The sequence below is a fragment of the Mesorhizobium sp. AR02 genome (genome assembly GCF_024746835.1).
Classification (GTDB): domain Bacteria; phylum Pseudomonadota; class Alphaproteobacteria; order Rhizobiales; family Rhizobiaceae; genus Mesorhizobium.
Map to the genome: position 1 here is coordinate 5524943 of NZ_CP080531.1, position 55806 is coordinate 5580748.

At 64.1% G+C, this 55806-nt stretch carries 53 protein-coding genes (2 of these 53 only partly in view); 36 read left to right on the forward strand and 17 right to left on the reverse strand.

The features are described 5' to 3' along the window. A protein-coding gene (locus DBIPINDM_RS30985; protein ID WP_258582769.1) for a hypothetical protein crosses the window boundary here: on the reverse strand, positions 1–19 show its start. The gene continues 239 nt to the left of window position 1, outside the view; 19 of the gene's 258 nt are visible here — the first part of the coding sequence; the start codon lies at positions 17–19; its stop codon lies off the left edge, out of view. A gap of 187 nt (positions 20–206) precedes the next feature. On the opposite strand from DBIPINDM_RS30985, the gene DBIPINDM_RS30990 reads away from it, so the two are divergent. From DBIPINDM_RS30990 to DBIPINDM_RS31030, 9 genes are all read left to right on the forward strand, one after another. Next, on the forward strand, positions 207–932 hold the full coding sequence (locus DBIPINDM_RS30990; protein ID WP_095203906.1) for a GntR family transcriptional regulator: 726 nt from the start codon (positions 207–209) through the stop codon (positions 930–932). A gap of 3 nt (positions 933–935) precedes the next feature. Next, on the forward strand, positions 936–2000 hold the full coding sequence (locus tag DBIPINDM_RS30995) for an ADP-ribosylglycohydrolase family protein (protein WP_258582770.1): 1065 nt from the start codon (positions 936–938) through the stop codon (positions 1998–2000). Next, positions 1997–2974: a PfkB family carbohydrate kinase gene (locus DBIPINDM_RS31000; RefSeq protein WP_258582771.1), complete on the forward strand. Its 978-nt coding sequence runs from the start codon at positions 1997–1999 to the stop codon at positions 2972–2974. Before DBIPINDM_RS30995 ends, DBIPINDM_RS31000 begins: the two co-directional genes overlap by 4 nt. Positions 2975–3012: 38 nt before the next feature. Next, positions 3013–4074: an ABC transporter substrate-binding protein gene (locus tag DBIPINDM_RS31005; RefSeq protein ID WP_258582772.1), complete on the forward strand. Its 1062-nt coding sequence runs from the start codon at positions 3013–3015 to the stop codon at positions 4072–4074. Between the two features lie 66 nt (positions 4075–4140). Beyond that, on the forward strand, positions 4141–5010 hold the full coding sequence (locus DBIPINDM_RS31010; protein ID WP_258582773.1) for an ABC transporter permease: 870 nt from the start codon (positions 4141–4143) through the stop codon (positions 5008–5010). After that, complete coding sequence (locus DBIPINDM_RS31015; protein WP_258589387.1) at positions 5010–5798, forward strand: ABC transporter permease; 789 nt, start codon at positions 5010–5012, stop codon at positions 5796–5798. The genes DBIPINDM_RS31010 and DBIPINDM_RS31015 overlap by 1 nt, the downstream gene beginning before the upstream one ends. Continuing rightward, entirely contained in the window at positions 5798–6865 is a 1068-nt protein-coding gene (locus DBIPINDM_RS31020) for an ABC transporter ATP-binding protein (RefSeq protein WP_258582774.1), read from the forward strand. Before DBIPINDM_RS31015 ends, DBIPINDM_RS31020 begins: the two co-directional genes overlap by 1 nt. A 285-nt stretch (positions 6866–7150) precedes the next feature. Next, positions 7151–8401 carry an aconitase X gene (locus DBIPINDM_RS31025; RefSeq protein ID WP_258582775.1) on the forward strand — a complete coding sequence of 417 codons (1251 nt, stop codon included), beginning with the start codon at positions 7151–7153 and terminating at the stop codon, positions 8399–8401. Then, positions 8398–8850, forward strand: a complete 453-nt coding sequence (locus DBIPINDM_RS31030) for an aconitase X swivel domain-containing protein (protein ID WP_258582776.1) — start codon at positions 8398–8400, stop codon at positions 8848–8850. Before DBIPINDM_RS31025 ends, DBIPINDM_RS31030 begins: the two co-directional genes overlap by 4 nt. A gap of 215 nt (positions 8851–9065) precedes the next feature. Here DBIPINDM_RS31030 and DBIPINDM_RS31035 read toward each other — a convergent pair whose 3' ends face one another. Beyond that, positions 9066–10151, reverse strand: a complete 1086-nt coding sequence (locus tag DBIPINDM_RS31035) for a siderophore-interacting protein (protein ID WP_258582777.1) — start codon at positions 10149–10151, stop codon at positions 9066–9068. Between the two features lie 2 nt (positions 10152–10153). Next, positions 10154–12277 (reverse strand): TonB-dependent hemoglobin/transferrin/lactoferrin family receptor, encoded by a 2124-nt coding sequence (locus DBIPINDM_RS31040; RefSeq protein ID WP_258582778.1) that lies wholly within the window; start codon positions 12275–12277, stop codon positions 10154–10156. A gap of 175 nt (positions 12278–12452) precedes the next feature. On the opposite strand from DBIPINDM_RS31040, the gene DBIPINDM_RS31045 reads away from it, so the two are divergent. Then, positions 12453–13406 (forward strand): heme/hemin ABC transporter substrate-binding protein, encoded by a 954-nt coding sequence (locus DBIPINDM_RS31045; protein ID WP_258582779.1) that lies wholly within the window; start codon positions 12453–12455, stop codon positions 13404–13406. A 7-nt stretch (positions 13407–13413) separates the two neighbouring features. Here DBIPINDM_RS31045 and DBIPINDM_RS31050 read toward each other — a convergent pair whose 3' ends face one another. Continuing rightward, the gene (locus DBIPINDM_RS31050) at positions 13414–14442 is read right to left on the reverse strand and encodes a LacI family DNA-binding transcriptional regulator (protein WP_258582780.1); all 1029 of its coding nucleotides are present in this window, start codon (positions 14440–14442) and stop codon (positions 13414–13416) included. A gap of 357 nt (positions 14443–14799) precedes the next feature. On the opposite strand from DBIPINDM_RS31050, the gene DBIPINDM_RS31055 reads away from it, so the two are divergent. The 14 genes from DBIPINDM_RS31055 (at position 14800) to DBIPINDM_RS31120 (ending at position 28894) form a co-directional block, all read left to right on the forward strand. After that, positions 14800–16413 carry an extracellular solute-binding protein gene (locus DBIPINDM_RS31055; RefSeq protein ID WP_258582781.1) on the forward strand — a complete coding sequence of 538 codons (1614 nt, stop codon included), beginning with the start codon at positions 14800–14802 and terminating at the stop codon, positions 16411–16413. Positions 16414–16496: 83 nt separating this feature from the next. Next, entirely contained in the window at positions 16497–17357 is an 861-nt protein-coding gene (locus tag DBIPINDM_RS31060; RefSeq protein ID WP_064988056.1) for a carbohydrate ABC transporter permease, read from the forward strand. After that, the gene (locus DBIPINDM_RS31065; protein WP_258582782.1) at positions 17354–18310 is read left to right on the forward strand and encodes a carbohydrate ABC transporter permease; all 957 of its coding nucleotides are present in this window, start codon (positions 17354–17356) and stop codon (positions 18308–18310) included. Before DBIPINDM_RS31060 ends, DBIPINDM_RS31065 begins: the two co-directional genes overlap by 4 nt. Then, entirely contained in the window at positions 18307–19398 is a 1092-nt protein-coding gene (locus DBIPINDM_RS31070) for an ABC transporter ATP-binding protein (RefSeq protein ID WP_258582783.1), read from the forward strand. The genes DBIPINDM_RS31065 and DBIPINDM_RS31070 overlap by 4 nt, the downstream gene beginning before the upstream one ends. Position 19399: 1 nt before the next feature. Continuing rightward, positions 19400–20461 carry an ABC transporter ATP-binding protein gene (locus DBIPINDM_RS31075; protein WP_258582784.1) on the forward strand — a complete coding sequence of 354 codons (1062 nt, stop codon included), beginning with the start codon at positions 19400–19402 and terminating at the stop codon, positions 20459–20461. Positions 20462–20496: 35 nt separating this feature from the next. Then, positions 20497–21582 carry a Gfo/Idh/MocA family protein gene (locus tag DBIPINDM_RS31080; RefSeq protein ID WP_258582785.1) on the forward strand — a complete coding sequence of 362 codons (1086 nt, stop codon included), beginning with the start codon at positions 20497–20499 and terminating at the stop codon, positions 21580–21582. A 55-nt stretch (positions 21583–21637) separates the two neighbouring features. Beyond that, complete coding sequence (locus DBIPINDM_RS31085; RefSeq protein ID WP_095203890.1) at positions 21638–22552, forward strand: sugar phosphate isomerase/epimerase family protein; 915 nt, start codon at positions 21638–21640, stop codon at positions 22550–22552. A 66-nt stretch (positions 22553–22618) separates the two neighbouring features. After that, complete coding sequence (locus DBIPINDM_RS31090; RefSeq protein WP_258582786.1) at positions 22619–23563, forward strand: substrate-binding domain-containing protein; 945 nt, start codon at positions 22619–22621, stop codon at positions 23561–23563. Positions 23564–23649: 86 nt separating this feature from the next. After that, positions 23650–24630 carry an ABC transporter permease gene (locus DBIPINDM_RS31095; protein ID WP_258582787.1) on the forward strand — a complete coding sequence of 327 codons (981 nt, stop codon included), beginning with the start codon at positions 23650–23652 and terminating at the stop codon, positions 24628–24630. Continuing rightward, on the forward strand, positions 24627–25409 hold the full coding sequence (locus tag DBIPINDM_RS31100) for an ATP-binding cassette domain-containing protein (protein ID WP_258589388.1): 783 nt from the start codon (positions 24627–24629) through the stop codon (positions 25407–25409). The genes DBIPINDM_RS31095 and DBIPINDM_RS31100 overlap by 4 nt, the downstream gene beginning before the upstream one ends. Before the next feature lie 10 nt (positions 25410–25419). Further along, complete coding sequence (locus DBIPINDM_RS31105) at positions 25420–26595, forward strand: aldose 1-epimerase family protein (protein ID WP_258582788.1); 1176 nt, start codon at positions 25420–25422, stop codon at positions 26593–26595. A gap of 49 nt (positions 26596–26644) precedes the next feature. Then, positions 26645–27727, forward strand: a complete 1083-nt coding sequence (locus DBIPINDM_RS31110) for a fatty acid desaturase family protein (protein ID WP_258582789.1) — start codon at positions 26645–26647, stop codon at positions 27725–27727. Positions 27728–27741: 14 nt separating this feature from the next. Then, positions 27742–28056: a MocE family 2Fe-2S type ferredoxin gene (locus DBIPINDM_RS31115; protein WP_258582790.1), complete on the forward strand. Its 315-nt coding sequence runs from the start codon at positions 27742–27744 to the stop codon at positions 28054–28056. Between the two features lie 34 nt (positions 28057–28090). Continuing rightward, positions 28091–28894, forward strand: a complete 804-nt coding sequence (locus tag DBIPINDM_RS31120; protein ID WP_258582791.1) for a 3-methyl-2-oxobutanoate hydroxymethyltransferase — start codon at positions 28091–28093, stop codon at positions 28892–28894. A 16-nt stretch (positions 28895–28910) separates the two neighbouring features. Here DBIPINDM_RS31120 and DBIPINDM_RS31125 read toward each other — a convergent pair whose 3' ends face one another. Both DBIPINDM_RS31125 and DBIPINDM_RS31130 read right to left on the reverse strand, forming a co-directional pair. Continuing rightward, a complete protein-coding gene (locus tag DBIPINDM_RS31125; protein ID WP_258582792.1) occupies positions 28911–30404 on the reverse strand; it encodes an HAL/PAL/TAL family ammonia-lyase in 1494 nt (497 codons plus the stop codon). Beyond that, positions 30401–31402, reverse strand: coding sequence for an ornithine cyclodeaminase family protein (locus DBIPINDM_RS31130; protein WP_258582793.1), 1002 nt, complete (start codon positions 31400–31402; stop codon positions 30401–30403). The genes DBIPINDM_RS31125 and DBIPINDM_RS31130 overlap by 4 nt, the downstream gene beginning before the upstream one ends. 120 nt (positions 31403–31522) lie before the next feature. Here DBIPINDM_RS31130 and DBIPINDM_RS31135 point away from each other — a divergent pair, with 120 nt between their 5' ends. The 12 genes from DBIPINDM_RS31135 to DBIPINDM_RS31190 all read left to right on the forward strand — a co-directional run bounded on the left by DBIPINDM_RS31135 (position 31523) and on the right by DBIPINDM_RS31190 (position 46100). Next, on the forward strand, positions 31523–32959 hold the full coding sequence (locus tag DBIPINDM_RS31135; RefSeq protein WP_258582794.1) for a DHA2 family efflux MFS transporter permease subunit: 1437 nt from the start codon (positions 31523–31525) through the stop codon (positions 32957–32959). Positions 32960–33230: 271 nt separating this feature from the next. Then, positions 33231–34217: an ABC transporter permease gene (locus tag DBIPINDM_RS31140; RefSeq protein ID WP_258582795.1), complete on the forward strand. Its 987-nt coding sequence runs from the start codon at positions 33231–33233 to the stop codon at positions 34215–34217. 60 nt (positions 34218–34277) lie between these two features. Further along, positions 34278–35303: a sugar ABC transporter substrate-binding protein gene (locus DBIPINDM_RS31145; protein ID WP_258582796.1), complete on the forward strand. Its 1026-nt coding sequence runs from the start codon at positions 34278–34280 to the stop codon at positions 35301–35303. Between the two features lie 75 nt (positions 35304–35378). Then, entirely contained in the window at positions 35379–37502 is a 2124-nt protein-coding gene (locus DBIPINDM_RS31150; protein ID WP_258582797.1) for an ABC transporter permease, read from the forward strand. Continuing rightward, on the forward strand, positions 37499–38542 hold the full coding sequence (locus DBIPINDM_RS31155) for a hypothetical protein (protein WP_258582798.1): 1044 nt from the start codon (positions 37499–37501) through the stop codon (positions 38540–38542). The genes DBIPINDM_RS31150 and DBIPINDM_RS31155 overlap by 4 nt, the downstream gene beginning before the upstream one ends. Further along, positions 38542–40038, forward strand: coding sequence for a sugar ABC transporter ATP-binding protein (locus DBIPINDM_RS31160; protein WP_258582799.1), 1497 nt, complete (start codon positions 38542–38544; stop codon positions 40036–40038). The genes DBIPINDM_RS31155 and DBIPINDM_RS31160 overlap by 1 nt, the downstream gene beginning before the upstream one ends. Before the next feature lie 370 nt (positions 40039–40408). Then, complete coding sequence (locus tag DBIPINDM_RS31165) at positions 40409–40816, forward strand: carboxymuconolactone decarboxylase family protein (protein ID WP_258582800.1); 408 nt, start codon at positions 40409–40411, stop codon at positions 40814–40816. Positions 40817–41064: 248 nt separating this feature from the next. Then, complete coding sequence (locus tag DBIPINDM_RS31170; protein ID WP_258582801.1) at positions 41065–41913, forward strand: metallophosphoesterase family protein; 849 nt, start codon at positions 41065–41067, stop codon at positions 41911–41913. Beyond that, positions 41910–43061 carry an ABC transporter ATP-binding protein gene (locus DBIPINDM_RS31175; RefSeq protein WP_258582802.1) on the forward strand — a complete coding sequence of 384 codons (1152 nt, stop codon included), beginning with the start codon at positions 41910–41912 and terminating at the stop codon, positions 43059–43061. Before DBIPINDM_RS31170 ends, DBIPINDM_RS31175 begins: the two co-directional genes overlap by 4 nt. After that, entirely contained in the window at positions 43054–43977 is a 924-nt protein-coding gene (locus tag DBIPINDM_RS31180) for a carbohydrate ABC transporter permease (protein WP_258582803.1), read from the forward strand. The genes DBIPINDM_RS31175 and DBIPINDM_RS31180 overlap by 8 nt, the downstream gene beginning before the upstream one ends. After that, positions 43974–44810 carry a carbohydrate ABC transporter permease gene (locus DBIPINDM_RS31185; RefSeq protein ID WP_258582804.1) on the forward strand — a complete coding sequence of 279 codons (837 nt, stop codon included), beginning with the start codon at positions 43974–43976 and terminating at the stop codon, positions 44808–44810. The genes DBIPINDM_RS31180 and DBIPINDM_RS31185 overlap by 4 nt, the downstream gene beginning before the upstream one ends. Positions 44811–44834: 24 nt before the next feature. Beyond that, positions 44835–46100 carry an ABC transporter substrate-binding protein gene (locus DBIPINDM_RS31190; RefSeq protein ID WP_258582805.1) on the forward strand — a complete coding sequence of 422 codons (1266 nt, stop codon included), beginning with the start codon at positions 44835–44837 and terminating at the stop codon, positions 46098–46100. Positions 46101–46276: 176 nt separating this feature from the next. Here DBIPINDM_RS31190 and DBIPINDM_RS31195 read toward each other — a convergent pair whose 3' ends face one another. From DBIPINDM_RS31195 to DBIPINDM_RS31245, 11 genes are all read right to left on the reverse strand, one after another. Further along, complete coding sequence (locus DBIPINDM_RS31195) at positions 46277–47164, reverse strand: amidohydrolase family protein (RefSeq protein WP_258582806.1); 888 nt, start codon at positions 47162–47164, stop codon at positions 46277–46279. Next, the gene (locus DBIPINDM_RS31200; protein WP_258582807.1) at positions 47164–48468 is read right to left on the reverse strand and encodes a vWA domain-containing protein; all 1305 of its coding nucleotides are present in this window, start codon (positions 48466–48468) and stop codon (positions 47164–47166) included. The genes DBIPINDM_RS31195 and DBIPINDM_RS31200 overlap by 1 nt, the downstream gene beginning before the upstream one ends. Further along, positions 48465–49346 carry an AAA family ATPase gene (locus DBIPINDM_RS31205; RefSeq protein ID WP_258582808.1) on the reverse strand — a complete coding sequence of 294 codons (882 nt, stop codon included), beginning with the start codon at positions 49344–49346 and terminating at the stop codon, positions 48465–48467. Before DBIPINDM_RS31205 ends, DBIPINDM_RS31200 begins: the two co-directional genes overlap by 4 nt. An 8-nt stretch (positions 49347–49354) precedes the next feature. Further along, positions 49355–50359 carry a xanthine dehydrogenase family protein molybdopterin-binding subunit gene (locus tag DBIPINDM_RS31210; protein ID WP_258582809.1) on the reverse strand — a complete coding sequence of 335 codons (1005 nt, stop codon included), beginning with the start codon at positions 50357–50359 and terminating at the stop codon, positions 49355–49357. A 1-nt stretch (position 50360) separates the two neighbouring features. Beyond that, positions 50361–51728 (reverse strand): xanthine dehydrogenase family protein molybdopterin-binding subunit, encoded by a 1368-nt coding sequence (locus DBIPINDM_RS31215; protein WP_258582810.1) that lies wholly within the window; start codon positions 51726–51728, stop codon positions 50361–50363. An 11-nt stretch (positions 51729–51739) separates the two neighbouring features. Next, positions 51740–52222, reverse strand: a complete 483-nt coding sequence (locus tag DBIPINDM_RS31220) for a (2Fe-2S)-binding protein (protein ID WP_258582811.1) — start codon at positions 52220–52222, stop codon at positions 51740–51742. Positions 52223–52281: 59 nt separating this feature from the next. Next, positions 52282–53076, reverse strand: coding sequence for an FAD binding domain-containing protein (locus tag DBIPINDM_RS31225; RefSeq protein ID WP_258582812.1), 795 nt, complete (start codon positions 53074–53076; stop codon positions 52282–52284). A gap of 11 nt (positions 53077–53087) precedes the next feature. Next, positions 53088–53531: an SRPBCC family protein gene (locus DBIPINDM_RS31230; protein ID WP_258582813.1), complete on the reverse strand. Its 444-nt coding sequence runs from the start codon at positions 53529–53531 to the stop codon at positions 53088–53090. Between the two features lie 120 nt (positions 53532–53651). Continuing rightward, positions 53652–54479, reverse strand: a complete 828-nt coding sequence (locus DBIPINDM_RS31235) for a helix-turn-helix domain-containing protein (RefSeq protein ID WP_258582814.1) — start codon at positions 54477–54479, stop codon at positions 53652–53654. 177 nt (positions 54480–54656) lie between these two features. After that, on the reverse strand, positions 54657–55655 hold the full coding sequence (locus DBIPINDM_RS31240) for an ABC transporter permease (protein ID WP_258582815.1): 999 nt from the start codon (positions 55653–55655) through the stop codon (positions 54657–54659). A 61-nt stretch (positions 55656–55716) separates the two neighbouring features. Next, positions 55717–55806, reverse strand: partial view of an ATP-binding cassette domain-containing protein gene (locus DBIPINDM_RS31245; RefSeq protein ID WP_258582816.1) — the final stretch only. It continues 654 nt past the right edge of the window; 90 of the gene's 744 nt are visible here — the last part of the coding sequence; the start codon falls outside the window, past its right edge; its stop codon occupies positions 55717–55719.

A 55806-nucleotide genomic window follows, 5' to 3' on the forward strand; every position in this document is an offset into this window, starting at 1 on the left:
GCTCTGTTGAATGGGACATGTTGCTCCTTCGACGCGGAGCCTATCACACTACCGGACCAAGGGGTCGGTTGTCTGGCTTCCATCGTATTTTGCAGCAGTCTCCGGAACTCGCTGCCTGCTTTGAGTTGCCTTCGATATCGCATTGACACGAGTTTTGTTGCCGTATATTGAACAGGACTATACAGGTTCACTGAACAGGTACGCATATGAAGCGGCGCGCAGTTCAACTGTCTCCCGGCACGGGCAAGCCCGAGCAGATCGCCACCGTTCTGGAGCATGAAATCCGCTCCGGCGTTCTCGGCTTCGGCGACCGCCTGCAAAGCGAGAACGAGCTCGTCCAGCGCTTCTCCGTCAGCCGCAACACGGTCCGCAAGGGCCTCGAGGAACTGTCCAGCCGCGGGCTGATCACCACCAAGGTCGGCATCGGCTCCTTCGTCACCTTCGACGGCAAGCCGGTCGACGATTCGATCGGCTGGTCACGGGCGCTTGCCAATGCCGGTGCCAATGCCGAGACCCGGACGCTGCGGCTGGAGGTCATTGAAGACGCCGATCTCGCTGCCTTGCTGGAGATCGAAAGTCCGTTCTTCATCGCTGTCGACCGGGTGCGCACCAATGCCAGCGACGGCCATGCGATCTCCATCGAGCGCAGCCGCCTGCCGCTGTCACCGGAGCTGGAGGATGTGCCGCTGCGCGGCCTGCGCGAAGGGTCGCTGCACCAGACGCTGCGCGGCGCCGGCCTTATCCCCGACCATGGCGAGGAATGGGTCGGCATCGAGATGCTCAACGCCGAGGATGCCGCCATCCTCGGTTGCCCGCAAGGCACGCCCTTCCTGCGCGGCCGCCGGCTGACGCGTGCGGCCGACGACCGGCCGATCGAATATGTCACCAGCCTGCTCAATCCCGCGCATTTCGCGCTGCATATGAGGTTCTGAGCGATGCCGGACAACACCATGCTTGATCGCGCCATGGGCGCGCTTGGCGGCGGGGCGCTGGGAGACGCGCTCGGCATGCCGACGCAACTTTTGTCGCCGGCCCGCATTGCCGAACTTTACGGCCATGTCGAGGATTTCATCGCGCCCTTCGCCGACCATCCGGTGTCGAAGGGACTGTTGGCCGGCACCATCACCGACGATACCGAACAGGCGCTGCTGCTCGGCCGCATCCTGGTTGAGTCCGGCGAGCGTTTCGATCATGCGCGCTGGGTCAATGCGCTGCTCGACTGGGAGCGCGAGGTCAAGGCACGCGGCAGCTACGATCTTCTGGGGCCGTCGACCAAGCGCGCCATCGACGCCATCAACAATGGCGTGCCAGCCGAGGAAGCGGGACGCAGCGGCGACACCAATGGCGCGGCCATGCGCATCGCGCCGGTCGGCATCATGATGCCGCTGGAGCCGCTCGACACGTTCGTCGCCAAGGTGGCAGAGACTTGCCGGGCGACGCACAACACCTCGATCGCCATAGCATCGGCCGCCGCCGTCGCGGCCGCCGTCAGCCGCGGTGTTGCCGGGGGTGACTGGCGCGCCGCCTCCGACAGTGCCATTGCTGCGGCGAGGCGAGGGGCGACGCTTGGCCATTGGGTGACCGGCGGCGACATCGCCGCGCGTATCGTCTGGGCGCAGGATCTGGTGCGCGGCAAGGTGATGAGGGATGCAATCCGGCTGATCACGGATCTGGTCGGCACCGGCGTCGCCAGCCAGGAATCGGTTCCGGCTGCCTTCGCCGTGCTGGAAATAGCCGGCGGTGATCCCTGGCAAGCGGCGGTCATCAGCGCCAATCTTGGCGGTGACACCGACACGATCGGCGCCATCGCAGCCGGCATGGCCGGCGCCTGTACCGGTTTTTCGCAGTTGCCAAGGGATCGCGTCGCCGGCCTCAAGGGCATCGACATGGCAGACGTTCAGGCGCTGGCGGCCGATCTTGTGGCAGCGCGGATGTCCAAGGGCCGCGCAGACGAGACCGGCCCAAGCAAAGCCAGCCCAGGCAAGGACGCGGCGGCATGAGCGGGCGCCTCGTCCATATCGGCAGCGCGGTGGTCGACTATGTCTATCGCATCGATGCCTTGCCGGCACCGGGCACCGAGAAGACGGCGTCGAGCTTTGCCCAGGTCGCCGGCGGCGGCTTCAACATGATGGTCGCGGCCACACGCACCGGCATGACAGTGGTGTTCGGCGGCCAGCTCGGCAGCGGACCTAATGGTGATTTCCTGCGCGCCGCCTTCGCCGCCGAGGGCATCGACACGCTGACGCCGCCATCGCTTGTGATGGACAGCGGCAATTGCGTCGCGATGATCTCGAGCGATGCCGAACGTACTTTCGTGTCGTGGCCAGGTGCTGAAAGTGTGCTTAGCCTCGCCATGATGGCGCCGATATCGGTGGCGCCGGGTGATTGGGTGTTCACCTCAGGCTATACGCTGAGCTATCCCCACAGCCGCGATGCGCTCACTGACTGGATCGAGGCGCTGCCGCCGCAAACCCCTTTCGTCTTTGACCCGACGCCGATCATTTCAGACATTCCGCGCGCCATCCTGTCGCGTGTGCTTGGCCGCACCACATGGCTGAGCTGCAACGCGACGGAAGCCGCCGAGATTGCCGGCCCTGGTGATGCCGAGAGCCTCGCGGCGCGGCTGCTTGCCGAGCATTGCCCGCAGGCCGCCGGTGTCGTCATCCGCTCCGCCGCCAAGGGCTGCCATATCAGGCTGGCCGACGGCATGGCGCAGACCATCGCCGGGTTCAAAGTCGATGCCATCGACACCAATGGCGCCGGCGACACCCATATCGGCGCTTTCGTCGGTGCGCTGGCGCGCAGTGTGCCACCCTTCGAGGCGGCGCGCTACGCCAATGCGGCGGCGGCCATTTCGGTCACCCGCCATGGCGGTTCATCGGCGCCGACCGATGCAGAAATCCAGACTTTCCTGAGCCAGGCTGCCGCGACCGGCACGCCGGGCCAGACAAAGAAGGCCCATCAGACAGCCTGACAAGCCCGGGAAGCGGGCAAACAAAGAGAGGAACCAACATGCGCATGCCAAGACTGACTGCTCTCTTGACGGCGACCGCCGTCTTCACCACCGCACTCACGCTGGCCGCCAGTGCCGCCGAAGTGCATGTGCTCAACTGGAAAGGCTATGGCGCCGATGAGCCCTGGGCTATCGCGGCGTTCGAGAAGGCGACCGGCAACAAGGTCGTCAACGACTTCTTCAATTCCGAACAGGAAATGCTGACCAAGATCCGGACCAATCCGGGGCTTTACGACGTGGTCATGATCAACGCCGCCTTCAACGACCAGGCGATGGCGGAAAAACTGATCCAGCCGATCGATACCTCGAAACTGCCGAACTATGCCGACATCAGCAAGGACAAGGCCGGCTCGCCAATGCTCGACCATGACGGCAAGGTCTATGGAGTGCCGTGGGTGTGGGGCCTGACGGCGCTCGCCATCAACGAAAAGTCCTTCGACAAGCCGCCGACGTCGATCGCCGAAATGTGGGACCCTGCCCACAAGGGCCGCGTCGTCATCCGCGACGACGCCGTCGAGGCGGTGCAGTTCGGCGCCATCGCCACCGGCCAGAACATCAACGACATCAAGGATATGGATGCGGTCAAGACGAAGCTGACCTCGCTGATGCCGCAGATCAAGACGTTCTGGAGCTCGGAGAACGACTGGAACCAGATGGTCGCCTCCAACCAGATCGACATCGGCACCTATTGGAGCGGTTCGGCCGACCGCGCCAAGACGCACTTCAAGCTACCGGTTTCGCTGGTCATTCCGCAGGAGGGCGCCGTCGCCTGGCTCGACGCGTTCTCGATCCCTGCAGGTTCGAAGAATGTCGAAGGTGCGCAGGCCTTCATCAACTGGATGATCGACCCGAAATTCTATGTCGAATGGGTCACCAAGGTCGGCGCTCCGGTTTCCGCCAACATCAAAGCGGTGGAGGCGTTGCCCGAGGATGCCTTCAACCGCAAGGTGATGGGTGATCCCGAGGTCGCCAAGCGCATCCAGTTCCAGGCGCCGATCACCGACGCCCAGCGCGAGGCCTATCTGGCGCTCTGGCAGCAGCTCAAGGTCGACGTGAAGTAAAGCTCGCGTCCGGACCAGCCGGCGGTTCGCGTCGGCTGGTCCTTCAATCCTGGGGAGGAGGGTGGCATGGCAGCACAAGGCGCGACCGCATCGCGCAGCGGGTTGAAATCGGCTCTGCCGCTGCTGGCGCCGGCCTATCTCTGGCTGACGGTGGCGATCTTCCTGCCGCTCTCGGCCATGGTCTTCTTCTCCTTCATGACCGAGCTGCCGCTGTCGGGAAAGCCGTGGGCGTTCACGCTTGGCAACTACGCCGCCTTCTTCTCGCAGAGCCTTTATCTGACACTGCTGCTCGCCTCGCTGCGCCTCGGCCTCGAAGTGACTTTGTGGTGCATCGTCATCGGCTATCCCGCTGCCTATGTGCTTGCCAAGGTGCTGAAGGGCCGTAGCCGCGAGGCGATCTTTCTGCTCGTCATCCTGCCGTTCTGGTCGAACGGGCTGGTGCGCATCTTCTCCTGGGCAATGGTGCTGCGCGAAGGCGGCATCCTCGACACCGCGCTCAATGCGGTGCTGCCGTTCAAGATCAACATCGATCTCATGTATTCCTACCCGGCCGTCATCATCGGCCTGGTGCACTCCTACGTACCCTACATGGTGCTGACCTGTTATCTCACGCTGCAGGCGATCGACGACTCGCTGATTGAGGCCGGGCGATCGCTCGGCGCCTCACGACTGCAGGTGCTGAAGCGGGTGATCATCCCGCTGTCGATGCCTGGCCTGGTGGCGGGGGCGGCACTGATCTTCGTTCCCGTCGTCGGCTCGTTCATGGAGCCGCGCATCCTCGGCGGCCGCACCGGCACCTTCTACGGCACGGTGATCGAGGACCAGTTCGTCGCGGTGTTCAACTGGCCGCTGGGTGCCGCGCTCTCCTTCATCCTGCTGGCCGTGGTACTGGTCATCCTGGCGATTGCCTCGCCAGTGCTGCGGAGGGCTGCGTGATGATGATCACTCGCATCCTGGAAGGACTTGGCCGGCTCTACATCGGACTGCTGCTCGCCTTCCTCTACCTGCCGATCATCATCATGGCGCTGATGTCGTTCAACGTTTCGCCCTTCTACCAATTGCCGTTCGAATGGACGACGGAGTGGTATGCCTCGCTGTGGCAGAACGACCAGCTGATCGCGGCCACCTGGAATAGCCTTGAGATCGCCGTCATCACCACCATCATCTGCGTGGTGCTCGGCTCGGCGGCGTCGCTGGCGCTTTATCGCTATGAATTCCGCGGCAAGAAAGTGCTGCAAGCGCTGCTGTTCCCGCCGATCGCCATTCCGTGGCTGATCACCGGCACGGCAATGCTGATCTTCTTCTTCGGTGTCGGCATCGGGCGCGGCCTGTTCGCCATCCTGCTCGGCCATGTCGCGCTGGCGCTGCCCTATGTCATCGTCGTCGTCTCGGCCCGGCTGCAGACCTTCGCGCCGGAACTGGAAGAGGCGGCGCGTTCGCTCGGCGCCAACCAATGGCAGGTCACAATGCGGGTGACGCTGCCCTGGATCATGCCGGGCGTCATAGCCGGCGGGCTGTTTGCGTTCGCCGTGTCGTTCGACCAGTTCGTCGTCTCCTATTTCCTGGCGACGCCGGGCCAGACGACGCTGCCGGTCGAAATCTACGCCGCGATCCGCAAGGGTTTTACGCCCGAGATCAATGCGGTCTCGACGATCATCATTGTCGTGTCGATGGCGCTGATGCTGCTGACGGCGCGGTTCTTCAAATTCGGCGGAGAGAAATAATGGCCGGCGTGCAGGTATCGAACGTCTCGCGCAGTTTTGGCGCACACAAGGCGCTGGACGATGTCTCCATCGATTTCGCCGATGGCGGCTTCTATGCGCTGCTCGGACCGTCGGGCAGCGGCAAGACCACGCTGCTGCGCCAGATCGCCGGCTTCGACTTTCCAGATAGCGGCCGTATTTCCATCGGTGGCGAAAGCGTCGAGCGGGTGCCGGTCGAAAAGCGGCGCATCGGCATGGTGTTCCAGAACTATGCGCTGTTTCCCAATATGAGCGTCGCCGACAATGTCGCCTTCGGCCTTTCGGTGCGCGGCGAGGCCAAGGCGGTGATTGCCACCGAAGTGCAGCGTGCGCTCGACCTCGTGCAATTGGGCAAGCTCGGCGGCCGCCGGCCGCACCAGCTCTCTGGCGGCCAGCGCCAGCGCGTCGCGCTGGCCCGCGCCATCGTCACCAAGCCGCGCGTGCTGTTGCTCGACGAGCCGCTCGGCGCGCTCGACAAGGCACTGCGCGTCGACATGCAGATCGAGTTGAAGCGCATCCAGCGCGAGATCGGCATCACCACCATCTTCGTCACCCACGACCAGGAAGAAGCGCTGACGATGAGCGACCGCATCGGCATCTTGCGCGATGGTCGACTGGTGCAGGAGGGGCCGCCGGAGGAAATCTACGATCGGCCGAAAAGCGAGTTCGCCGCGACTTTCCTCGGCGACGCCAACATTTTTCGCGGTGACTCGACGGGTAATGGCATCAGGCTGCCCGATGGCACCGCGATCGCTGCCGGCGCGGGCGCGACGCTTGCCGCCGGCGCCAAGGCCAGCTGCGCCGTGCGGCCCGAGCGAATTCGCATTGCCACTGATGGCGGAGCCTCCGATGCGGCCAATGCGAACATGCTGAAGGGCCAGGTGTCCAAGCGCATCTTCGCCGGCAACAACAGCACCTACTTTGTCGAGCGCGCTGGCCAGACGTTGAAGGTCATCGTGCAGAACACCGGTGCCGACAGGCTGGCGGAGGGGCAGGATGTGGTGCTGCGCTGGTCGCCGGAGAGCACGGTGTTGATCGCTGCGGGTTAAATAGGACCGTAGGCCATAAGGACCGTTGGCGTTCCTTCACGCCCGCCTCTGTCGTTCGTCACTTGGAAAGCCAAGCAATTGGCTTTCCATCTGCTTCGCGGACCATTCCTCGACCCCCACGAGGGGGGAGATTGACTGTCATCGCCGGTTTCGCAAATCTCCGACGTCGCAAAATGGGCGCCAAGGCTGAAGCCGCTAATCTCCCCCCTCGTGGGGGAGATGCCCGGTAGGGCAGAGGGGGGCGCTGTCCCGCCGTACCCTTCGGATAACGAGCCTGGAGTACTGATGACCTTGGAACTGACCGCACAGGACCGATCCATGCTCGACGGCGGGCAAGGCCCATCCGCAGCCGCAGCGATGAAGATCCTCGGTGCCTTTTCCAACGCCATCGGCGCTAGCAGCCTGCTCGACATATCAGGTGCCCATATCGATGGCTGCCTCTATCACGGCAAGGCCGGGCTCGATTTCGTCGAAAAGCTGGTCGAGGGCGGCGGGCGCGTGCAGGTGCCGACGACGCTCAATGTCGGCTCGTTCGACCTCATCCATCCCGGTATGGTGAAAATGCCGGTGGCGGAGGAGGTGCCGGCGCGGCGGCTGATGAAGGCGCATATGGAGCTTGGCTGCCAGGCTACCTTCACCTGCGCGCCCTATCAGACGCGGTTTCGGCCCGGTTTCGGGCAACAGATCGCCTGGGGCGAATCCAACGCCATCGTTTTCGCCAATTCGGTGATCGGCGCGCGCACAAACCGCTATGGCGATTTCATCGATTTGTGCTGCGCCATGACCGGGCGGGCGCCAGCCTGGGGCCTGCATCTCAGCGAAAACCGGCGTGGCCGCATCCTGTTCGAACTGGACATCGCTGCGGCCGAACCAAGCGACAGCCTGTTCGTCGGTGTCGGTCTGATCATCGGGCAAGCCAGTGGCGACCGCATTCCGGTGGTCGCAGGCCTGCCGCAGCCACGCGACGAGGATCAGTTGAAGGCGCTGGGCGCGGCGGCGGCAACGACCGGTGCCGTGGCGCTGTTCCATGCGGTCGGCATCACGCCGGAAGCCAGGACGCTCGATGAGGCGTTCCAGGGTCAGGTGCCGGAAGAGACGATCCGTATCAGCCGCGCAGATATCGACCACGCACTGGCCAGGCTGTCGATGGTGCCCGACGGCGCGCCACTGGCCGCCGTGTCGCTGGGCACGCCGCACTTTTCCCACGAGGAGTGGATGCGCCTGTTGCCGCTGCTGCGCGAGGCAGCACCGGGCAGGGGCATCCCGATCTATGTCAACACCGGTCGCGCGACGCTGGCGCGGCTGCAGGAGGAGGGTGCGCTTGCCGGCATGGAAGCGTTCGGCCTGATCCCTGTCGCCGACACCTGCACCTATGTCACCTCCATCCTCGAGCGGCTCGATGGCGTGGTGATGACCAATTCCGGCAAGTGGGCGCATTACGCGCCGGGCAATATCGGCGTGACCGTCGCCTTCGCCGAGATGAGGGATTGCATCCGCTCCGCGGCGGTCGGGCATGTCGTGCGGAGCGCATCATGACGCAGCCGGTTGCAACGGGAGCCGTCGAACGGCTGGGCACTTTCCAACTCGCCGGTGAGGCCGATGGCCTGGCTCTGGTGTTCTCGCAGCCCCTCAGCTTCTGGGGCGGTATTGATGCCGAGACCGGCGACATCATGGATCATTCGCATCCGGGGCTGGGCGAGAACGTCGCCGGCAAGATCCTGGTCATGCCGAGCGGGCGAGGGTCGTCCTCCTCATCCTCGGTTCTGGCCGAAGCGATCCGCCGGGGGACGGCGCCGGCCGGCATTCTCTTGCAGCGGCCGGACCCGATCCTGGCGGTGGGGGCGATTGTGGCGGAGTTTCTTTATGGGATCAGCATGCCGCTGGTGGTGTGTGAGATTGCGGGGATTGTTTCTGGTAACCGGATCGCTATCGGTATTGGGGCGGATGGCGGGGCGATCGTCGGTAGGGTCCGAGAAAATCGTTGAAAGTCAGCGCTGCCCCTCATCGCCCTGCCGGGCACTTCTCCCCGTAAACGGGGCGAAGGGGCTGTCCGCAACGCCGGCGCTCTTTTCCGCAACGCTGGTGATTGGCGAAATCATCGGTAACAGCGTCCTTCGCCCCGTTTACGGGGAGAAGATGCCGGCAGGCAGATGAGGGGCAGCACCAGCGTTTCTCAGTTCCCGCTATCGTCAGATGTGCTTCACCCAGCCATCAATCCCGCAGCCCCACGCCGCCAATAGGCGGCGGCCAGCGTTTGCTCGCGGCCAAGCCCCAGCGTGTCGCGCCAGTAGTCGCGCACGACCTTGGCGGCAGCGGCTTCCGCCGCGAACCAGCCGAAGGCCGAACCATCTTGCGGCCATGCCACCGAACGGACCGCCTCGGCCAGCAGCCTGTCCTCGCCCGCCGGCACGCCGTCCCGCGTCAGCCAGTGCAATTCGATGCCGGTGGCGTTGTCGATCTTCTGCTTCTCGCGCTCATCGGCGATCTCGACGAAGGCGACGCCTCTGGTTTGCGCCGGCAGTGTTTCAAGCAGCCGCGCCAGTGCGGGAAGACCGGTCTCGTCCGATCCCATGACATACCATTCCGCCTGGCGCACCGGGCGGCCGACCGGTCCCATGACGCCGACCTTCATGCCCGGCTCCGCCTGCATGGCCCAGGCGGAGCCGACGCTGTCGCCGGGATGGACGAGGAAATCGACATCCATGATGCCCCTGGCGACGTCGAGGGCGCGGATGGTGTAGACGCGCGCCACCGGACGCCTGTCGTCGGCGGGCCAGGCCGGCAGGCCGTTGCCACCGAGCACCGGCCACAGCGGATCGGGCACATCTCGGGTCGGAAACAGCATGCGGATATGCATGCCGCCGAACTTGGCGAAGCGCGAGAGATTCTCGCCGGCGAGGCGGATGCGGCGCATGTGCGGGGTGAGGTCGCGAACCGCCGTCACCACCATCTCGCGGAACTGGGCGAGACTGGTTTCATCGGCGAGATCGCCGGTCCAGACAATCTCCGGGTTTTCCTCCCTGGCGTAGACCTGCACCGCCGTGGCGAGCAGGTCCTTGATGCGGGCGAGCCCGTCGCGGTCGGCCGCGTTGGCCCGCATCACCAGCTGCTCCAAATCGATGGAAGCGTCACCGAAGGCGAAGCGGAAATCGATGCGCTGGCCGTGATGCGAAGCATCGGCCTCGAAGCTCTGCAGCCTGTCGGCGATGCTGTCCATGTAGTCAGGCAGATGCCGCAGGTTGAGCCGTGCCTCGCAGGCCAGTTCGCGCACCGATGCTTGGCTCATTGTCATCCTCCGATCCTGCCGGTGAGGGCCAGCTTGAAAGTGCGGCCCTTGCCCTGTTCCGTTGCCGCCGTCGTCGACCATGCGCTTTGCGGGTCGGTGTAGGCGGTGTTGAAGACGTTATCGACGCCGAAATCGAGCTTGAGATTGTCGTTGACGCGCCAGTTGGCGAAGACATTGACGAGATTGAACCCGTCGTCGACCACCGGCACGGCATTCGGATTGGTGCGGCTGGTGCGAGTGATCTCGCCGATGCTGAGATATTGCGCGCCGATGGTGAGCTGGTCCTCCAGCATGCGGAAGCCGATCGTGGCCGAGAAGCGGTCGAGTGGCGTGTTGTTCAACGCCTGGCCGGAATAGACGCCGCTGACGACCTTGGCGTCGATCAGCGCGCCGGCAAGGTTCACGAAGCCCCAGCCATAATCGTAGACCATTTCGGCCTCGATGCCCTTCAGTCGGGCGTCGCCGATGTTGATCGCCGTGCGCGGCAGCACGGTGAGGTCGACGTCGATATAGTCCTCGACATCGGTGTGGAAGACGTTGAGCTTGGCGCGTAGCCGGTCGCCCGCCGTCAGCACATTGTCACACTTGATGTTGATGCCGGCCTCCCAGTTCTTGGCGGTTTCCGGCTGCAGCAGAAGGTTGGGGCGGTAGCTGTCGCCGCCGCCATGCGCACCGCCGCCGCGGAAGACATCCTGCAGGCCCGGCGCCCGGTAGCCTTCGGAATAGGTGCCGTAGAGTTGAAAACCTTCGAACGGGGTGACGCCTACAGTCAGGCGCGGTGACCAGCGGTCGCCGGAGATCGAGGCTGGCTGTGGCGGCGTGGTCCGGGTTTCGCCGTCCAGTTGATAGCCGTCATAGCGCAGAGCCGTGATGACCTGCAGCCAGTTCTCATAGTCGCCCTGCCATTGCAGGAAGCCGCCATAGCCCTGCTGCTCGCCGGCACCGAAATGTGCTGCTTCCGAGGAGGCTTCGAGATAGTAGTAGTCGAGCCCATAGGTCAGCGTGTGGGCGATGCCCCAGGCGTCGAAGCGCGAGGAATTCTTCACGTTGAAGCCCGTCGTCGCGACATCGTAGAAGCGGAAATTGCCAATTGCCGAGGTAGGCCACACCTGCGTCTGCTCGGCGCGGGTGCGGTTGTGGTAGGCGTTGGCGCTGAGATCGATCAGGTCGTTGTCGTCGGGCTTCCAGGTGTAGGCGGCGGCGTAGGTCTGGTTGGTGGTGTTGGTGTCGTAGCGGCTCAGCGTCGGCGAGGTTGAGCCGCTCGAACCGGTGATCTGGTCGTTGTAGCGCTGCAGGATGGCGCCGAGCTTCAGCTCATGGCCATCGGCCGGCCGCAGCGTCGTCTTCAGATAACCGCTGGTTACCTGTTCGCCGGTCCACGGCACGGTGTCGCCATTGCCGTCGGTGTAGCTGTCGCGCTCGCGGTAGATGAGGTTGCCGATGATGTCGGCATCGTCGCTGAAGCGGTAAGCGCCGGTGGTGCTGGTGGTGAAGCCGTCGCCGTTACTTTCATAGCCGAGCTTCTCGCTCAGTGCCCAGCTCTCCTGCGGCTTCAGGAAATCGCCGGCGTCCTTGGTTTCGAAGGACACCACGCCGCCAATGCCGCCCGACCCATAGGCGTTCGACACCGGGCCGCGAATGACGGTGGCTTCCTTGATCAGGTCCGGCTCGACATAGAACGAGCCCGAGCCATGGCCGACGCGCCAGTAGTCCTGGCGGGCGCCGTCGAGGGTGACCACGACGCGGCCATATTGTTCCAGGCCACGGATGTTGATGGCGGTCGCCGGGTCGTCGCCGTTCATCGAGGCGGCGACGCCGGGCGTGGTGCGGAAGATGTCGGCGGCGGTGTCCGGCTGGATGCGGTCGAGCTCGTCCTGGTCGACGGCGCTGATGGCGGCCATTGACTCGATGACGGCCGTCTTGATCATCGTCGCCGAGATGGTGATCACGTCGAGCATGGTCGCCGGCTGGTTCTGCGCGGCAGTGGCCGGCGCCAGGCGGTCGGCCTTGGCGGCCTTTTTCTCCTGCTCCTGTTCCTGCGCGCTGGCGAAAGGCGCGGCGCACAGGCCGAGCACGAAGGCGAGCGCGGTGCTCGCCATCAAGGTCGTGTTTGTTGTCGTTGTCATGCAAGCCCCCAAGCAAATGCAAACTGCTGGCGGCGGCTGAACGGCCCTGGCTGGCATGATTGGAATCCCTCGACCCAAGCGGTCGGGGCAGGGGTCACATATTAAAACATGATGACACAAGTCAACTTTAAGGCCAAGTCGGTCATCGAAAAGTCATTTGGGCAAGGAGCGGAACATGGTCGGCAGTGTGGGTGAGGGTAGGCGGATGCCGTGGTTCCAGCCGGGCAGGATCGCGGCAGTGCTGTTCCTGACGTTGTCGGTGCTGGCACCGTCCTGCGGCTTCAAGGCGCTGGCCGCAGAGAGCGTTGTCGATGCGCTGGGACGAACTGTCGTGCCGGGGCCGGCAACCAGAATCCTGACACTTGGCTCCGACGTCACCGAGATCGTCCATGCGCTCGGCGCGGGTGAACGCATCATCGCCGTCGACCGGGGCAGCAAACATCCGCCCGATGTGACCGAAAAACCCAACGTCGGCTATCGCCGCCAGCTTTCGGTGGAAGGGTTGGCGGGCCTGCGTCCCGATCTGATCCTGGCGGCCGAGGACAGCGGGCCGCCGGAGGCGATGGAGGTGCTGAAGTCGCTGGCGATCCCGATCGTCCTCGTCCCGCAGGACAACACGCCGCAAGGCATCGAGCGCAAGATCACGCTGATCGCCGCCAGCCTTGGGCTTGAGGACAAGGGCAAGGCGGTTTCCACCGAAGTGCTCGCGGCCTTCCAGACCGCCTCCGATCTGTCCGCGAAAATCCCGCCGGAGCGGCGCAAGAAGGTGGTGTTCTTCCATGGCCTAATGAAACTGAGCGCGGCAGGTGCCGGCACGTCCGCCGACGCCATCATCCGCTATGCCGGCGGCCTCAATCCCATGGATGTCGTACAAGGCTACAAGCCGGCATCCGAGGAAAAGCTGGTCGAGATGGCGCCCGATGTCATCCTGATGATGAGCGACGGCAAGGGTGGCCCGACGCCGGAACAGGTGTTCGCCAACCGGGCGCTGGCGGCTACGCCTGCGGCGGCAAACAAGGCGCTGGTCGTGCTTGACGGCGCCTACATGATCGGCTTCGGCCCGCGCACATCAGACGCGATCCGCGACCTGGCGAAGGCGCTTTATCCGGACCCGGTAAGCGTGGATTAGGCGGGCATTAGATCTCCGGGATGTTTTCCTTGAAGATCACCTGCAGCCTTGGCTGGTGCAATTCATAGGACAGTCCCCGGACCGCATGGGTCAAGGTGTTGAGCGCCTCGCGGGCCTCGACGCGCGGGTTCTGGTCGATGACCGCGTCGAGCGTGCCGTCGAGCAGCAGGTCCTTGGTGCCGTCCGTCACCTCATGGCCGAGGAAGACCATGGATTGCGCGCGGCCGCGCTCCTTGAGCGCGCGCGCGATGCCGGTGTTGCCGGCGCCGACATTGTAGATCGCCGCAAGGTCGGGGTGCCGGTCCAGAAGCGCTGATGCTTCCGAATAGGCCTTTTCGCGGTCATCGAGCATTTCGCGCATTTCGACGATCTCGAGATTGGGCGATTCCTCGGTCAATATGTGCCGGAATCCCATCTCGCGTTCCTCATGGCCGCGATAGGACAGCGAGCCGGCGAACAGCGCCACCTTGCCGGGGCGTTCCGGCCCCATGAAACGGTTGAGCAGATAGCCGGCCAGCCGCCCGGCGGCGCGGTTGTCGATGCCGATATAGGCGACCCTCGGCACATGCAGGATGTCGGAGGCGATGGTCACCACCTTGATATCGTTGGCCGACAGCGAGCGGATCGCCTCGCGCACCGTCGGATGGTCGAGCGCGATGACGCCGACGCCTTGCGTCTGCCCGCGCAAATCCTGCAGCAGGCGGGCGAGCCGGTCGGGATTGAAGCCTTCTATGGTGGCGATGTGGACATCGAGATCGGGGCGCGCCAAAGCCTGCGCCTCGATGTGTCGGTGCAGCATCTTGATGAAGGAATTGGTGCCGGCCGGCAGTGCGAAGTCGAGCCGGATGACCTCGCCGGGCAAGGCGCGCGGCGGCGCCCCGTTCGGGCCTTCGGCGATATAGCCGAGGCGCTGCGCCATTTCGAGCACGATTTCGCGCGTGCGCGCCCGCACGCCGGGGCGGTTGTTGAGCACGCGGTCGACGGTGGCGGCGGAAACGCCGGCTTCCCGGGCTATGTCAGTCAGGGTGGAACGCACCGTCTTTCATCTCCTCAACGCATCAGGATCACGCAATGCCGGCGGTTGGCCTGATGGCCGCGACTCCTCGCCATCGGCAATTCTGATGGGAAATGATGTATCCGGCCTTGGCCGAAGCGCAAGCCGTCGGGCTAAATCAGGTCGACTGGCACGGCTATTCCGGGATGGGAAGACACATTTCCCATCAAATCGAGGCATAAGGAGCGGTATATGGACCCCGGTATGACGCATTTCCTCGCCTCATTGCGATGTTGTGAGGTATTTTGATTATTTATGATGTTGACAGCCTTCCGATCCTGACGTCAATATCCCTCATGGGCTCGTGGAGGAACATTGAGCCCTGAGGGAGGAATTCCAATGTCTGATCTGATCCGCATATCGCGACGCCGGTTGCTGGCGTCCGGAGGAAAGGCGGCGGTGTTCGTTGCCGCCACGGGTATCGCCCCGCAATTCATTCGTCCCGGCCGCGCCTATGCCGCCGACGCACTGGCGCCGGGCATGATCGGCGGCCCGACCGGCTTCGAGGGCGCCGAGCGCTATCAGTATGGCGCCGACACGCCGGAAGGCCGCGCCATCGAGGCGGCCAAGGCACTGAAGGGCGCCGGCAAGGCGCCGGCCAAGATCGTGCTCGGCCTGTCGGACGGCTCGATCGGCCAGCTCACGCAGCCTTTCCCGGCCGGCGCGCCGTCGATCAAGGAATTGTGGGAAAAAGAGACCGGCATTCCGATCGAGATCGTCGGCCTGCCGAACGGCCAGGAATTCACCAAGACGATGCAGGACATCTCCACCAAGGGTGGGGCCTATGACATCTATTCGACCGAATGGAATCGCCTCGGCGATCTCGCCGAGACCGGCGGCATCGCCAAGCTCGACGACTTCGTTGCCCAGTACAAGCCCGAATGGGACGATCCCAAGACCGGCTATGTCGATGGCGCCAAGGGCGTGTCGCTGCTCAACAAATATCGCGGTTCGAACTATGGCGTGTCGCTGGATGGCGACTTCCAGACCTGGGTCTACCGCACCGACCTGTTCGGTGACGCAGCCGAGCAGAAGGCCTTCAAGGACAAATACGGCTACGATCTGGCGCCGCCGAAGACCTGGAAGCAGCATGGCGACATCGCCGCCTTCTTCCAGCGTCCGGACAAGGGCCTGTTCGGCTCGACCGACCTGCGCAACCAGGGCTGGGGTTATACCAACTGGTACCAGCGCTATGTCTCGATGGCCTCACCCAACCAGTTCCTGTTCGGCGACGACGGCAAGCCGCTGATCAATTCCGAGCACGGCATCGCCGCCACCAACGAATATGTCCAATCGCTCGTCCACCATTCGCCGGATGCGATCTCCTGGGGCTGGCCGGAGCAGTATGGCAATTTCGCCAAGGGCGGCGCGGCGATGACCTGCGCCTTCTCCAACCTGCCGAAATTTCTCGACAATGCCGGCAACAAGGACTCGGCTGTCACCGGCAAGATCGGCTCGATGCTGCCGCCCGGCCGCGAGATCGACGGCAAGCTGATCAGCCGCTCGGTGCTGTGGTTCTCGCTGACCGGCATGGTCTCGTCGCAGTCGAAAAACCCTGAGGTGGCCTACCTGCTGCTGCAATGGTTGGGCTCGGCCCGCATCTACGCCTGGATGAGCGCCAACCCCGGCGGCTATCTCGATCCGTTCCGGCTTTCGGATTTCTCCGATCCGCTGGTGCGCCAGACCTATCACGCCTACCACATGGATGTGGTGCGCGAGACGGTCGCCCGCACGGTGCCGACCATCAACTATCCCGGCGCCACCGCCTTCCACAATGCGCTCGACGAAAACCTCATGGCCTCGCTGACCAAGGCCAAGACATCGGAGCAGGCGATGGCCGACACCGAGACCGAGTGGAAGAAGATCGCCCGGCGCATCGGCGAGGACAAACTGCTCGAAGCCATCAGGACCAACAAGGAGGCATGGCCGACCGTTCTCGATCCGATCAGCTGATCCGTCTCCCTGGATCAGAGCCGGAGGGGAGGGGCGAAAGCTCTTCCCCTCCGCACTCAACGCCACCCAGCAAAAGCAGCCAGATGAAGCGTTCCGTTCCTTTCGAGATATTCCGCTACGCCGCAATCCTCGCGGCGATGGCGGTGACGCTGGTGCCGATCCTGTGGATGGTGTCGATGGCCTTCAAGCCGATCGCCGAATGGTCGGCGACGGGTGCCGACCTGACATGGTGGCCGAAGAACCCGACACTGAGCAATTTCCGCTTCGTCTTCGGCGAGTCCACCAACAGCCTGATCGTGGCGCTCGACCGCACCGCGCTGAAGCCAATCCTGTCATCGCTGCTGTCGGCGGTGTTCGGCACCGCCATCGCCATGTCGGCCGGCACGGCCGCGGCCTACGGGCTGTCGCGCTTCGGCTCCGGACAGAACCTGCCGCTGGCGCTCATCCAGCTCAGGCTGTTTCCGCCGATGGCGGTGATGATCCCGGTCATGATCATGTGGTCGTTCCTGAACTTCACCGACAGCTGGTGGGGGCTGGCGCTGATCTACGGCATCGTCACCTTGCCGTTCGCCTTCTGGCTGATGAAGACCTTCTTCGATGACATGCCGCGCGAGATCGAGGAGGCGGCGCTGGTCGAAGGCTGTTCGCGGCTGCGCGTCTTCACCCGCATCACGCTGCCGATGATGCGTGCGCCGCTCGCCAGTGCTGCCCTCTTCGTCTTCATCCTCAACTGGTCGGACTATCTGATCGCGCTTCTTCTGACGACGCGCGAATGGGTGACGATCCCGGTCTACATGGCCTCGCTGTCGTCCTCGATGACCGGCCAGCTCTATGGCGCCAAGGCAGCCCTCGGCCTGATCGCCGCCGTGCCGCCCGTCATCATGGGCATCGCCATCCAGCGCCATCTGGTGCGCGGGCTGACCTTTGGGGCGCTCAAGCAATGAGCGCGGTGATGACGACGATTTCGGAGGGCGAGATGGACGCGCGGACAAAGCCGGCCCTGCGTGACGAAGGGGCACGGCTGGGCTTTCGGCTGACGCTGCCGGCGCAGATCCTGGTGCTGTTCATCTCGGTCTTTCCACTGCTCATGCAGCTCTACATCAGCGTCACCGACTGGTCGCCGCTTTCGGGCCTCGGCTGGTGGAATGCGTGGGAGATGTGGAACAACTTCGCCAACTACACCGATCTTGCCGCCGATACGCGCTTCTGGAGCGCGCTGAAGCGCACGGCCATCGTCATGATCGTCTGCGTGCCAGCCGAATTCCTGCTGGGTCTCGCGCTGGCGACGCTGTTCGCCGACGATTTTCCCGGCAAGCGCATCTTCTATTCGATCCTGCTGATGCCGATGATGGTGGTGCCGGCGGTGGCCGGCTACATGTTCTTCATGCTGTTCCAGTCGGGCGGCCCGGTGAACGACATCCTGTCTTCGCTTACCGGTTCTCCCGTCACTATCGCCTGGCTGTCGGACCCGACACTGGCGCTGATCGCGGTGATGATCGCCGATATCTGGCAGTGGACGCCGCTGATGTTCCTCATCCTGCTTGCCGGCCTGGTCGGCGTGCCGGAGGACCAGATCAAGGCCGCGACCTTGCTCGGCGCCAACCCGTGGCAGCGCTTCGTCACCGTCGTGCTGCCGAAGATGAAGACCATCATCATCATCGCGCTGGCGATCCGCGTGATCGAGAACTTCAAGATCTTCGACACGCTCTATATCATGACCGGCGGCGGCCCCGGCGTCGCCACGGAAACGATCTCCGTCTACATCTACAAGGTCACCACGCAGGACCTGATCTGGGGCTATGTCGCGGCGATCGCGCTCGCCATCCTGATCGTGCTCTCCATCGTCGCCGTGTTCGCCATGAAGCGCATGGCGCGGGCAAGCCAGGTGGCGGCATGAGCACGATCCAGCTGCGCAACCTCACCAAGACATTCGGCGACTTCACCGCGCTGAAGACCATGGACCTCGACATAGCGGACGGCGAGTTCATGGCACTGCTCGGGCCATCCGGCTGCGGCAAGTCGACGACGATGAACATGATCGCCGGCATGGAGGAGCCGACCAGCGGCAGGATCCTGTTCGGCGAGCGCGACATGGCCGGCGTGCCGATGGGGCGGCGCGGTGTCGGCTTCGTTTTCCAGAACTATGCCATCTTCACCCATATGACGGTGCGCCAGAACCTCGCCTACGGGCCGAGGATGCGCGGCGCCGCCAAAGCCGAGATCGACCGCCGCGTCGGCGCCATCGCCGAACTGCTGCAGCTGACGCCGCTGCTCGACCGCAAGGCTGACCGGCTCTCGGTCAACATCCTGCAGCGCGTGGCGATCGGCCGTTCGGCGATCATGGAGCCGGCGATCTTCTTGCTCGACGAGCCGCTGTCCAATGTCGATGCCGCCTTCCGGGCGGTGATGCGTACTGAGCTCAAGCAGCTGCAGCGCCAGTTCAAGCAGACCATGGTCTATGTCACCCACGACCAGCTCGAAGCCATGACCATGGCCGACCGCATCGCCGTCATGGATCACGGCGTGCTGCAGCAGGTCGGCACGCCGCTCGAAGTCTACAACAATCCGGCCAACGTCTTCGTCGCCCGCTTCATCGGCGCGCCGGGCATGAACCTGCTCAAGGGCAGGCCGGCGGAGAGTGATCGGGGCCTGGTCGTCGATCTCGGGCCGCTGGGTATCACGCCGCCATTGCCGGATGGACTGGCGGTCACATTGCGCGGTGCAAGCGGCGATGTGCTCTACGGCTTCCGGCCGGAGCAGGTGGCGCTGGCGCAGGATGGGCGCGGGCTTGCCATGGCGGTCACCTTCGTCGAGCGCATCGGCGCGCGCACCATCGTCCATCTCGGTCAGGGCGAGGGCGCCGTGAAGGCGGTCTTCGACAATGATGTCGGGCTGGCGATCGGACAAACCGCGGTTGTCGCCCCCGACGCGTCGTCGGTACGTGTCTTCGATGCCGCCTCTGGTGTTGCGATGAAGGCAGGTTGAGATGGCTGACATCGTCTTTCGCAATGTGACCAAGCGCTACGGCAACACAGTCGCCGTCGACGACGCCTCGTTCACCGTCAACGACAACGAATTCTTCTGCTTCTTCGGGCCGCCGCTGTCGGGCAAGTCGACGATCCTACGCCTGGTGCTCGGGCTGGAGACGCCGGACGCTGGCGACATCCTGATCGGCGGCAAGCCGGTCAACGCGGTGTCGCCGGCCGAGCGCAATGTGGCCATGGTGTTCCAGAACCTGGCGCTGTTTCCGCATATGAGCGCGCGCGACAATGTCCGCTTCCCGCTGGTCGAGCGCAAAGTCGCCGAGTCCCAAATCGAAAGGCGCGTTGCTGACGTCGCCGCCAAGCTGCATATCGGTCATATCCTGCGCAAGCCGCCGGCGCAGCTTTCGGGCGGTGAGCGCCAGCGCGTGGCGATTGCGCGTGCGTTGGTGCGCGACCCCAACGCCTATCTGATGGACGACCCGATCTCGGCGCTCGACGCCAGGCTGCGCGAGGAAACGCGTGTCGAGCTGAAGCGCATCCAGCGCGAGCTCGGCAAGACGCTGATCTATGTCACTCACGACCAGGAGGAGGCGATGTCGATCGCCGACCGCATCGCCATTCTGGACAATGGCAGGATCAGGCAGATCGGCGCCCCGCCCGAGATCTACGACCGCCCGACGAGCACCTATGTGGCACGGCTGCTCGGTTCGCCTGTCATGAACATCCTCAAATCGGCCCGTGGCGAGGGCGGCATCGAAGCCGCCGAAGGCGCGATCCGCATTGCCGACAAGGCTGCCCCCGCCGAGGCCGTCGAGATCGGGCTGAGGCCGGAGGATATCAAGGTCAGGCCGTGGGCGGATGGGGGCCAGGGCCGCCCGGCGCGGGTGTTCGAGGTCGAGCCGCTTGGCGGCTATACCGTTGTGACGCTCGCCGCCGGGCAGGCGCGGCTGAAGGCGCTTTTGCGCGGCCAGCCTGACATCAGGCCCGATGCGATGGTGGCGATATCCTGCGAGCCGGCCCGCGTGCATTATTTCGGGCAAAGCGGAGGCGCGTTGGCGAGATGATTGCGGCCGCGAGGACAGAATTTCGGGAGGAAGACATGGCAGGCAAGGGCTTCGAGCCGGACGTTAAAGTCCGGACGAAAGAATACAGGATCGGCTGCGTCGGCGCCGGCATGATCATGGCCGAGTGCCATCTGGCCGCCTACAAGGAGGCCGGCTTTCCAGTCGTGGCGATCGCCTCGCGCACTCCTGCGAATGCGCAGAAGGTCGCCAGGCGCTGGAGCATCCCGACGGTGCACGACACGCCCGAGCAGCTGATCGAGGACGAAGCTGTCGAAATCATCGATCTTGCCTTTCCGCCCGACCTGCAGCCGGCGCTGATCCGCCACGCGCTGAAGCAGAAGCACATCAAGGCGATCCTGGCGCAGAAGCCGTTGGCACTGTCGGTCGAGGAAGCAGTCAAGCTGCGCGACGAGGCGGCGAAGGCCGGCAAGATCCTCTCGGTCAACCAGAACATGCGCTACGACCAGTCGATGCGCGTCTTGAAGCAGATCATGGACAGCGGCGCGCTCGGCGACATCGTCTTCGCGCAGATCGACATGCATGCCATCCCGCACTGGCAGACTTTTCTCGAGGATTACGACCGGCTGACGCTCGCCAATATGAGCGTGCATCATCTCGACGTGCTGCGCTTCCTGTTTGGCGATCCCGACGAGATCACCACGCTGACGCGCAAGGATCCGCGCACCAAATTCGACCATCTGGACGGCATCACCGTCTCGACGCTGCGTTTCCCCTCGGGCGTGCTTGCCGTGTCGCTGGAGGATATCTGGTCCGGTCCGCGCCAGGACGGCTACAAGGACGACCAGCACATCAACTGGCGTGTCGATGGCACCAAAGGTGTCGCCAAGGGCACGATCGGCTGGCCGACAGGTGCCGCCTCGACACTGACCTATGCCTCGGCCGAGACCACCAGCGGCGAGTGGGTGACCCCAAGCTGGGAGACGATGTGGTTCCCGCACGCCTTCATCGGCGTCATGGAGCAGCTGCAGCACGCGGTGAAGACCGGCATGCCGCCGGCGCTTTCCGTCGCCGACAACGTCAAGACCATGGCGCTGGTCGAGGCGGGCTATCGCTCGATGGCATCGGGCCGCACGGTCAAGCTTTCCGAAATCGCTATCTGATCACCGCAACTGAAACACCAGACAACTGAATCGCTTACAGGGAGGAATTCACACCATGATGCAGGCAGGTATTTTCACGGGCTATTTCCCGTACGGCCTCGAAGAGACGGCGAAGAAGATCCGCGGCCTCGGTTTCAACACGGTGCAGCTCGACTTGCATTTTAGGGATGTCGACCTGTCGGCCGGGCAGATCACCAAGGACAAGGCGAAGAAGGTGCGCGACGTCTTCCGCGACCACAACCTGCCGGTCTGCTGCGTGTCGGGCTACACCAACATCATCCATCCCGACAAGGCCGAGCGCGACAAGCGCGTCGGCTATCTCAAGGAGATCATCCGCAACGCTCGCCATTTCGGCTCGCCTTACGTGATCTCGGAAACCGGCACCTACAACACCGAATCCGACTGGGTGCATCACCCCAAGAACAAGACCGAGGAAGGTTTCGAGGAATGCCGCAAGGTGATCGCCGACCTTGCGCAGACGGCGTACGACCACGGCGCGGTGTTCCTGCTCGAAACCTATGTCAACAATGTCGTCGGCTCGGTCGAGGAGACGGTGAAGATGTTCGCGCAGGTCGACCATCCGGGCCTTGGCCTGCTGATGGACCCCACCAACTATTTCGAGACGCACAACATCGACAGGATGGACCAGATCCTGAACCAGGTGTTCGACACGCTGACCGACAAGATCAAGATCGCTCACGCCAAGGACGTCAAGCGGTCGGGCGACGACAAGTCGGAGAAGCACGCCGATATCGGCGACGCCGATGCGATGGAAAGCCACACCTTCCGCGGCGTTGGCGAGATCGAACTGCCGGCGCCTGGCCTCGGTTCGCTGAACTACGACCTCTACCTCAAGCGGTTGGCGGAAAAGCATCCGAACATCCCGGTCATCATCGAGCATCTGTCGGAAGACGATGTGCCGCGCGCCAAGACATTCCTCGACGGGAAGTTCCGCGCCAACGGGCTTTGAGACGCAATGGCACTGCCTTTCAAAGGCAGTGCCGGCACTTGCACGACACGAAGTGGAGGAAACGAGATGTTGAAATTCGCATTGAAACTGGCAGCCGCAGCGACGGTGCTCGCCGGCGTAGCGCTTGGTTCGGCCGCGCAGGCGCAGGACGGCCAGAAGACCTTCTATCTGCTGTCACATGGCGGTCCGTCCGATGCGTTCTGGATCGACTGGAACGCTGGTGCCACCAAGGCCTGCGACCAGCTCAAGGTGACCTGCAAGATCTCCTTCAGCGGCGGCGACATGGCGGCGCAGAAGGAGGCCTTCAACTCGGCATTGGCGGCAAAGCCCGATGGCATCGCCACAACCTCGGCGCAGCCGGGCCTGTGGACCGAGGAGGTCAAGGCCGCCAAGGCTGCCGGCATCCCGATCGTGTTCTTTAACACCGACGATCCGGCGACGGGACGCCAGGCCTATGTCGGCGCCGACCTCAAGGAGGCCGGCGCGATCTGGGCGAAATATCTCGTCGACCACAAGATGGTGAAGCAGGGCGACAAGGTGTTCCTGCCGGTCGAGGTTCCCGGCGCCAGCTACCAGCAGCTGGAAACCGAAGGCATCGCCAGCGTTTTCGATCCGCTCGGGATCAAATATGACGTGGTCGATTGCGGCACCGATCCGGCCGGCATCATCGCCAAGATGACCGACTACATGGTGGCCAACAATCCGCCGGCGATCATCGCGCTCGGCGATTCCGTGGCGGCCAGCGTCAAGCGGGTGTTCGACGGCGCGGGCGTGCCAGCCGGCAAGATCCCGGTCGTCGGCTGGGGCAACTCCAAGGAGACGGCGCAGGCCGTCAAGGATGGCTTCGTCAACGCCGCCGCCTGGCAGTATCCCTCAGCGCAAGGCTTCATGCCGGTGGCGTTGCTCGGCCTCGCCGCCTCGGGCGAACCGATCGGCTACGACATCCACACTTTCGGTCTCTACGACGCCTCGAGCGTCGACCCGATCCTGAAGCTCTACGACAAGAAGTGAGAAAACCGGTGCCCGCCGCCTGGCGCGGCGGGCGCCATTTTCGAAGCATGGTTCAAACAGTCATGACGATCGCCGCAGAAGACGAAATGCCTGTCGGGAAACGCAGATCGAGCCTGATACGCTCGCCGCAATTCTCCTCGCTCGTCATCCTCATTGCCCTGCTTGCGGTGTTCGCCATCGCCGACCGCAATTTCCTGTCGCCGCTCAACATCTCCAACATGATGGCGTTCCTGCCCGAGCTCGGCATCATCGCGCTCGGCATGACGTTGCTTCTGACGGCGGGCGAATTCGACCTGTCCGTCGGCGCCGTGTTCGGACTGGCGCCGGTGGTGGTGATGCTGCTCGTGCAGAACGGCGGATGGGATATCGGCATCGCGCTTCTGGCCGGGCTTGTCCTGTGCATCGCGATCGGCGCGATCAACGGGCTGATAGTCACCAAGATCGGCATCTCGTCCTTCCTGGTGACGCTGTCGATGCTGCTCGTCGTGCGCGGCGCAGCGCTCTACATCACGCAGGGGTTTCCGCTGAAATCCTGGGACCAGCCCGGCTTCTTCGTGACGCTGCTCGCCGGCAGCTTCAACATCGGCTCGTTCCGCTTCTACACCTCGCTGTGGTGGTTCATCGGCCTGTCGCTGTTTGCCATCTACATCCTGCGCTACGCCAAGCTCGGCAACTGGATCAGCGCCATCGGCTCCAATCGTAATGCGGCGGTGGCGCGTGGCGTGCCGGCGGACACCGTCAAGATCTGGCTGTTCATCGCGACCTCGGTGCTGGCCGGCCTGGCCGGCATGATCAGCGCCTTCCGCATCTCCGCCGCCTCGCCGGTGGCCGGCACCGGCTACGAGCTGGAAGTGATCGCCATGGTCGTGGTCGGCGGCACGGCGCTGACCGGCGGGCGCGGCACCATCCTCGGCACCATTGTCGGCGCGCTGATGCTGCGCGCCATCCGCAACGGCATCGTGCTGATCGGCGTGCCGGGGCTCGCCTACAACATCTTTGTCGGCCTCATCATCCTGGCCATGCTCATCCTGCACGCTCTGCTGCAGAAGAACGCCGCAAGGAGCTGACGATGGAAGTGCTGCGGCTGCAGAACCTGCAAAAATCCTTCGGCAGCGTGCGCGCGCTGAAGAATGCCTCGCTCACATTGCGGGAAGGCGAAGTGGTGGCGCTGCTCGGCGACAATGGCGCCGGCAAATCGACACTGATCAAGGCGATCTCGGGCGTGTTCCCCGTCGATCGTGGCGACATCTTCGTGCGCGGCGAGAAGGTTTCGATCCGCTCGACCCGCGATGCGATGGACCTCGGCATCGAGACCATCCACCAGGACACCTCGCTGGCGCCGGATCTCAGCATCGCCCGCAACCTTTTCCTTGGCCGCGAGCCGGTCAAATTCGGCTGGCTCGGCGTGTTCGCGCCGCTTGATCTGGCGAAGTTGCGCAAGGCCGCTTCCGAACTGCTCAAGCGCGTCGGCATCTCGAAAAAGCTCGACGCCGATGCGCTGGTCTCGACGCTGTCGGGCGGCGAGCGCCAGTCGATCGCCATTTCGCGCGCCATGCAGTTCGCCGCCAAGGTGATCATCCTCGACGAGCCGACCAACAATCTCGGCGTCGAGGAGACCCATGGCGTGCTGCGCTTCGTCAAGGAAGTGCGCGACGCCGGCCATTCGGTGCTGCTGATCACCCACAACATCCACCACGTGTTCCAGGTCGCCGACCGCATCATCGTCATGCGCCGCGGCGAAATCGTCGCCGAACAGATAGTCGCCGACACCGACCTCTTGACCGTGGAAAGCATCATCACCGGCGCCGACATGTCGGCCTTGCTCAAGGAGGCGAGGGCAAAGTGAAGGGCGTCGCATGGTAGAACTTTACGGCAAGACGCTGTCGCGACGGCAAGTGGCCGAGCGGTCCGGCATGCTGTCGCAATTCGCTGGCGTGCGGCTGATGACACTTGGCGACGGTGTGGAGCGCGGCATCCGCATGCTTGAGTTTCGCACCGGTTCCGGCCTGCGCTTCACCGCGCTGGTCGACCGGGCACTCGACATCGCCGATTGCGAGTTCAAGGGCCAGGCGATCGGCTGGCATTCACCGAGCGGTTTTCGCCATCCGGGCCTGCACGACTATGAGGGGGAGAGCGGGCTCGCCTGGGCGCGCTCCTTTTCCGGCCTGCTCGTCACCTGTGGCCTCGACCACATATTGGGCCGGGAAGAAGTGCCGGCCGAGAACTATAATTACCCGGGCAAGAAAACCGTCACCCATTCGCTGCATGGCCGCGTCGGCACGATCCCGGCGCGGCTGACCGGCTATGGCGAGAGCTGGGATGGCAACCGCTGCGTGCTGTGGGCCGAAGGCATCATCCAGCAGTCGGCGGTGTTCGGCGAGGATTTGCATCTCATCCGCCGCATCGAGGCCGATGTTGGCGGCAACGAGATCCGGCTCTCCGACCGTGTCGTCAATCACGGCTTCAACCGCACGCCGCATATGTATTTCTACCACGTCAATGTCAGCCATCCCTTGCTCGACGCGGGCTCGCGCTATCTTGCGCCGATCCGCGACGTGGTGTGGGCAGGCCATGCCGGCGCGCGCTACGAGGCGCAGAAGGTCGGCTACCGCACCGTGCCGGGTCCGCAAATGGGATTCAGCGAGCAGGTCTGGCAGCATGAGTTGGGCGCCGATGCAAAGGGCGAGGTGCCGGTGGCGGTGGTCAACGACCGGCTCGGCCTTGGCTTCGAAGTGGTGACGCGCAAGGATCAACTGCCTTGCGCCTATCAATGGCAGAATTTCCAGGCTGGCCAGTATGCGCTGGGCATCGAGCCCTCGACCCATCATGTGCTCGGCGATCTCGCCGCACGTGAACGCGGCGAGATGATCTGGCTGGAGCATGGCGAAAGCCGGGCCTACGATGCGGTGTTTCGCGTCCTAGACGGTGCCGGTGAGATTGCGGCGGCGGAAGACAGGATCGCTGCGATCGCCAGGCAGCCGCAGCAGGATTATCCCAGGCCGTCGGGAAATTTTGCGAGATTGGGGGCATGATGCGACAGGAATGCTCCGGCTGGCGGGCCGGAAACCGGAGGTCGGTGTGATGGGCAACAAGCGCGACTACAGCCTGGTCGGCGAAAGCACGCGGGCCGCGATCGAGACCGGCCTGGCTTCGGCCGAATGGTACCACACCGACGTGCCGCGCAAGGCGATGAAGGAGCTTATGCAGCGCTCCGACGGCCCGGCGATCCGCGACACCATCATCTGGCTCGCTGTCATCGTGGGCTCCGCTGCCGGCATCGTCTGGTTCTGGGGCTCGTGGTGGGTGGTGCCGTTCCTTTTCGTCTATGGCGTGCTCTACGGCTCGTCGAGCGACTCACGCTGGCACGAATGCGGCCACGGCACGGCTTTCCGCACGCGCTGGATGAACGATGTCGTCTACCACATCGCTAGCTTCATGCTGATGCGCAATCCCGTGCAATGGCGCTGGAGCCATGCCCGCCACCACACCGACACCATCATCGTCGGCCGCGACGCCGAGATCGCCGTCATGCGCCCGCCCGACCTCGTGAAGGCGGCGCTGGCTTTCACCGGCATTCTCGATTTCCGCTATTCGCTGCCGACGCTGGTGCGTCAGGCCTTCGGCACGCTGTCGGACGACGAGAAGAGCTACATACCCGAGATGGAACAGCACAAGGCCGTGGTCGTCGCTCGCTGGCATGTCGCCATCTATGTCGCGACGATCGCGCTTGCGATCGCGCTGAGGTCATGGGTGCCGCTGGTGCTGATCGGCCTGCCGCGCCTCTACGGCACCTGGCACATGGTAACGACGGGCCTGCTGCAGCATATCGGACTTGCCGACAATGTCGTCGACCACCGGCTCAACACCCGCACCGTCTACATGAACCCGATCAGCCGGTTCATCTACTGGAACATGAATTATCATGTCGAGCACCACATGTTCCCGATGGTTCCTTATCATGCGCTGCCCAGGCTGCACGAGCTGATCAAGCACGATCTGCCCGAGCCGAACCCGTCAATGTGGCATGCCTATCGCGAGGTCTGGCCGGTTCTGCTGCGGCAGCTGAAATACGAGGATTTCTATCTCAAGCGCGAACTGCCGCCGACGGCCAGGGCCTATCGCGGCGAGTTTCACGAGGTCGATATGTCGGCGGCGGCCGAATAGCTGAGGAGACCGAGATGGCCGATTGGGTTGAAGCGTGCGCGGTGGACGATGTCGAGGAAGAGGATGTCATCCGCTTCGATCATGGCGGCCGCACCTTTGCGGTCTACCGCTCGCCGGATGATGAGTTCTTCGCCACCGACGGCTATTGCACGCATGAGAAGGCGCATCTGGCCGACGGGCTGGTGATGGACGACATCATCGAATGCCCCAAGCACAATGGCCGCTTCAACTACAAGACGGGTGCCGCCAAAGGCGCACCGGTCTGCGTCAATCTCGCGACCTATCCGGTGAAGGTCGAGGCCGGCAAAGTCATGATCAAGATCGGCTGACCTGCCGCAGCACGCAACAGAGGGGACGCTTTCGATGAGCCGAAAAAGACCGACGGTGGCGGATTTACGCGCCATGAAGGGCAAGCGCCAGCTGACCATGCTGCGCGTGCTGACGCTCGACGAGGCGGAGGCTGCCGAACGGGCAGGGGTCGATATCGTCTCGGTGCCGCCCGAACTGGTGCTCAACCCGCAGTATCGCGATGCGGCACCCAGCCTGTTTACCATGCCGGGCGAGAACTTTTTCGAGATCGGTACGGCGGATGATTTTGTCCGCTGGTCCTTCCGGCTCTACAAGGCCGGCGCCGACGCGGTCTATTGCAGCGCCGGCTATGCCACGATCAAGCGCATGGCCGACGACGCCATTCCCGTCATCGGCCATGTCGGCCTCATTCCCTCCCGCGCCACCTGGACCGGCGGCTTCAAGGCGGTCGGCAAGACCGCCGACACCGCCATCCAGGTCTTCGAAGCGGTGAAGCAACTGGAGGCTGCCGGCGCCATCGGCGCCGAGATCGAAGTGGTGCCGGTCGAGGTGGCCAAGGCGATCTCGGAGCGGACCTCACTGATCATGCTGTCGATGGGGGCGGGCACCGGTTGCGACGCGCAATATCTGTTCGCCGACGACATCCTCGGCCAGAACCGGGGCCACATGCCGCGCCACTCCAAGGTTTATCGCAACTTCGCCGCCGAGTATGACCGGCTGCAGGCGGAGCGGGTGGCGGCCTTCTCCGAATATGTCGCCGACGTCAACAGCGGCGCCTATCCCGAGGACAGGCACATCGTGCACATGGACCCGGCCGAGCTCAGCCTGTTCATGAAAAAGGTAGACGGAAAGAGCTGAACGACGCCGTCTTCTATCACGCAGCAGGAGCGCCTTGCCACGCGCCATTGCCGAGCATGGTGTGGAGCACCTCGGCGTCGGCGCCCAGCGGCCGATCATCTTTCAGCATCGATACATGCGCGCGCACCGCCGCATAGATCGCGCCAGTGCGTGGTGCCAGCGTCAACCCTTCACGCAGGTCAACCGCCTGGGCGGCGGCCATAAGCTCGAAGGCGATCAGCCGTCGCCACAGTGCGATCATCCCGGCGCATTTCGAAACGGCGAGGGGTGACTGGGTCGCGTGGTCCTCGACACCTTCCGAAACGGGCAGGAAGTCGAGCATCACCGGATTGGCCTTGTGGCGGATCGCAGCCAGGATCGATGTCGCCGTCTTCTGCAGCGGCACGAAACCGGCCGACGCACCACCGATGGGCGACAGATATTTGGTCAGGCCGTTGCGGCCCGAACCGGTGAGCTGGATGAAGCGGGCGACGCTCGCCGCGGCACATTGCGCGATCGCCAGGCTGAGCGTCTCGAAGGCAAGCGAGAGTGCGGCCGTGTGGAAATTGCCGGTCGACAGCACCAGTTCGTCATCGCCCAACACCAGCGGGTTGTCGGCGGCAGCATTGAGCTCGATCTCGATGGCGCGCTTTGCCTGGCCGATCGCCTCGATCAGCGCGCCGTGGATCGACGGCATGCAGCGGATCGACAGCGGGTCCTGCAAGGTAGTAGGCGCCGGCGCCTCGTCGCGGGCGAGCAGATCGTGCAGCGCCTTGGCGGCTTCCTGTTGGCCTGCCGCCGGGCGCGCCATGTGCAGGCGCGGGTCGAGGATGGTGCGGTTGGCGCCAAACCCTTCCATGGTCAGTGCGCCGGCCTGCTGCTGCTGGGCCAGCGCCGACAGCGCATCCACGATTGCCAGCGCGCCGCTGCCGGCGGAGACCGCCGAGGCGTTGATCAGCGACAGCCCGTCCTTGGGCGCCAGGCTGATCGGGGCGAGGCGTGCCATCGTCAGCGCCTTGACTGCCGGCATGCGCCGGCCCTGATAGTCGGCTTCGCCTTCGCCGATCAGCAGGCGGGCAAGTGCGGTCATCAGCACGAGGTCGCCAGCGCCGATCGAGCCGAGCGACGGCATCACCGGATGAATGCCGGCATTGAGCGCGTCGACCAAAGCGACAAACACCACGGGCGAGAGGCCGGAGCCGCCGGCGGACAGCATCGAGGCGCGGGCGACCATGGTGGCTCGCACGGTCTCGACCGGCAGGGCTTCGCCAACCGCGCCGCTGCGGCCCTCGAGCAACTGGCGCTGGAAGGCGCTGGCGTCGCCATCAACGGAGGTGCCGAGATTGGCGCCGAGACCCGTGTTCAGGCCATAGATATGCTGGCCGGAGGCGGCGGCCTGATCGAGCACTTTTCGTGCCTTTTCCAGCCTGCCGATGACATCGGGTCCGATCTCGACCTTGCGTGCTTCGCGGGCGACGGTGGCGACATCGCCGACACTGACACCAGCTCCGGTGAGGACGAGCGCGCTCATGCGAAACGCAGCCTCTGGCCGATGCCTTTTTCCCCTGCCTTGGCCAGCATCGCCTTGCCCAACGCAATGTCGGAGAGCGACAGGCCGCGGTGCCAGAACAGGATGGTCTCGTCGTCGCTTTCGCGCCCGGATTTGAGACCGGCGGCGATCTGGCCGAGTTCGGCATGCAGCGTCTTTTCGCTGAGCCGTCCGGTTTCGACATGGGCGCGCAGCGAGCCGAACTTGCCGCCCTTGCACTGGCCCCAGTCGTCGACCACCATCTTCTGCATGATATCGGTCAGCGACAGCTCCACCGCACTCATCGTGCCATAAGGCACGACCAGCGCGCCGGGCTTGATCCATTCCGTCTTGAGCAGCGGCTGTGGTTCCGGCAGCCGCGAGGCCTCGACGACGATGTCGGCACCCTCGATGCAGCTCTTCCAGTCGGCTACGGCCGTGACCTTCTTGCCGAGATCGGCCGACAGTTTGGCGGCAAAGCCGTCGCGGCTTTCCGGGCGGCGCGAATGGACGCGGATCTCGTCGAAATCGAAGAGATGGTCGAGCAGGCGCACGTTCCAGTAGGCGGTGCCGCGCGCGCCGATATGGGCGAGCACCTTGGAGTTCTTGCGCGCCAGATGCTTTGCGCCGATGGCGGTGACGGCGCCGGTGCGCATGTCGGTGATGACGGTGGCGTCGAGGATGGCGCGCGGCGTGCCGGTGCGCGGATCGAACAAATTGAGGATGCCGAATTCCGAGGGCAGGCCGTGTAGATAGTTGTCGACATAGTCGCCGACGATTTTCACGCCCGCCGTGTCGAGCGGCGCCACATAGCCACGCAGCACGTTGAAATGGCCGTGGAAGGATGGGTCCGGTTCGAGATGGACGCGCGGCTCGATCACCGTCTGGCCCTTGCCCTGGGCGACGAGGCCAGCCTCGACGGCGGCGATGATTTCGCCATCGGTCATGGCAAGCGCTTCGATGTCGAGGGCATTGAGATAGTCGATATAGATGGGCTTCATTTTTACGCGCGCACTTCCTCGGTCACCCCGCCCATCCCATAGCAGGCCACGGCGCGACACGAAAGTTTGTTGCGCTGTGTCTGGACGCTGCCGGCTAAATGCTGTTCAAACCGGACCGACATGACTGCCATTCCCGACATTGAAGCCTTACTCGAAAAAACGGCCACCAATGCGCGGCGTGTGGCACTGATCGTGGCCATCGCCTTCTTCATGCAGCTGCTGGATTCGACGATCATCTCGACCTCGCTGCCGCAGATGGGCCAGTCCTTCGGCGTGCCGGCGGTGGCGATGAGCATCGGCATCACCGTCTACATGCTGACCATGGCTGTGTTCGTGCCGCTGTCGGGCTGGCTCGCCGACCGCTTTGGCCCGCGCAACATCTTTCTCGTGGCGATCGCGCTGTTCACTGTGGCCTCGCTCGCCTGTGGCTTCTCTGGGAATTTGACCGAATTCGTCGCCGCGCGCGCCGTGCAGGGGCTGGGCAGTGCGCTGATGACGCCGGTCGGCCGCATTCTCGTCCTGCGCAACGCCTCGAAATCCGAGCTGCTAAACGCCACCGCACTGATCACCTGGCCGGCGCTGTTCGCGCCGGTGGTCGGTCCGGTGCTTGGCGGCTTCATCACCACCTATCTGTCCTGGCACTGGAATTTCTTCATCAACATCCCGCTCGGGCTGATAGGGCTGGCGCTGGTCGCGCGCTTCATCCCCGGCGACCGCGAGGCCGATCCCAAGCCGCTGGATTGGCCGGGATTTTTCCTGACATCGCTCGGACTCGCCTGCCTGCTCTATGGTCTCGAGCGCATTGCGCATCCCGAGGATGGCGTGCTGCCGACGGTGCTGCTGATCGTTGCGGGCATCGTCATCGGCTGGTTGGCGGTGCGGCATCTCCGGCGTGCCCCGCATCCGCTGCTCGATCTCTCTTCGTTCAAGGTGCTGACCTTCGCCATCTCGACACTTGCCGCGGGCACCATCTTCCGGGTGTCGATCAATGCCACGCCGTTCCTGCTGCCGCTTTTGTTCCAGGTTGGCTTCGGCCTCTCGCCCGTCGATGCCGGCCTGATGATCCTGGCCTACTTCCTCGGCAATCTCGGCATGAAGACGGTCACGACGCCAACGCTGCGGCGTTTCGGTTTCCGCTCGGTGATGGTGGTCAACGGCATCATCGCCTCGGCCTCGATCATGGCTTGCGGGGCAATCTCGCCGCAGACGCCGCAGGCGCTGGTGGTGGCGCTGATGCTGATCGCCGGCCTGTCGCGCTCGATGCAGTTCACCGCGCTCAACACGCTGGCCTTCGCCGATATCGATGCGGCGCAGCGCAGTTCGGCGGCGACGCTGTCCTCGATGCTGCAGCAGGTGGCGATGCTGTTCGGCGTTGCCGTGGCCGCGGCGATCCTCAATCTGTCGCAGATCGCCAGGGCGCGACCGGCACTCGACCTCATGGATTTTCGAATCGCCTTTCTCGTGATCGGCGCCATCGGGCTGGTGGCGGCGCTGCGTTTTCTGGTGTTGCCGCCCGCCGCCGGGGCAGAGGTTTCCGGCCACGCGCCGGGGCATTGAAAATCGGATTTTTTCGGCTGATGCGGAGATAAATTCCACCTCATCCTTTCGCCTTGATGAAGCGTTTTCGCGAACAGAAGCGATGGCGCAATCAATTGCCAAAAATGCAGAAGTTTCCGGGCATTGCGCCAGTTTTGGCAATCGATGCGTCCACTCGGCGAATATCGGCACAAGGCCGCGTTCTGAACGCGGATTCATTTGACGAACCGGCGCTGAGCCGGTTAGCTCTGGCATTCGGGATGGCAGCGCTGCCATCGGGGCAAATGCAGACATGAACGCGATTGGCTGGCTAAATCTCAGGAGCCTGAATCAGGAAGGCATTGTCTTTGCCATTGCGGTGGTGCTTTTCGTTGCCGCGGCCATTGGCCTGCCGGGCTTCATCGATCCCAACAACCTCGTCGCCATTGTCCGCTCGGTGTCGGTGCTGGGCATATTGGCGCTCGGCATGGCGGTCGTCATCATCGGGCGCGGCATCGACCTGTCGGCGGTGGCGATCATGGCGATGTCGGTCTCCTGGTATCTGCAACTGCTCAACACCGGAACCTCGGACGGGCTGGCCTTCGCCTATGTCCTATCAGGTGTGCTCGCCATCGGCCTGCTCAACGGCTTTCTCGTCGCCTATGCCGACGTGCCGGCGATCTTCGTGACGCTGGCGACCGGCTCCTTCGTCTTCGGCTATGTGCGCTCGCAACTCATCACGCAGGACGCGGTGCCGGTGCCGCAGGGCCATTGGGTGGAATTGTTGGGCGGCCTGCGCTTCCTCGACATTCCGATCGAAGTGTTCGTCTTCGCGGGGCTCGCCTTCCTGTTCTTCCTGTTCCTGCGCTACACCAAATGGGGCCGCTACATCTATTTCGCCGGCGACAATCCGGTGGCGGCGCGCAACATCGGCATTCCGGTGCGGCCGATGCTGGTGCTGCGCTATGTGCTCTCGGCTTTCGTCGCGCTTATCGCCGGCCTGCTGACAGCGGCCAGCCTGCATTCGATCAACACCCGAATCGTCAATTCGACGCTGCTCTACGACATCGTGCTGGTGGCGGTGATCGGCGGCATCGGCCTGTCGGGCGGCAGGGGCGGGGTGCGCAACGTGCTGGTGGGGGCGGCACTGATCGGCATCCTGCTCAACGCCATGACCATCATCGACATTCCGCTGCTCTACCAGAACCTGATCAAGGCGGCGATCCTGCTCGGAGCCATCATCGTCGACGGCATCATCAACCCGCGCGACGAACAGACCGCGCAACAGGGCGACATTTAGGGGTACCCGGCGCGATCGCGACGATCGGCCGGCAATGAAAACCGAACCAGAGGACGTGACATGAGACTGATCAAGACATTTATGGCCGCCGCGACGGCGCTCGCCGTTACCGCCTTCGTGGCGCCGACCTTCGCCGCCGATGATCCGGGCCCGGCGGCTTACGCGCAGGCGCTGAAGGGCAAGCGCGTCATGCTGGTGCCGCTGGCGATGGGCTTTGACCTGGCGCAGGGCTGGGCGCACTATCTGAAGAAGGAAGTCGACGCCTGGGGCGGCACCTTCGAGACTCGCGATCCGAACTGGGTGGTCGATGCCGGCGCGCAGGCGATCACCGACGCGATCTCGTCGGACACAAGGCCCGACGTGCTGATCATCCATGCGCCGGACCTCAACTCCTACTCCAAGCTGATGAAGAAGGCGCAGGCCGCCGGCACCTATGTGCTGTTGGTCGACAATCCCGCCAACTTCCCGGCCGACGCCTTCGTCGGCAGCGACTGGGACCGGCTCGGCCAGCTCGAGGCCGAAGCGGCGATCAAGGGTTGCGGTGAGAATTCTTCCAAGAAGATCGGCCTGGTGCAGGGCGACCAGGCGAACTCTTCCAGCCTCTATCAGTATGCCGGCATCATGAAGGTGCTGGACAAGCATCCCGACTTCAAGGTGGTGGCGAAGCCCGACTCCAATTGGGACGCGACGACCTCGCGCAACGTGACGACGACGATGCTGCAGCAGAACCCGGACATCTGCTCGATCATCGATTTCTGGGATGGTGACGCCACCGGCGCATCGGCCGCGATCCGCGACGCCAAGCTCGACGGCAAGGTGTTTCTGGTCACCACCGGCGGCGGCGAGAAGGCGGCCGATTGCGACAAGCTGGCCGACGGCACCTATGGCGCGGTCGTCATGACCGACCTCGCCCGCCAGTCGGGCGACATGAACGCCATCATCAAGTTCCTGCTGCAGAGCGGCCAGCCGGCCGGCACCTCGCACACCTACATCTACACCCTGGAGAAGGCGACGACCAAGGCCGACCTCAAGCCGGACAGCTGCTGGGACCTTAAGGCGCTGCAAGCCGAAGCGGCGGCGAAGTAAGCCACGCCGTCGAACAGAATCCACGAGGTGGCCGGATCAGTTCGGCCACCTCTTTCTCTTGAGCAGCGGCAGCCAATGTCCTTTCGCGAACGCCTCCAGTCCTGGCGCTACAATCTCGTGCCCGACCATCTCGTCGGCGAGATCCTGACCAAACGCTGGACCGACAACGCCATTCCATTCCTGGCGCTGGTGGTGACATTGGCGACCTTCGGTTCGATCATTCCGGGCTTCTTCAAGCTGACCTCGCTGCAGGAATCGACCCGCCAGCTCGGCGAATTCTCCATGGTCGTCACCGGCATGACGGTGGTGATGCTGGGCGGCGGCATCGATCTCTCGGTCGGCTCGATCTTCGCGCTATCCTGCTTCTCCGCGGTCTATGTCTTCTTCATCCTCGAACAGTCGATCTGGCTGGCGCTGGCCGCTTCGCTTGCCACCGGCCTCGTCTTCGGCGCCATCAACGGCTACCTCGTCGGCTATCTCAGGCTGCGCGCCTTTCTCACCACGCTGGTCACCTTCATCTTCGGACGGGCGCTGTTCGATATCCTCGTCACCACCTATGCCGCCGACGTGCAGCTCTCGACCGCCACCTCGGATGTGCTCGATTTCATCGGCGACAGCACCTTCTGGGGCCTGTCGGTTTCGGTCTGGCTGGCGATCATTCTCGCCATCGTCACCCATATCGCGCTGACGCGCTCACGGCCCGGCTGGCATGTGCTGGCGGTCGGCGGCTCCCGGCGCTCGGCGCACAATGCCGGCATCCGCGTACGCCGCACCGTGTTCATGACCTATGTCTTCTCCGGCTTTTGCGCCTCGATCGGCGGCTTCCTCATCGCTTGCCGGCTGAGTGGGGCAGGGCCGGGCACCGGCCTCAACCTCGAAATCATGGCGCTGACGGCGGCGGTCGTCGGCGGGGTCAGCCTCGGTGGCGGGCGCGGCTCGGTGATCAAGGGGCTGATGGGCGCCATCATCGTCTTGACCATGACCAATGGGCTGATCCGGCTGGGCTATGGCACCGGCACCAACCAGATGGTGCTCGGCATCATGCTGGCGGTGGCGGTGACGATCGACATCCGCTGGCTGAAGAACCGCCACAAGGTGCTGAACGAAGTCTATGTCGCGCCGGTCTATCTCAAAATGGGCGAGACACAGTCGGCGGTGCCAGGTTCCGGCACGCCTTACGAACTCGACAACCGGCTGTCGGCGGCGGACCATATCGGGCTTGGCGAGTTGGAGGGGCCTGAGGATGTCATCCTCGACCGCGATGACCATCTCTATTGCGGCACCCGCCATGGCGAGATCGTCCGCTTCTTTGCGCCTGATTACGTCAAGTCGGAAGTGTTCGCCCATATTGGCGGCTTTCCGTTGGGCCTGGCCTTCGACAAGACAGGCAATCTGATCAGCTGCGTCGGCGCCATGGGGCTCTATTCCGTCTCGCCGGAGCGCGAGGTGAAACGGCTGTCGGCCGAGACGTCGCGCTCGTGGACGTCGATCGTCGACGATGCGCGGCTGCGCGACCCCAACGATTGCGATATAGCGCCGGACGGGCGCATCTATTTCACGGATTCGACCAAGCGTTATGACGCGCATGACTGGGCGCTGGACTCGATCGAGAACCGCGCCACTGGCCGGCTGCTGGTCTACGACCCCAGGGACGGGTCGACGAAGACGCTGCTCGATGGCTACCGCTACACCAACGGTGTGTGCATGGCGCATGACGGCAAATCGCTGTTCTTCGCCGAGAGCTGGGCCTGCCGCGTGCATCGCTACTGGCTGGAGGGACCGAAGGCCGGCACCGCCGAATGCGTCATCCGCGACATGCCGGGCTATCCCGACAACATCAACCGGGCATCCGACGGCAATTACTGGATGGCATGGCTCGGCATGCGCACGCCGAGCTTCGACCTGTCGCTGCGCCATCCCGACATGCGCAAGCGCATGACGCGCCGGCTGCCGCAGGACGAATGGCTGTTCCCCAACATCAACACCGGCGGCGTGGTGAAATTTACGGAGAAGGGCGGCATCGTCGAGGCGATGGGCGACCTCACGGGCGGGGCGCATCCGATGGTCACCTCGATGCGCGAGCACAAGGGTTTTCTCTTCGTCGGCGGCATCCTCAACAACCGCATCGGCCGCTACAAGATCGCTGGTGCCGACCCGAACTGGACCAGCCCGGCTTCCTATTGGGGAGCAAAGCCATGATCCTCGATCCGATCCTGGACATGTTTCGCGGCAAGGCGGTGACAATCCCGCCGCTCGACGGCGCTTTTCGGCCGAATACTCGGCTGGATGAGGCGCCGGCTTTCGCTATGCTGACCGAGCCGGACAATTTGCTGGCCTCCAGTGACGGGCTACTCACCTCCAGCGGCAACGCCGTGTACGCGATCCAAGCTGGTGCCGAGGTTGTCGAGACCTTTCCGTCCCCGATCACGGCGCTGGCGTTGTCGCCATCGGGCGAACTCACGGTGGGGCTCGAAAGCGGCAAGCTGCTGATATCAGGCAAGGAGGTTTCGCTGCCGGCTGGTGTCAGTTGCATCACCGCGCTTGCCTATGCCGAAGACGGCACGTTGTGGCTGGCCAACGGGTCTGCCGAGCATGCGCCGTCGCAATGGGCTGCCGATCTGATGAAGAAGGGCGCGTCCGGTTCGCTTTGGAAGCGGGGCGCGGCCGGCGGCGAGTTCCGCAAAATGGCTGGCGAGATCGCTTTTCCCTATGGGCTCCATCCCGTCGGTAGGGATGTGCTGGTCAGCGAAAGCTGGCGCCATCAGCTCATCCGCTTCGATGGTGCTACCGGCAACCGCTCGACTGTGTTGACGCATCTGCCCGGCTACCCCGCACGGCTGGCGCCGTCTGCCGATTGTGGCGCCTGGCTGACCTTGTTCGCGCCGCGCAACCGGCTGATCGAATTTGTGCTGCAGGAGACGCACTACCGGCAGGACATGATCGACCAGATGCCGCCAGCCTACTGGATCGCGCCGGCGCTGGCTTCCAACCGCAGTTTCCTCGAGCCGCTGCAATGCGGCGGTATCAGAACCATGGGCATCCACAAGCCATGGTCGCCAAGCCGCTCCTATGGGCTGGTGGTCAGGCTCGACGCAAAAATGCAGCCGCAATTCAGCCTGCACAGCCGCGCCAACGGCACGCGCCACGGCATCTGCAGCGTGGCGGAAAAGGATGGCCGGCTGTTCATCGCCTCCAGGGGCGGCGACTGCATCCTTTCCGTCACCACGGGAGGTTTCTGATGGAGCCGATCGTTCGCCTGGAAAACGTCACCAAGAATTATCGCGGCGTGCCCGCCGTGAAGAATGTCAGCTTCGACTTGCGCAAGGGCGAAATCCACGCGCTGCTCGGCGAGAATGGCGCCGGCAAATCGACGCTGACCAAGATCATCGCCGGTGTCGTCGATGCCACCTCGGGCAAGATGTTCCACAAGGGCCGCGAGATCGCCTACGCCTCGCCGCATGCGGCTCTTGAAGCCGGCATCGCCATGGTGTTCCAGGAAACCAGCCTGGTGCCGTCGATGACGGTGGCGCAGAACCTTTATCTCGGTACTGAAAAATTCCTCAACCGACTGCGCGGCACGTATATTTCAGCACAGCAGTTCCTGCAGTCGCTGAATTTCCCGGTCGATCCGAACGCGATGGTGGCGACGCTGGGCGCGGCCAAGCGGCAGATGGTGGAGATCGCGCGCGCGGTCCACCACAATGCCGAGATCATCATTTTCGACGAGCCGACGGCGACGCTGACGCCGGAGGAAAAGCGCCACTTCTTCGCGCTGATCCGCCGGCTGAAGGCGAGCGGCGTCTCGATCGTCTTCATCAGCCATGCGCTGGAAGAGGCGCTTGCCATTGCCGACCGCATCACCATTTTGCGTGATGGCGAACTGGTGATCACCGACGACACATCGGCCTTCGACCGCGACAAGATCGTCGCGGCCATGGTCGGCCGGACGTTGTCGGGACAGATCTACCGCCAGCGCGACGAAGCCAGGCTGCGCAAGGCGGGCAAGAAGGTGCTGTCGGTGCAGGACATCTCGATGAGCAATGTCGTGCGCAACAACTCCTTCTCGATCTTCGAAGGCCAGATTACCGGCGTGTTCGGGCTGATCGGCTCCGGTCGCACCGAGACCTTCAAGATCGTGTCCGGCATCTACAAGCGCGACTTTTTGCGCGGTGGTGCGATCGAGCTCGACGACAAGCCGGTACGCTATCTCGTGCCGAGCGAAGCGGTGGCCGACGGCATCGTCTACGTCACCGAGGACCGCAAGAGCGAAGGTATTTTCGAGACGATGGGCATCGCCGAGAACCTGTTTGGCGGGCTGCTGGCGGCAGGCCGCGAGAAGGCCTGGGTGATCAACCAGCAAGAGATGCGCACGCTCTCGGCCGAGTGGACGAAGACGCTGAACATCAAGGCGATCAACGACAATGCGCGCGTTGTCGAGCTCTCCGGCGGCAACCAGCAGAAGGTGGTGATCGGCAAGGGCCTGGTGCAGCAGCCGCGCATCGTCATCTTCGACGAGCCGACGCGCGGCGTCGATGTCGGGGCCATCGCCGAGATCCACCAGATCATCAACCGGCTGGCCGATGAGGGGTTGGCCGTCGTCGTCATCTCGTCCTACCTGCCGGAGATCATGAACCTGTCGGACCGGATTCTCGTCTGCCGGCAAGGGCGTATCGTGGAAGAATTCTCACCAGCGGAGGCGACGGAGGAAAAGATCATGTACGCGGCGGTGCATTAAGGGTGCTGGCTGGTGGGTACTTCGACAATTGGCCAGGACGTCCGTCCCTTCGTCATCCACGGGCGGAGCAAGGAGCGTAGCGACGCAGCGCAGACCCGAGGATCCATGCCGGGACTCGGATGCGCCGCCACGGTGCAGAATTCTGCTCCGCTGCACACTTCGATAGGCGTCGCGGCATGCATCCTAGGGTCTCCGCGACGGCGCTTCGCGCCTGCTCCGCCCTAGGATAACGAAGGTGAGGGGGCTCCGCAAACCTCCACGGTTCTGCTCCAATCCGCATCAAAAACTGAATCAGAAGAGCCGATTAGCCATCTTTGTTCGAGACCTGATTCAATGACCTGATCCACCGATCCAACAAAGGAAGAACACCATGGCCACCACAAGACTCCTCGGTGATGCCGAGGTCGAAAAAATCCCGGCGGTGAAGGCCGTGTTCGACGATATCAGGGCGACGCGTAAATCCGATTTCGTCAACAATTTCTGGCGCGGGCTGGCCAATGATCCGGCTTCATTGAAGCGGGTGTGGGAGCAGCTCAAGGTGGTGATGGTGGCGGACAGCGCCATCGATCCGCTGACCAAGGAGATGATCTACATCGCGGTGTCGACCGCCAATGGCTGCTCCTACTGCGTCCATTCGCACACGGCGGCGGCGCGGGCAAAGGGCATGACCGACGCGCAGCATGGCGAGCTGGTGTCGATCATCGGGCTCGCCGGCCAGACCAACCATCTGGTGACGGCGATGCAGATTCCGGTCGATCCGCAATTCGAGGTGAAGTGAGCCCGACTTCCCGCTGCGCCGTCACAAGATTGTGAGGACAGTCTATCTATAGCCGCACGGCGGCAAGCGTCTGAAATCTATTCCGTTTCCCGCGCTGCGGTGATCGCCGCCGGCTACCCTTCGCCGGCCTCTGCCCGCAATTGCACGGTTTATCCCAGCGGCTGTTAAGGAAGTGACATGGAACGGCACTAAGGAAGCCCCATGCGATGCCGCTCGCCGGGGGGCTGGGCTCGCATGGTGGAGCCGGCATGAAAATCGTTCAGATCACAGACACCCATTTCAGCCCGACCAAGCCGCACTTCAACGGCAATTGGGCGCCGCTGGCCGCCTGGATCGAGCAGAGCGGCGCGGATCTTGTCATCCACACCGGCGACCTCAGCGTCGACGGCGCCGACAGGGACGACGACATCGCCTTCTGCATGGAGCTGATGCGGGAAGTCTCCGTGCCGATGCTGCTGGTGCCCGGCAATCACGATGTCGGCCATCTCCCGGGTTCGCTGCAGCCGGTCAATGCCGGACGCCTCGCGCGCTGGCGCCGGCTGGTCGGCCCGGATTACTGGATAGAGGACTCGGGAAGCTGGCGCCTCATCGGGCTCGACAGCCTGCTGATGGGGTTTGACGATGCCGAGGACGAGGCGCAGTTCGAATGGCTGCGGACCATGCTGGAAAGTCGCGGCGGCCGGCGCGTCGCGCTCTTTGCCCACAAGCCGCTGTTTGTCGATCAGCCAGGCGAGGGCGATACCGGCTACTGGAGCGTCAGGCCGGCGCAGCGCCAGCGCCTCTACGACCTGATCGCCGCCCACGATGTCGCGCTGTTTGCAAGCGGCCACCTGCACCGGGCATGGCAAGGCAAGTACGAAAATACGTCGCTGGTATGGGGGCCGTCGGCGGCGTTCGTGGTCGGCGACATGGAGCGCGAGATGCCGGGCGAGCGGCTGCTTGGCGCCGTCATCCACCAATTCGGGCATCAATTCGGCGACACGGTCGCCAGCGAGATCGTCGCCATTCCCGGCATGACGGCTTACGTCCTCGATGATGTGGTGGCCGAGGTCTATCCGCACGAGGCGCACAAGGTTCGAAAGCGGGTCGCGTCATGAGCGCGCTGTCGCTTCGCGGCCTGAAGAAATCCTTCGGCGGCAACGCCATTTTGAATGGCGTGAGCCTCGATGTCGAAGCCGGCGAATTCATCGCCCTCGTCGGTCCTTCCGGGTGCGGCAAGAGCACCTTGCTGCGCATCCTGGCGGGGCTCGACCATGCCGATAGCGGCGACATCTTCGTCGGCGGCAAGGACATGTCGCCGGTTGCCGCGGCCGACCGCAACATCGCCATGGTGTTCCAGTCCTACGCGCTCTACCCGCATTTGACGGCTGGCCAGAACATCGCCGTGCCGCTCGCCATGAAGCGGCTGAGCCGGTCACAGCGGCTGCCGCTTGTCGGCTCGCTGCTGCCTGGACGGAGGGAAATCCGCACCGGCATCGCGCGCGATGTCCGCGAGATGGCGGGTTTGCTCAAGATCGACCATCTGCTCGACCGCAAGCCGGGACAGATGTCGGGCGGCCAGCGCCAGCGCGTGGCGCTCGCGCGCGCCATGGTGCGCCATCCCAGCATCTTCCTGATGGATGAGCCGCTCTCCAATCTCGATGCCAATCTGCGCGTCCATGCGCGCAGCGAGATCGTCGAACTGCACCGCCGCGCCGGCGTGCCGACGCTCTATGTGACGCACGACCAGGCCGAGGCGCTTTCGATGGCCGACCGGGTGGCGGTGATGATCGGCGGCAATCTGCTGCAGCTCGCCGCACCCGAGGTGATCTACAACGATCCCGCCCATATCGAGGTCGCGCGTTTCGTCGGCCAGCCGAGGATCAACATCATCCCAGCGCAGGCCGAGAATGGCCGCGTCGGCTTCGAGGGCATCCGGCTGGCGCTGCTGGAGAAGGTGCCGAACGGCCCGGTCAGCCTCGGCATCCGGCCGGAATTCGTCAAACTGTCTCCGAGCGGGCGCAGCGGCCTTGCCGGGCGGATCGAGCGGCTCGAATTCCTCGGCTCGGAAGTCATCGCCCATTGCCGTCTCGACGCCTCCGGCGACAGCGTCATCGCCAAGCTGGCGCCGCAGGAGGCGAGGGACCTGATCGCCGGAATGCCGGTGGGCGTGCTTCTGGCCCCTGAACAGGCGATGGTCTTCGGGCCGGAGGGAAAGCGGCTGCGCATCGCGGCGGGCGCGCGGCAGGAGCCAGCCTATGTCTAGCGTCGCGGTGGCGGGCAATGTCCCGAGCGCCGCAGCACTTCGTGCGCGCAGCGAGGACCGGACCGCCTGGCTGCTGGCGGCGCCGGCGATCGTGCTGTTGCTGCTGTTCGTGCTGTTGCCAGTGGCTGCGGTCATCTTCCTCGGCTTCACCGATTTCGAGCTCGGCTACGGCAAGTTCCGCTTCGTCGGCTTCGAGAACTATGCGCATCTCCTGAACGACCGCACCTTCCGCCGATCGCTGTGGAACACATCGGTCTACACCGCGATCGTCGCGCCGGTCTCGATCGTTCTTGGCCTGGGGGTTGCGCTGCTGATCGAAGGCGAGGGACGGGCGCGCGGTTTTTTCCGCACCGTCTATTTCCTGCCCGTCGCCTCGCTGATCGTCGCCATGGCAACCGTCTGGCAATACATCTTCCACCCGACGATCGGGCCGCTCAACGCGCTGCTTTCGCTGGCCGGCATTCCCGGCCCGAACTGGCTCGGCGCGTCGAACACCGTGCTTTACAGCCTGTCGATCATCGGCATCTGGCAGTCGGTCGGCTTTAACATGGTGCTGTTCCTGGCGGGGCTGACGGCGATCCCGCGCGAGCTCTATGCCGCCGCTCACGTCGACGGCGCGAAATCGGCGCTCGACCGGTTTTTCCTGGTCACCTGGCCGATGCTCGGACCGACGACACTGTTCGTCGTCACCATCAGCATTACCAATGCGGTGAAGGTTTTCGAGACGGTGAAGATGCTGACCGATGGCGGCCCCAACAAGGCCTCCGAAGTGCTGCTTTTCACCATCTACCAGGAAGGTTTCGTCTATCTGCGCGTCGGCTACGCCTCGGCAATGACGGTCGTCTTCCTGGCGATCCTGGTCGTGCTGATGCTTGTGCAGTACCGCGTGCTCGACCGGCGGGTGCACTACACATGACGAGCACCGCCATCCCCTTCGGCCGCATCATCCGCTTCGCGCTGCTTTCGCTCGGCGCGCTGATGATCCTTGCGCCCTACATTTTCATGATCTCGACAGCAGGCAAGACGCAGAGCGACATCTTCACCTCGTCGCTGTCGCTCATCCCGCAGCATTTCTACTTCGCCGAGAATTTCGCCAAGGCGTTTGCCAAGGTGCCGATGGCAACGCTGCTGTGGAACGGCGTCGTCGTCTGCGGACTGATCTTCTTCTTCCAGGTCGTGGTCGCCATCCCTTGCGCCTACGCGATGGCCAAGCTGAAGTTCCGCGCCGCGCGGCTGATGATGGTGCTGGTCATGCTCGGCCTGCTGGTGCCGATCCATGCGACGGCGCTGCCGCTTTATGTCGCCTTCGACAGGATGTCGCTGCTCAACAGCTACACCTCGCTGGTCGCGCCTTTCACCATATCGGTGTTCGCGATCTTCATGTTCCTGCAGTTCTTCCGCACCATGCCCGACGACCTTCTGCACGCGGCACGGCTCGACGGCATGTCCGAACTCGGCATCATCGCCCGCGTCATCGTGCCCAATGCGTGGCCGGCCGTCACCGCCTTCGCGATCTTTTCCGTCGTTGCGCACTGGAACGACCTCTACTGGCCGCTGATCGTCGTCAGCAAGCAGGCCTACGCCACGCCGCCGCTCGGCCTGATGTATTTCCGGGCCGCCGAAGCCGGCGACGACTACGGCGCCCTGATGGCCGCCACGCTGATCATCACCCTTCCTCTCGTCGCGGCCTTCCTGCTCGCGCAGAAGCGCTTCGTCGAGGGCATCACCATGACCGGTCTCAAAGGCTGACCGGACCAACAAGGAGCACGAGCAATGAAGCATTTCTCCAGGATTTTTGCCGCAGCAGTGGTGTCGCTGGCGGCGGCCCTTCCGGCCTATGCCGAGACGACGCTGACGGTCCACTATCCGATGCCCGGTTTCTTCAAGAACGTGATGGACACGATCTCGAAGAAGTTCATGGAGGAGAATCCCGACATCAAGATCCAGTTCGCCAGCCCGTCGGCGACCTATGAAGAAGGCATCCAGACCATTCTTCGCCAGGCCGGCACCGACGAGATGCCCGACATCACCTTCATCGGCCTCAACCGCCTGCGCATGCTCAACGAGCGTGACGTTGCCGTCGATCTCGGCCCGCTGGTCAAGAAGGAAGGCAACATGGCGGAGCTCGGCTTCTCCGACACGATCCTGAAGCTGGCGCAGGTCAACGGCAAGCAGGTTGGCCTCGCCTTCGCCACGTCCAACCCGATCATGTATTACAATGCCGACCTGGTGAAGGCGGCCGGTGGCGATCCGGACAACCCGCCCAAGACCTGGGACGAGGTCATTGCGCTTGGCGGCAAGATCAAGGCTCTCGGCAACGGCGTCGACGGCATCGACTTCCGCTGGCAGGGCGACGACTGGATGTTCTCGGCGCTGCTGTTCGGCGCCGGCGGCAAGATGCTGAACGAGGACGAAAGCAAGGTCGCCTTCAACGGGCCGGAAGGCGAGAAGGCGGTTGAGATCCTGGCGCGGATGGTGAAGGAGGGCGGCATGCCGGTCTTCACCAAGCCGGCGGGCGAGCAGGCTTTCGCGGCCGGCAAGGTCGGCTTCGAATTCCAGACCACAGGTGCGCTGGTCAACACCATCAAGAATGTCGGCGACAAGTTCACGCTGCGCACTGCCAAGATCCCGCTGATCGATCCGGTCAACGGCCATCTGCCGACCGGTGGCAATGCCGTGGTCATCCTGACCAAGGACACGGCCAAGCAGGAAGCCGCCTGGAAGTTCGCGAAATTCGCCGCCGGCCCCTATGGTGCCTCCGTCGTCGTGCCGGGCACCGGCTATGTCCCCAACAACGAGCTGGCGGCGAAATCTCCCGACTATCTGGGCGATTTCTACAAGAAGAACCCGCTGTTCCAGGCCGGGCTCAGCCAGATGCCGCTGATGGTTCCGTGGTATGCTTTCCCGGGCACCAACGGTGTCAAGGTGACGCAGACGATCGTCGACAATTTGTCGCGCATCGTCGACCAGTCGGCCTCGCCCAAGGAAGCGCTCACTGATGCGGCAAGCGACGTCGAAGGCATGCTGCCGACGCAGTAAGGACGTCTCGTTGCGGGTTTTCCCTTCTCCCCTTGTGGGAGAAGGTGTCGCCGAAGGCGACGGATGAGGGGTGTTCCAGGGAACACCAACGCCTCATTCCGCTGGAACACCCCTCAACCGTCTCGTCGCTGCGCGCCGATCCACCTTCTCCCACAAGGGGAGAAGGGAAGAGAGCGCTAAACCGGCCGGTAGACTCGCTCCGCCGTGTTCCAGAAGATGTCGGCTTCCGCCGCGGCGCCGTGTTTCGCCACCGCATCGCGGTGCGCCTTGATCAGTTTGGCGTGGCTGGTCCAGAGCTTCTCGATCGGGAAATTCGAGCCGAACATCAGATGGTCCGCGCCCAGGATATCGATCGCATTGTCGACGATATAGGCGATCAGCGCCGGATCGTTGCGGTGGACGAAGGTGCCGAGACCGGACAGCTTGGCGTAAAAATTCGGCGCCGCTGACAGCGTGCGCAGCCCGGCCTTCCAGGCTTCGGCGGTTTCCGGCTCCATGCCGGTCAGCATGCCGGCATGGGTGAGGATGAAATTGGTCTCAGGGTTTTCGCCGACCAGTGTCAGTCCGTCCTTCATCTGGGCAGGGAAGAGCTGCAGGTCGAAGGACAGGCCGTAGTCCTTCAGCCTCGCCACGTTGGCGCGCACCTTGGGGTCGATCACCTGGTCGGCCGAGGCGGCGAAGCGGAAGGCCGGCGTCTCGTGCCAGTGCAACTGCATGCGCACGCCGCGCAGCAGCCTGTATTTCATCAGCCGGTCGATCTGCGGCCTGACATCGTCGACCGTCATGTCGGCATAACCGACGATGGCGTGCGGCCAACCGGTTTCGTCAGCCGTCTTCTGCAGGAAGGCGACCTCCTTCTCGAAAGCCTCCTTCGCCCAGTTGGTCTGGACATAGACGGCCTTTTCGACGCCCGAGTCCTTCTGGTCTTCGAGGAATTCCCCGATCGGGTAGTCGCGGCGGATCGGCTCGTAGGGGCCGAAGATGCGCGGCACCATCGGCCCGACCAGCCAGGGCTGGTCCTGTTGGCGCCAGATGTGGAAATGCGCGTCGATGGCTTTCTGCATCACGATACCCTTTTCCAGATTGTCGATGCCGGCAGGGCGGGGCGGGCGAGCGACAGGATGAAATCGGTCAGGCTTTTCACCGACGAGCCATCGATGAGATCGTCGAGGTCAGGCAGGATGGCGCGGAGTGCCGCGGTGGCCGGCTGGAAGCGCGGGTCACCGGCCAAAGGTGTGGCCAGCGACAGCCGGAAGGCGCGGGCACTCAGCCGGCGCATCGCCGTCTCCAGTTCGGCATGATCACCGCGCTCCAAAGCATCCGAGAGGATGACGACCGCCGCACCGCGCGCGAAGGACGAAAAGCGCGGCACCGAGAGGAAGGCGAGCAGCGTCGGTCCCATGCGGGTTCCGCCGTCCCAGTCGTCGACCTGGGCGGCGGCGCGCGCCAATGCCTGGTCGCGGTCGCGGATGCGCAGGGCCGCGGTGATGCGGGTCAGCCGCGTGCCGAAGGTGAAGATCTCGGCGCGGTCGGCACCCTGTACGGCGGCATGCGCCAGCTTGAGATAATCCGCCGTGTGCAGTTTCATCGAGCCGGAGACGTCGATCAAGAGCAGCAGTTTGCGCGGCACGGTCTGGCGCCGGCGCAGCAGCGGCGAGGGGACATCGCCATCGGCGCTGACGATTTCGCGCAGCGAGCGGCGCAGGTCGAGCTTGCCGCGCGAATGGGTGCGCACGGTGCGGAAGGAGCGGCGGGCGGGCAGGGCCGAGGCGAGCTTGCGGCGGAAGGCGGTCAGCCTGTCGTCGTCGCGCTGGAAATCGCGGGTGCTCAATTGCTCCAGGGCCGAGGACAGTTCGCCGCCTTCCTGGCTGTGCTCGGCTTCCATCCGTCGGTCGTCGGCGCCGCCATCGTCCTTGATGCGGGTTTCCTCATCGGCGTCGCCTTCGATCACGGCTGATGTGTTGCCATAGAAATGGCTCTGGAAATGCGCTTCGAATTCGTCGCGGCGGTCGGGGGGCGGTGCGAGCGTGGCAAGGGCGGCCTCGCGGACGTCGGCCATCGAGCGTGGTCCGAGCAGTGTCACCGCCTGCATGAAGCCGGAAATCTGCTCGGGTGCTACGGCGAAGCCGTAGCGGCGCAAAAGGCGGCCGAAGCCGAGGAAGGGTTGGGCGGTGCGGGGTAAGCTCTCCTCGCCCCGTTTACGGGGGTCCGAAGGACGGGTCGAGACAGGCGGCTCGACCCCTGATGCCGGCAGGCAGGTGAGGGGCGGCGCCACCTTCTGCCCACCATGGCGCTGCCCCTCATCCGCCCCTTCGGGGCACCTTCTCCCCGTGAACGGGGAGAAGGGATTGTCGAAGTCCCGCGTCACACCAGCGCCTCCTCGACGATGCGGCCGAGTTCCAATGCGATGTAGGACAAATCCTCCTCGTCCTTGATCAGCACGCCAATGGCGCGGCGGAAGGCTTCCGGCCACGGGCTGCCGCCTTTTTCGAGGATGGTGGCGGCATTGGCCCATTCGACCGCCTCGGCGATGCCGGGCGGCTTGGCCAGCGGCCGGGCGCGGATGGCCTGCACGGCTGACGCCACCGCGCGCGCGGTGGCCTGCGCCACGTCGCCGGCACGCAGCATGATGATGGCGGCCTCGCGCTCGGCATCGGGATAGCCGATCCAGTGGTAGACGCAGCGCCGCCGCAGCGCTTCGGCGAGTTCGCGGGTGCGGTTCGAGGTCAGGATGACGATCGGCTGCGCGGCGGCGCGGATCGTGCCGCGCTCAGGAATGCTGATCTGGAAATCGGACAGGAATTCCAGCAGCAGCGCCTCGAATTCATGGTCGGAACGGTCGATCTCGTCGACCAGCAGCACGCGCTGCTCTGGCGCCTTCAGCACCTGCAGCAGCGGCCGCGCGATCAGGAAGCGGTCGTCATAGATGTCGATCTCATGCTCGCCGGCATGGCGGATGGCGAGCAGCTGGCGCTGGTAGTTCCATTCGTAGAGCGCATGCGCGGCATCGATGCCCTCATAGCATTGCAGCCGCACCAGATCGCGGCCGAGCAGTTCGGCGATCGCCTTCGCCGCTTCCGTCTTGCCAACGCCCGGCGCCCCTTCGAGCAGCAGCGGCTTGCCGAGCCGTATGGCCAGGAAGATGGCGGTCGCCAGGCTGTCATCGGCCAGATAGCGCGAGGCGGCGAGATGCTCCGCCACCGCCTCCGGCGAGGTCGCGACAGTCTCTGCATTCACTCCAGACATCTCGTCTCTCAATTCGCCGCTTGCGCCTTGAGCGCGCGCAAAATGCGCTCCGGCGTGATCGGCAGCGTGTCGATGCGCACGCCAACGGCGTCGAAGACGGCGTTGGCAACCGCCGGGATCTGCGGGTTGGCGCACATTTCGCCGGGTCCCTTGGCGCCGTAAGGGCCGTCGGCCGATGGCCGTTCCAGCACGATGATCTCGGTCTCGGCGAGATCGCCCGGACCCGGCATCAGATACTGGTTGAAGTCGGTGCCGCCATGGTCGCGGTTGGGATAGTAGGGCTCGGTGGTCTCGTAGAGCGCGTGGCTGATGCCCATCCAGGAGCCGCCGACCAGCTGCTGCTCGACCATTTTGGGGTTCAGCGCACGGCCGATCTCGAAGACGTTCTTCACGTTAAGCACGGTGACCTCGCCGGTCTCGTCGTCGACCTCGACCTCGACCACGGTGCAGGCGTGCGCATAGCAAGTGGACGGCTTCATCGCACCGGTTTCTTTCTCCGGATAGGTGCGCGGGATCAGGAACATGCCGCGGCCTGAGATCGAGCGACCGCGCTTGAAATGCGCCGACAGCGCGACATCGAAGATCGAGATCGACTTTTGCGGCGCGCCCTTGACCAGGATGTTGCCCTGGCCGTCGGTCTCGAGGTCGGAGGCGTTCACTTCCAGTTCCTCGGCCGCCACTTCCAGCATCACCTGGCGGGCTTCCTTGGCCGCCTGGATGACGGCGTTGCCGGCGCGGTGGGTGCCGCGCGAGGCAAACGTGCCCATGCAGTGCGGACCTGTGTCGGTGTCGGCGGTGTCGACGACGACACGGTCGGTCGGCACGCCGATCGTCTCGGCGCAGATCTGCGCCATGATCTGCTTCATGCCCTGGCCGAGATCGACCGAGGACAGCGTCACCATGAAATTGCCGGTCGGTGTCGAATGCACCAGCGCTTGCGTCGGGTCGCCGCCGAGATTCATGCCGGTGGGATAGTTGATGGCGGCAACGCCGCGTCCACGCCTGATCGCCATTTCAAGCTCCGTTCTTGTAGGAAGACATCACCATGTATTTCTCCGCCACCGGCCAGTTGGCGGCGCGCGAGGCTTCCTGCATGCACTCGATCAGGGCTGCCCCTTCGGTCGGCTGCCGATGCGCCTTCATGTCGCCATCGCGATAGGCGTTGATGAAGCGAAATTCGAGCGGGTCCATGCCGATCAGCCGCGCCAGCTTGTCCATCTGCACCTCCAGTGCGAAATCGCCGATGGTGACGCCGAAGCCGCGCATGGCCGACGACGGCGTGCGGTTGGTGTAGACGCAGTAGGTGTCGATCCAGACATTGGGGATGGTGTAGGGGCCGGGATAGTGCCCGGCGCCCTTCTGCGCGCCATAGGGCGAGTGGCGCGAATAGGCGCCGGCATCGGTGTAGCCCGTGACTTTGCGCGCGACTATGCGGCCGTCCTTCATCACGCCGTCCTTGATGACGACCTTTTCGGCCGCGCGGGGTGACGAGATCTGCATCTCTTCTTCGCGGCTGTAGATGAAGGACACCGGGCGGCCGGTGAGCTTGGCGCCGAGGATGGCGATCGGTTCGACGATGACGTCGACCTTGCCGCCAAAGCCGCCGCCGACGGTGCCGCCGACGAAATGCAGCTTGCTGCCCGGCATCTGCAGGATGATCGAGGCGTTGTCGAGGGTGAAGAACATCGCCTGCGTGTTGGTGTAGCAGGTGAAGCGGTCATTGCCCTCGGGCACCACCACGCAGCCGGTGGTTTCGGTCGGCGCATGCTCGATCGGCGAGGACTGGTAGCTCTGCTCCAGTATGTGGTCAGCGCTGGCAAAGCCCGCCTCGACATCGCCAAAGCGCACCTTGCGGCATTCGCCGCTGTCATAGAGGTAATAGTTCTGGCCGTGATATTCATTGACCAGCGGCGCGCCGGGCTTCAGCGCTTCCTCCATGTCGAAGACGGCCGGCAGCACCTCGTAGTCGACCTTGACCTTGGCGGCGGCCTCTTGCGCGGCGCGTTCGGTCTCGGCCAGCACCGCCACCACGGCCTCGCCCTTCCAGCGCACCTTGCCGTCGGCCAGCACCGTCTCGTCCTCCGGCCCGATCTGGATCAGGATCAGGATGGTGTAGACATTGTGCGGCACGTCATTGGCGGTCAGTATTTTGACCACCCCCGGATGCTTCTCCGCTTCCGAGGTGTCGATCGAGCGAATGCGGGCATGGTGGTGCGGGCTGCGCACCATCTTCAGGTGCAGCATGCCGGGAAAGTTGCGGTCGGCGAAAAAAGCTGTCTTGCCGGTGACATGGCCGGGCGAATCCGAGCGGGGCCGGGGCTGGCCGATCTCGTGCAGATCGTCCTTGCGGACATCGGCGAAGTAGTTTTTCCGCAATTCCATGGTGCTTCCCCTCAGGCCGCGTTCTGCGAATTGGCACGGGCGGCAGTGAGCACCGCTTGGATGATCGGCTCGTAGCCGGTGCAACGGCAGATGTTGCCCGACAGCGCCTCGACCACCTCGTCGCGGCTGGGGTTGGGCGTGTGGTCGAGCAGCACCTTGGCGGCCATGATCATGCCCGGCGTGCAGAAGCCGCATTGCGTGGCGAAGGTGTCGAGAAAGGCGCGCTGCAAGGGATGCAGGACGCCACTTTCCGACAGTCCCGACGTCGTGGTGATGGTCGCGCCATTGCAGGTTTCAGCCAGCGTCAGGCAGGACAGCCTCAGCTCGCCGTCGATGATGACTGAACAAGCGCCGCAAGTGCCTTGGTGGCAGCCGCCTTTCGGCGACGTGTCGCCGATCTTGTCGCGCAAGGCGTTGAGCAGCGTCGTGCCGCTGTCGATGAATTCGGCTTTTTCGGAGCCGTTGAGCGTGAACTGAACCGGGACCTTCGCCATGTTTCCTCCTTGCGCGCCTGTCCGACGGATCGGACAGGCGCGCGCCCCCCAAGGGGCAATTAACTCAGCAGCAGCCGGCCGAGATGGACCGGCAGGACTTCAGCGCGGTACCAGGCGCTGGCGATCGGATCGGTGATCGCTGCGGTGCCTTCGGTGGCGGCGGCCAGCGCTGCCGCGATGCCGTTCTGGTCAAGCGACTTTCCCTTGAGCGCCTTTTCCGCCGCCTTGGCACGCAGCGGCCGGTCCGCCATGCAGCCAAGCGCGATCCGCGCCGAAGAGACGGTGCCGTCGGCAGCCTGTTCCAGAACCGCGGCGATGCTCAGCACCGAGACGCCCTTGGGCTTGACCCGCGACACTTTCAGGAAGCGGAAGCCGTCAGTCCTTGGAAGCGTGAAGCTGACCGAGGCGACGATGGCACGGCTGTCGTCCCTCCCGGAGAGAAATGTCTCGATGGGCAATTCGCCATCATCGGTGCTGATCGTGGCATCGAGCGCCAGCAGTGCCACGGCGAAGTCGCCATAGGGCGCCGGCGCAAACAGATTGCCGCCAACGGTCGCCATGTTGCGAATAGCCGGGCCGCCGACAGCGCGCGCGGCCTTTGCGAGCGTGCCGAGGTCGGGATGACGGGCGATCGCCGCCATGGTCACCGAAGCGCCGATGCGGACCTTGCCGCCGGAGACCGCGATAGCCGACAGGGCCGGATCCGTCGACCTGATCAGGCTGGAGACCGAAATATCGCCTTCATTGGCCGCGCGGACCACGAGTGTACCCCCACCGAAATAGCGGGTGCCCTGGGCCTTCAGCGCCGCGTTGGCGTCCTCCACCGTTGCAAAGGTCTGCAGTGCCAGTGCCATGGCCCGCTCCTTCAGCTCTGGCCGGTAAAATGGCTCTTCAGGGCATTGAAGCCGCCCTGGAAGACGTTGGCGCCCATGCCGGCGGCGATCTTGTCGGCTTCTTCAGGTGCCGCATCGAAGCTGGCGGTCCATTCGGCATAGGTGCGGTCGCCATCGGTGACGCGGCGCAATTGCAGCGTTGCCTTGTGGTTGGTGAGCGGCTGCGGCGTCTCCAGGATGGAGTAGCTGACGAGGAAGTTCTCATCGGAGAAGTCGAGCAGCTTTTCACGGATGCGCGCGCCGCTGGCGAGCTCGAAATTGCGCACGCAGCCGATCGTGCCGGCATCCTTGCCGTCCTCGATATGGCTTTCGACCATGCGTGGATGCCAGCCCGGCAGGCCGTTGAAGTCGCGTATGCGCGCCCAGACCTTTTCGACCGGCGCGTCGATGACGCTGGAGATGGTGACTTTGGCCATAGGACGTTCCCTTGCGAATGCGACAGCCGGGCAAGGGTAGGGCGCCGGTCACGGCGACGCTTATCAAAGCGTCTTGTGCGCGTATCAAGGAGTCTGAAAAAGCGGGCTCAGCAGGCCGGCTCAGGCATTCGCCCGGGCGGCCTCGCGGTAAAGCGTCGGCGGCACGCCGACATGGTCGCGGAAGAAGCGCGAGAAATTGCCTTGCGTGGTGAAGCCGAGATTGCAGGCGACCGAGATCAGCGGCTCCTGCGACCATTGCAGCTGCCGCACGGCTTCCTCCATGCGCAGCGTGTTCCAGTAGACGTTGGGCGTCAGATTGGTCTGTTCCTTGAATAGCGCAAAGAAATGCGGCCGCGACAGGCCAACGCTGCGCGCCACGTCGTCGAAGGAGATGCGCTCGCAGACATTGGCCTTCATCAGCTGGATTGCCTTGCGGACGCGGAAATCCTGCATGGTGTTGATGCGGGTGCGCGCCTCATGTGGCGCCGAGGCATCGGCGGCATCGAGCACCGAGTCGATGAAGCGCTCGATCTCGTAATTGGCGATATCGTCGATGCTTTCATTGTCGGTCAGATGGTCGAGCAGGCTGGCGGCGGCCTGGTGCAGCCAGGGCTCCAGCGTGATCGCCGCCTGCGAAAATAGCGGCGCGGAGGAGGGCAGGTCACGGCGGCGCCGCGCCCAGTCGGGATCGATGTAGAAGGCTAGGAACAGACCGGGCGTTCCGTTCTGCGACAGGACATGGCTGTGCGGCTGGAAGGAATTGATGCCGGCGGCGGTGCATGGTCCAAGCCGGACCGTTTCGCGGCCGATGGTCATCTCGCCGGCGGTGCCTTCGAGCCAGATGATCAGATGTGCCTCGACATGGGCATGGGTGACGAAGTCGCTTGCGACATTCAGGACAGAAACATGTCCGAACCGGCCCCAGTAGAGCCTGATCGCGTCCGTCATGGGTATATCCTCCCGCAGACGACTGGCCTCCCTTCGCCTGCATCGAGGATTGTGCGGCCGGTTTCCGGTCTCCGTCAAGGCATCGGCTGTTGGCCGGTACTGATGGCGGGCCGCTTCAGCCGATTTTCAGACTGAGCGATAGGAACCGGAACGAATAGCGCTCCGACGCAAACCCCGTCAGTCGCTGCGCCTGAAATTGCGGATGCGGTCGAACAGCACCGCCATCAGGATGGCGCCGCCGATGAAGGTGCCTTGCCAGAAGGCGTTGATGCCAAGCAGGCCAAGGCTGTTGCGGATCACCTCGATGAGGGCCGCGCCGACGATGGCGCCGAAGGCGGTGCCGACGCCGCCGGCCAGGTTGGCGCCGCCGATGACGGTGGCGGCGATGACCTGGAGTTCCATGCCGGTGCCGAGATTGGTGGTGACGGCGCCGAGCCAGCCGGTCTGGATGATGCCGGCAATGCCCGCCGACAGCGCCGAGATCATGTAGACGGCGACCTTGATCTGGCGCACCGGCACGCCGGTCAGCGTTGCCGCGTGCTCGTTGCCGCCAATGGCGAAGATGTGCCGGCCGAACTTGGTCCAGCGCAGGATGAAGCCGGTGATCAGCGCCAAAAGGATCATGTAGAGCACCGGATTGGCGATGCCGAACACCCAGGCGCCGCCGCCGAGCGCCAGCAGCTTGTTGTGGTCCGGCCCGAACTGGAAGACGACCGTGTTGTTGGAGGCGACCATGGCCAGGCTGCGGGCAATCGACAGCATGCCGAGCGTCACCACGAAGGGCGGGAAACCGAGATAGGCGATCAAAATGCCGTTGAAGGCACCGATGGCGAGCGCGGTGGCGATCGAGGCCAGGATGCCAATTTCGATCGAGTAGCCGGCATGCATGGTGACGGCCAGCACCATCGACGACAGGCACAGCACCGAGCCGACCGACAGGTCGATGCCGCCGGTGATGATGACGAAGGTCATGCCGAGCGCGATGATGGCGACGAAGGTGATGTTGCGGGTGATGTTGTAGAGGTTCTTCGAGGTGGCGAAGGCGTCGGTGGCAAACGACAGGAAGATGCAGGCGAGGATGACGGCGATCACCACCCAGAAGGTCTGGCTGGAGAACATCCGCGACAGGAAAGTGTGCTGCTTCTGCGCGATCGTCTGGTCAAGGGTGACTGCCATTATCGACCTTTCCTGCCGGCGGCGATGCGTGCCGGCGTGGTGAAATCCGGGTTCGCCATGCTCAAGACACCTGCTCGATGGCGCCGGTGATCAGCCCGGTGACTTCCTCGGGCGAACTTGAGGCGATCGCCTTGTCGGCGACCTTCCTGCC

What these genes read in the sequence shown, in the direction of transcription:
- DBIPINDM_RS30990 (WP_095203906.1), top strand. Translation starts at nt 207, where the DNA reads ATGAAGCGGCGCGCAGTTCAACTGTCTCCCGGCACGGGCAAGCCCGAG.
- DBIPINDM_RS30995 (WP_258582770.1), top strand. Translation starts at nt 936, where the DNA reads ATGCCGGACAACACCATGCTTGATCGCGCCATGGGCGCGCTTGGCGGC.
- DBIPINDM_RS31000 (WP_258582771.1), top strand. Translation starts at nt 1,997, where the DNA reads ATGAGCGGGCGCCTCGTCCATATCGGCAGCGCGGTGGTCGACTATGTC.
- DBIPINDM_RS31005 (WP_258582772.1), top strand. Translation starts at nt 3,013, where the DNA reads ATGCGCATGCCAAGACTGACTGCTCTCTTGACGGCGACCGCCGTCTTC.
- DBIPINDM_RS31010 (WP_258582773.1), top strand. Translation starts at nt 4,141, where the DNA reads ATGGCAGCACAAGGCGCGACCGCATCGCGCAGCGGGTTGAAATCGGCT.
- DBIPINDM_RS31015 (WP_258589387.1), top strand. Translation starts at nt 5,010, where the DNA reads ATGATGATCACTCGCATCCTGGAAGGACTTGGCCGGCTCTACATCGGA.
- DBIPINDM_RS31020 (WP_258582774.1), top strand. Translation starts at nt 5,798, where the DNA reads ATGGCCGGCGTGCAGGTATCGAACGTCTCGCGCAGTTTTGGCGCACAC.
- DBIPINDM_RS31025 (WP_258582775.1), top strand. Translation starts at nt 7,151, where the DNA reads ATGACCTTGGAACTGACCGCACAGGACCGATCCATGCTCGACGGCGGG.
- DBIPINDM_RS31030 (WP_258582776.1), top strand. Translation starts at nt 8,398, where the DNA reads ATGACGCAGCCGGTTGCAACGGGAGCCGTCGAACGGCTGGGCACTTTC.
- DBIPINDM_RS31035 (WP_258582777.1), bottom strand. Translation starts at nt 10,151, where the DNA reads ATGAGCCAAGCATCGGTGCGCGAACTGGCCTGCGAGGCACGGCTCAAC.
- DBIPINDM_RS31040 (WP_258582778.1), bottom strand. Translation starts at nt 12,277, where the DNA reads ATGACAACGACAACAAACACGACCTTGATGGCGAGCACCGCGCTCGCC.
- DBIPINDM_RS31045 (WP_258582779.1), top strand. Translation starts at nt 12,453, where the DNA reads ATGGTCGGCAGTGTGGGTGAGGGTAGGCGGATGCCGTGGTTCCAGCCG.
- DBIPINDM_RS31055 (WP_258582781.1), top strand. Translation starts at nt 14,800, where the DNA reads ATGTCTGATCTGATCCGCATATCGCGACGCCGGTTGCTGGCGTCCGGA.
- DBIPINDM_RS31060 (WP_064988056.1), top strand. Translation starts at nt 16,497, where the DNA reads ATGAAGCGTTCCGTTCCTTTCGAGATATTCCGCTACGCCGCAATCCTC.
- DBIPINDM_RS31065 (WP_258582782.1), top strand. Translation starts at nt 17,354, where the DNA reads ATGAGCGCGGTGATGACGACGATTTCGGAGGGCGAGATGGACGCGCGG.
- DBIPINDM_RS31070 (WP_258582783.1), top strand. Translation starts at nt 18,307, where the DNA reads ATGAGCACGATCCAGCTGCGCAACCTCACCAAGACATTCGGCGACTTC.
- DBIPINDM_RS31075 (WP_258582784.1), top strand. Translation starts at nt 19,400, where the DNA reads ATGGCTGACATCGTCTTTCGCAATGTGACCAAGCGCTACGGCAACACA.
- DBIPINDM_RS31080 (WP_258582785.1), top strand. Translation starts at nt 20,497, where the DNA reads ATGGCAGGCAAGGGCTTCGAGCCGGACGTTAAAGTCCGGACGAAAGAA.
- DBIPINDM_RS31085 (WP_095203890.1), top strand. Translation starts at nt 21,638, where the DNA reads ATGATGCAGGCAGGTATTTTCACGGGCTATTTCCCGTACGGCCTCGAA.
- DBIPINDM_RS31090 (WP_258582786.1), top strand. Translation starts at nt 22,619, where the DNA reads ATGTTGAAATTCGCATTGAAACTGGCAGCCGCAGCGACGGTGCTCGCC.
- DBIPINDM_RS31095 (WP_258582787.1), top strand. Translation starts at nt 23,650, where the DNA reads ATGCCTGTCGGGAAACGCAGATCGAGCCTGATACGCTCGCCGCAATTC.
- DBIPINDM_RS31105 (WP_258582788.1), top strand. Translation starts at nt 25,420, where the DNA reads ATGGTAGAACTTTACGGCAAGACGCTGTCGCGACGGCAAGTGGCCGAG.
- DBIPINDM_RS31110 (WP_258582789.1), top strand. Translation starts at nt 26,645, where the DNA reads ATGGGCAACAAGCGCGACTACAGCCTGGTCGGCGAAAGCACGCGGGCC.
- DBIPINDM_RS31115 (WP_258582790.1), top strand. Translation starts at nt 27,742, where the DNA reads ATGGCCGATTGGGTTGAAGCGTGCGCGGTGGACGATGTCGAGGAAGAG.
- DBIPINDM_RS31120 (WP_258582791.1), top strand. Translation starts at nt 28,091, where the DNA reads ATGAGCCGAAAAAGACCGACGGTGGCGGATTTACGCGCCATGAAGGGC.
- DBIPINDM_RS31125 (WP_258582792.1), bottom strand. Translation starts at nt 30,404, where the DNA reads ATGAGCGCGCTCGTCCTCACCGGAGCTGGTGTCAGTGTCGGCGATGTC.
- DBIPINDM_RS31130 (WP_258582793.1), bottom strand. Translation starts at nt 31,402, where the DNA reads ATGAAGCCCATCTATATCGACTATCTCAATGCCCTCGACATCGAAGCG.
- DBIPINDM_RS31135 (WP_258582794.1), top strand. Translation starts at nt 31,523, where the DNA reads ATGACTGCCATTCCCGACATTGAAGCCTTACTCGAAAAAACGGCCACC.
- DBIPINDM_RS31140 (WP_258582795.1), top strand. Translation starts at nt 33,231, where the DNA reads ATGAACGCGATTGGCTGGCTAAATCTCAGGAGCCTGAATCAGGAAGGC.
- DBIPINDM_RS31145 (WP_258582796.1), top strand. Translation starts at nt 34,278, where the DNA reads ATGAGACTGATCAAGACATTTATGGCCGCCGCGACGGCGCTCGCCGTT.
- DBIPINDM_RS31150 (WP_258582797.1), top strand. Translation starts at nt 35,379, where the DNA reads ATGTCCTTTCGCGAACGCCTCCAGTCCTGGCGCTACAATCTCGTGCCC.
- DBIPINDM_RS31155 (WP_258582798.1), top strand. Translation starts at nt 37,499, where the DNA reads ATGATCCTCGATCCGATCCTGGACATGTTTCGCGGCAAGGCGGTGACA.
- DBIPINDM_RS31160 (WP_258582799.1), top strand. Translation starts at nt 38,542, where the DNA reads ATGGAGCCGATCGTTCGCCTGGAAAACGTCACCAAGAATTATCGCGGC.
- DBIPINDM_RS31165 (WP_258582800.1), top strand. Translation starts at nt 40,409, where the DNA reads ATGGCCACCACAAGACTCCTCGGTGATGCCGAGGTCGAAAAAATCCCG.
- DBIPINDM_RS31170 (WP_258582801.1), top strand. Translation starts at nt 41,065, where the DNA reads ATGAAAATCGTTCAGATCACAGACACCCATTTCAGCCCGACCAAGCCG.
- DBIPINDM_RS31175 (WP_258582802.1), top strand. Translation starts at nt 41,910, where the DNA reads ATGAGCGCGCTGTCGCTTCGCGGCCTGAAGAAATCCTTCGGCGGCAAC.
- DBIPINDM_RS31180 (WP_258582803.1), top strand. Translation starts at nt 43,054, where the DNA reads ATGTCTAGCGTCGCGGTGGCGGGCAATGTCCCGAGCGCCGCAGCACTT.
- DBIPINDM_RS31185 (WP_258582804.1), top strand. Translation starts at nt 43,974, where the DNA reads ATGACGAGCACCGCCATCCCCTTCGGCCGCATCATCCGCTTCGCGCTG.
- DBIPINDM_RS31190 (WP_258582805.1), top strand. Translation starts at nt 44,835, where the DNA reads ATGAAGCATTTCTCCAGGATTTTTGCCGCAGCAGTGGTGTCGCTGGCG.
- DBIPINDM_RS31195 (WP_258582806.1), bottom strand. Translation starts at nt 47,164, where the DNA reads ATGCAGAAAGCCATCGACGCGCATTTCCACATCTGGCGCCAACAGGAC.
- DBIPINDM_RS31205 (WP_258582808.1), bottom strand. Translation starts at nt 49,346, where the DNA reads ATGTCTGGAGTGAATGCAGAGACTGTCGCGACCTCGCCGGAGGCGGTG.
- DBIPINDM_RS31210 (WP_258582809.1), bottom strand. Translation starts at nt 50,359, where the DNA reads ATGGCGATCAGGCGTGGACGCGGCGTTGCCGCCATCAACTATCCCACC.
- DBIPINDM_RS31215 (WP_258582810.1), bottom strand. Translation starts at nt 51,728, where the DNA reads ATGGAATTGCGGAAAAACTACTTCGCCGATGTCCGCAAGGACGATCTG.
- DBIPINDM_RS31220 (WP_258582811.1), bottom strand. Translation starts at nt 52,222, where the DNA reads ATGGCGAAGGTCCCGGTTCAGTTCACGCTCAACGGCTCCGAAAAAGCC.
- DBIPINDM_RS31225 (WP_258582812.1), bottom strand. Translation starts at nt 53,076, where the DNA reads ATGGCACTGGCACTGCAGACCTTTGCAACGGTGGAGGACGCCAACGCG.
- DBIPINDM_RS31230 (WP_258582813.1), bottom strand. Translation starts at nt 53,531, where the DNA reads ATGGCCAAAGTCACCATCTCCAGCGTCATCGACGCGCCGGTCGAAAAG.
- DBIPINDM_RS31235 (WP_258582814.1), bottom strand. Translation starts at nt 54,479, where the DNA reads ATGACGGACGCGATCAGGCTCTACTGGGGCCGGTTCGGACATGTTTCT.
- DBIPINDM_RS31240 (WP_258582815.1), bottom strand. Translation starts at nt 55,655, where the DNA reads ATGGCAGTCACCCTTGACCAGACGATCGCGCAGAAGCAGCACACTTTC.